Consider the following 57,671-nt stretch of genomic DNA (forward strand, 5'->3'; position numbering starts at 1 on the left):
AGCAGACGTGACAGCAGGCGCGCCCCTCGCCACATTGCGACAGGCGCTGATCCAGCTAGGACGACGAGGATGCCGTCACGTCAGCGAGCTTTACCGCTTTGGCCGTCACAGAAGATGCCGTCGCGACATTGCGCAGATCGGCGAGGAAGGTATCGCGCCACACTGACAAATTGTTCTCGCGCATCGGCGCCATCATGTCGGCGTGACGCGCCTGGCGCTCGGCGAGCGGCATCGATAGGGCACGCTCCAGCGCTTCGGCCATCTGCGACAGATCGAACGGATTGACGACCAGCGCGCCCGGAAGTTGCTCGGCGGCGCCGGCGAATTGCGACAACACCAGCACGCCCGGATCGGCCGGATCCTGCGATGCGACGTACTCCTTCGCAACGAGATTCATGCCATCGCGCAGCGGCGTCACATAGCCAACCTGCGATTGACGGAACAGCGCCATCAGCAGATTGCGTTCGTACTTGCGGTTCAGGTACTGAATCGGCGTCCAGTCGAGCTGCGCGAACCGGCCGTTGATGCGGCCCGCTTCGCCCTCCAGCGTCTGACGAATCCGTTGATAGGTTTGCACGTCCGCCCGCGTCGGCGGTGCAATCTGCACGAGCGAGACGCGCCCATGCCATCCCGGCGCATTCAGCAGCAAGCGCTCGAACGCCTGGAAGCGCTCCACCAGCCCCTTCGAATAGTCGAGCCGGTCGACGCTCATGATCAGCTTGCGCCCGCGCATGCCGTCACGTAGGCTGCGCACCGGCTTGCGGTCAGTGAACTGCTCGGCGGCTTTGGCGATCGCGTCCGGATAGATGCCGATCGGATACGCGCCGACTTTGAGGAAGCGGTTGAACGCGTGCACCATACCGTCTTCGCTCGACGTGCCATGCTGGCCGCGCTCGATGTAGTCGACGAACGACTGGCGGTCCGCCTCGGTCTGAAAGCCGATCACGTCGTAGCTGCACATCGCCTTGACGAGTTCGTCGTGCGGCGGAATCGTGCGCAGCACTTCCGGCACCGGAAACGGGATATGCAGGAAAAAGCCGATCGGATTCTTCACGCCGAGTTCGCGCAGGCAGCGCGCAAACGGCAGCAGGTGGTAGTCATGCACCCAGATGATGTCGTCGGGTTTGAGCAGTTCCTTCAGCTGCTTCGCGAGCGTCGCATTGACACGCTGATAGCCCGCGTATTCCTGGCGGTCGTAGCGCGAGAGATCGTTGCGATAGTGGAACGTCGGCCAGAGCGTCGCGTTGGAAAAGCCGCGGTAATACTGGTCATAGTCGCGCTTGGTGAGGCCCACCGTCGCGTAAGTCACATTGCCCTGCTTCTCGATGATCGGCGCGGACGGCTCGCTCACCGTTTCGCCACTCCAGCCGAACCAGACTCCGCCGGTTTCCTTCAGCGCGTCCAGAACGCCGATCGCGAGGCCACCCGCTGCGGGACGCCCTTCCTGGATCGGTGCGACACGATTCGATACCACGATCAGTCTGCTCATTGGGTCTCCACCTAGTTCAGTTGTTTCGTTGCATCCGGATATGTGCCGAAACGGTGCACGCAAGTCGCGTGCCGTTTTTTCGGACATTGGAAATAAAAATGTATGCAAATGTGACGGACGAGTAAAAACCCGCGACGAATCCGCATCGCGAAGTAATTTCTGCCGCCCGGCACGACCAACCGGAATAGATGCTACGGGCCGTCGAATCGCTCGAATGGGGTTCGAACGAACTCACGCATCCTGTTCCGAACCCAGATCGCGCTGGTATTCCAGCCCTTCCTTGCGCACGCCGCCCTGGTTGTGCTCACCGTCGGGCGGCGCATCAGGGGCGACGCGATTTTGCGCGGCCGGGTCTGGCGACGCCGCCGGCTCGGCCTTGCTGCCTGGCCGGGCATCGCGCTTCGAATGGCGCGCGGAACGTCGCAATGCGGGATGTCTCATGATCGATGCCTCCAGAGGAAGCCCGCCGCTAACGGGCGGCATCAATACAGTCTAGGGGTCACAAAGGTAAATTACCGGTAAAAGATGCGCCGGCTTTGTAACAAATACATAAATTCGCTGCACCGGACTGTGGTGCAGCGCACATGACATGTCAGAGTTGCATTCGCTGCGGCGGGCGCTCGCCCGCTTGTGGCGTTTGCGTGGGCTGGGGCGGCGGATCGCCGATCGGCGGCGCCACCGGCTCGATCGGTTCGATTGGCTGCGGAGCGGGATCGGGGATGGTGTCGGGCTCCGCAGGGTTCGGCGGAGGCGAAGGCGGCTCGATCGGCTCGGGACGGTGAGCCTGCCGCGGAAGCGGAAGATCGGGAGCGGCGGCGTATTCCGGCATGTCGGTTATCCTCGTATGCGTGCCATTGGATCGCAGCAAGGCCTGTGCCGTTGCCCTTTTACATCGCGCTCCCCGCTACTAGCGCGCGGCGGCCCGCGTCAAACGCCAGCGCCGCCCAGTGCGCGCGATTCGTCGGCGGCGTCGCTGTCGTCACGCGCGTCGTTGCCGTACTCCACCAGGCGGTTGTATAGCGTCTTCAGACTAATGCCGAGAATCTCGGCGGCGCGCGTCTTCACGCCGCCGCATTGCTCGAGCGTGGCCAGAATCAGCTGACGGTCTGCTTCGGCGAGCGACGTGCCGAACGGAATGGTGATGGCCGTGCCGGCGGCGGGCTTTGACAACGTGATCTGCAGCGGCACTGTCGCAGTGCTGTCGGAATCCGTACCGGACATGATGTGCGCGCGCTGCACGTAGTTCTTCAGCTCGCGCACATTGCCCGGCCACGGATACGACATCAGCATTTCCTTCACGGCGACCGGAAAATGCTTCTTCGTGCTGTGGCGCTCGTTGAGTTCGTCGAGGAACGCCTGCGCGAGCAGTTCCACGTCCTTGCCGCGGTCGCGCAGCGGCGGCAGGCTGATCGGGAACACGTTCAGACGATGGTACAGGTCGAGCCGCAGCTTGCCTTCCAGCACCGCCTGCTCGGGGTCGCGGTTGGTGGCCGCGATCAGGCGCACGTCCGTTTCGATTTCCTTGGTCGTGCCGACCCGCATGAACATGCCGGTTTCCAGCACGCGCAGCAGTTTCACCTGCAACTCGATCGGCATTTCGGTGATCTCGTCGAGGAACAGCGTGCCGCCGTTCGCCCGTTCGAAATAGCCCTTGTGCTGACGGTCCGCGCCGGTGAACGAGCCGCGCTCGTGGCCGAACATTTCCGATTCGATCAGATTCGGCGAGATAGCTCCGCAGTTCACGGCCAGGAACGCGTGCTTGCGGCGCAAGCTCAGTTCGTGCAGCGTCTGCGCGGCGACTTCCTTGCCAGTGCCGGACTCGCCGACCAGCATCACCGAGGCCGCCGTCGGCGCGACGCGGCCGATCTGATCGTAGACCTCCTGCATGACCGGCGAATTGCCGAGCATCAGGCCGAAGCGGCCCATACGGCGCAACTCGCCGCGCAAAGTGCCGATTTCCGCCTTGAGGTCGCCGGCGCGCGGCAAGCGCGACAGGATCGCCTTCACGCGCTGCATGTTGATCGGCTTCACGAGATAGTCGGTGGCGCCCATTTTCAGCGCGTTGACCGCCGATTCCACGGTCGCGTGACCGGTAATCACGATCACTTCCACGCCGGAGCGGGGATCGAGATCTTCGAACAGGTCGACCCCGCTGCCATCGGGCAGTTTCAGGTCGGTAAAGACGACGTCCGGCATCTGCCGGACCAGTTGAATGCGCGCTTCGCGCAAATCGCCCGCGGTGGCCGTGGTCAGGCCGTCTTCCCCGATGATGGCGGAAAGCGCCTCGCGGGTACCGGCATCGTCATCGACAATCAGTACATGTGGCATCGCGTCTCGAAAGCCTGCAAGCGTGTTGGGGAAACATGCGAATACGCATGCTGAAAAGCGAAGCCGGCTGCATCGCGTTGTGCTGCGGCGCGCCCCTTATGGGCGCCTATCTCACTACTCGCAAACGCGATCCGCCGGACACTTCATACAATAATGCAACAATGATCGGGGAATAACCGGTCATCACTGCGTCATTGTTGTGTATTTACCTATTATACGGCCATCCAGACACAAATTTACAATCGAGACCAAGCGGCGCCCGCCAAAGCGATATATCGGCGACGCCCCCCCCGGCCAAGCTGGATCAGCTCCGTGGAAACGGCCACGCGCGGCCATCGCCATTCGAATGTGCCGAGCCGTTGGCGCCATGCGCGTCCGGGCCAGCGCTCTGTGCGCTGAGCGCGCCAGCCGCCGCGGCGGGCGCCGCCACCGCGCCGCCCTCGCCTTCCCAGCGACTCAATTCTCTCGCCGTCGGAAAGTGAGTCGCGCGCTTGTTCTGCACGTAGCGGACCGCCAGAAAGCCGCCGAGTGCCATCAAGACACCGAAGATGCCAATTGGTCGTGCCATCGTGAACTCCTTATGGTCGTGAAGCGGATGGGATGCCGGATTGCGCGCCTACGTGTCAGCGCGCGGTCAGGACGCCCAGCAGAAAGCCTACACCCGCGGCGATCGCGATCGAACTCCATGGGTTGTGCCGCACGTAGCGCTCCGTGCTGACGGTGGCCGCCCGGTAACGCCGCTGCGCGTTCTGCTGTGCGTCGCCGAGCGCTGATTGCAGGCTTTCGACATGCGTGCCCAGCTTGCCGCGCAAGACGTCGACGCCCTCGCCCGGCACGTTGGCGGCGAGCCGCAGCATTTCTTCCGAGTCCCTCAGCAGTACTCGCAGGTCCTCGACGATCTTCTGGCCGCCCAGTGCAAGTTGTTGCGTGGTGTCAGTCATCATTCGCTCCTCATCCAGGTTCGGCGTTCGCGTATGTTTGGGGTGCAGCGTCGGTGCGGTTTTGGATCCAGTCTAGACCACTCGCCGACGTGAACCGCGCGAAGACACACGCGTGTCGGGCTTGTGGCGCAAACGACGTGCCCGGTAAATTTGCTGCACTCACTCAATCCAGCGCCCGTGCGCGGCAATTTCGACCGATGGTGCGCCCGCGCATTTCGCCGCCCGTCACTTCGATTGCCGGAAACAGCGCCGAAGTGGTTAAATCGACATTTGTGGGATATTGGCGCACCAGCCAATATCGCTCCCAAGGCCTGCGCGCCGCAACAACACACTCATTTGCACAGGACTCCCCGCATATGGCGTCAATCGATCTGGACTCGCCCACCGTCTCCGCCGGCGGCACCGCTTCGGCTCAGGCGAAGCAGCGCGTCGCGGACGGCATCGCGGGACTGAAATCGTATGGGCTGCTGTACGGCTCGTCGCCCGTGATGCTGGATCTGTACGAGCAGATCGAGCGCGTCGCCAGCACCGATGCGACCGCGCTGATCATCGGCGAATCGGGCACCGGCAAGGAGCTGATCGCCCGCACGATTCACGATCAAAGCAGCCGCAAGGAAGCCGCGTTCGTCGCCGTCAACTGCGGCGCGATCCCCGACGAACTGATCGAGGCCGAGCTGTTCGGCCACGAAAAAGGCAGCTTCACCGGCGCGGTCCAAGGCCGCGTCGGCTACTTCGAACATGCGAACGGCGGCACGCTGTTCCTCGACGAAATCACCGAAATGGCGCCGGTGCGCCAGGTCAAACTGCTGCGCGCGCTCGAAACCGGCACGTTCTATCGGGTCGGCGGCAACGAGCTGATCAGCGGGAACGTGCGCGTAATCGCCGCGACCAATCGCGACCCGGCAGTGGCCGTGAAGGAAAACGGCCTGCGCGAAGACCTGATGTACCGGCTGGCGGTTTTCCCGTTGCGCGCGCCGCCGCTGCGCGAGCGCGAGAACGATCGCGAACTGCTCGCACAACACTTCCTCGCGCAGCTCAACCAGCAGGAAGGCACGAGCAAGAGCTTCAGCAAGCGGTCGCTCGAAACGCTGCGCACCTGGTCGTGGCCGGGCAATGTGCGCGAGTTGAAGAACGCGGTGTATCGCGCGTTCATTCTCGCGGAGAAGACCGTCGAGCTGCCGCATCCGCATCTCGTGTCGCGAGTCAAGAAAGCGGTCACGCAAGGCGATGCGATGAGCGTCTGGATCGGCACGCCGCTCGCCGACGCGCAAAAGCAGATCATTCTCGGCACCCTCAAGTATTGTGGCGGCGACAAGCGGCGCGCTGCCAAGGCGCTCGGCGTGAGTCTGAAAACGCTGTACAACCGCTTGAGTGCATACGGCGACGAAGGCGCGGAAGAAGAAGCGGAACAGTAGGCGCAAGGCACTCGAAACCGGACGGCCAGTTTTACTTCACGCTCACGCGAGTTCTTCGCGTGAGCACATCGCCCCACTCAACTATCACGATATTGCGCGTTCTGCCGCGAGAAATCGGCTCGCCGAGTTTTGTTTCGCGAATTACCTGGCATTACCAGGCAAATTCTTCTTGCCGCCAAACAGAAACCAATTTGCCACGCATCATGTTTTGCAATTTCTTGCATTTTTTCGCTGCCAATTACAAAACGCATGCTGCAAAATGCGGCAGCGTATTGGAAAGACGTGGCGCTTATTCACAAGCTCGCTGCACGCGTGAACGAGCGGTATCGGCAAGAGCAGAGAAAGGGAAATGCAGAAAAACAGGGTGTGGGCCGACAGGACAAAACAACCGGCCAGATGTGGACGTCACGGTGCAGCGGCGTTCGTCGCATTGGCGCTGGTCGTGTCGTCGGCGTTGAGCGGCTGTAGCTCGCTTTACTCCGAAGGCGCCGTGGCCGGCGCCGGTATCGCGGGCGCGGCGGTCGCGACGAAAGTCACCAGCAATGCGGCGGTCGCCACCGGTATCGGCCTTGGCGCGGTGGCCGCGGCGCGCGCCGGCGTGCAGTACTCGGAGCGCGTGGTCCATAGAAATACGCAGGACAGCATCGCCAGAGTGGCCGGCCCGCTCGACGTCGGCGCGGTCGCGCCGTGGAGTATGACCCACTCGGTCCCGATCGAAGACGACGAGCACGGTCGCGTCACCGTCAGCCGCGCGATCAGCACGGGCGCGCTCGACTGCAAGGAAATCGTTTTCTCCGTCGACCAGACCGCCACCAGGAACGTCCCGGCAAGCAGCGCGTTTTTCGTCGCGTCGGTCTGCCGTGACGGCGCCAACTGGAAATGGGCGTCGGCCGAACCCGCCACCGAACGCTGGGGCGCGCTGCAATGAAGACGCTTTCGCTTCGCGTCTCGCGCGCGGCGGCTCGCCCACGTGTCGCGCCATTTTCCGGCAACCGTCTGCGGCTGATCGCGGCCGGCGCACTATGCGTCGGCGCGAGCCTGCTGACGAGCGGCTGCTCGTCGGTCGGCGCCGCGAGTGGTGCGGCGGCGGGCGTTGCATCGGGACTCGTGACCTCGAACCCGGCGGTCGCGATTGGCGTCGGCATTGCCGTGCAGGCCGCGACGGACGAAGCTGTCGGCCGCTACATGCGCGGCATGCACAAGGACCAGCAGGATCTGATCGCCGCGTTGGCGGGTGCGATGCCGGTCGGCGAGACGCGCCCCTGGTCGGTCAAGCACACGCTGCCCATCGAGAACGGCCACGGTCAGGTGCGCGTGACGCGCGCGTTCGGTTCGGCGCTGGCGCTGTGCAAGGAATTTGTGTTCTCGGTGCAGGACGGCGACGCCCCGAACGCACCCACGGCCTGGTTCACGGCGAGCGCGTGCCAACAGGACAAAGGCTGGAAGTGGGCTTCCGCCGAACCGGCGGTCGAACGCTGGGGCAATCTGCAATAAAAAAGCGGCAGGGTCTGCCTGCCGCTTCTTGCATGAACCGTCTGCCGTGGTCATCCAACCCAGCTACGTTCAAGACTCCACGTCTTCCAGGCTGAAGATTTCGGTCTGGTCGTTATACGAGAAAATCTCGCCATAACGACCCCAGTTGATGACCGCGTCGAGCGTCTCTTCCGCCGCGCTGTCCGACAGAAAATCTTCCAGTTCCTGCTCGAAGCGCACGCGCGGCGCGCGATGTCCCGGCCGCTCGTTCAACACCTTCTTGATCCGCGCAGCGAGCGGCACGTGCCGCAGCAGATGCTCGGCGAACATCATCTTGCGCTCCTGGGTACCGAACTCGGAGAACACGCGCGCCGGCGGCGTCAGGAAAATATCGCCTTCGCGCACGTCGGCGAACCCCAGGTGCTGCAGCACTTCGGCCACCGGGAACAGGTCGTCCACCTCCAGATGCAGAGAGCGGGCGATTTCCGGCATATCCGCGCGGCCGTGGTACGGCGCGGCGGCCAGCGTCTCGATCAGACCCGCCATCAGGTTGGTCGAAACATGCGGCAGCCAGCTGTGCAGCTCCAGCCCCTTCTTGGTCTTTTCGTCGGTCTGACGCGCGGTCATCTTCGCGTAGATCTCGTCGACGAGGCGCCTGAACGCCGGGTCCAGCCGGTTGCGCGGATGCTTGAACGGCACCTTGATCTCGGCGATCACGCGGCCCGGATTCGACGAGAGCACCAGGATCCGGTCGCACATGAAGACCGCTTCCTCGATGTTGTGCGTGACGATCAGCACCGCCTTGATCGGCATGCGGCCTTGCGTCCACAAATCGAGCAGGTCGGTACGCAAGGTTTCGGCGGTCAGCACGTCGAGCGCGGAGAACGGCTCGTCCATCAGCAATAGCGTGGGGTCGACCACCAGCGCGCGCGCAAAGCCGACGCGCTGACGCATGCCGCCCGACAGCTCGCGCGGATACGCGTTTTCGAAACCGTCCAGACCAATCAGGTCGATTGCCGCAAGCGCGCGCGTGCGCCGTTCGCTCGCGCCGACGCCTTGCGCTTCGAGTCCCGCTTCCACGTTTTGCAGCACGGTCAGCCACGGAAACAGCGCGAAGGTCTGGAACACCATCGCGACGCCCTTCGCGGGGCCGTCGAGCGGCTTGCCCATATATGTGACTTCGCCGTCCGTCGGCTCGATCAGACCAGCGATGATGCGCAACAGCGTCGACTTGCCCGAGCCCGAGCGGCCCAACAAACCGACGATCTCGCCTTCACGCAACGACAGATTCGCGTCGTCGAGGACGAGCAACTCGCCCTGCGACTTGTTGAAGCCGCGGCACACGTCCTTGACGAGCAGGATCTCTTCGCCGAGGCGCGGCGGCTTCGGCGGCGTCTGGATCGGCGCGGCGGTCATGGCAGCTTTAGGATTTTGCATCGCTTATGCCTTCATATCTCAATCGAGCCGGAGCTTGGCTTCGGCGTAGGCGTACATCGGACGCCACAGCAGGCGGTTGAACAGGGTGACGAACAGGGACATCACGGCGATGCCCACGATGATCTTCGGGTAGTCGCCCGCCGCGGTCGTCTGCGCGATGTACGCGCCCAGCCCGTGCGCCGCCACCTTGGTATCGCCCCACTGAACGAACTCAGCCACGATACTCGCATTCCACGCGCCGCCCGACGCGGTGATCGCGCCAGTCACGTAGTACGGGAAGATGCCCGGCAGCATCGCCTGACGCCACCATTGCCAGCCGCGGATGTGAAAATTCTTGGCCGCCTCGCGGTAGTCGTTCGGGTAGGAACTCGCGCCGGCGATCACGTTGAACAGGATATACCACTGCGTGCCGAGCACGATCAGCGGCGACAACCAGATATCCGGGTTCAGATGGAAGCGCACGATCACGATCACGAACACCGGGAACAGCAGGTTCGCCGGGAACGCGGCGAGGAACTGCGCGAGCGGCTGGAACTTTTCGGCCAGCGCCGGACGCAGGCCGATCAGCACGCCGACCGGCACCCAGATCACCGACGCGATCGCGATCAGCACCACCACGCGCAGCAGCGTGATGAGTCCGAGCACGAGCACGTGGCCGACCTCGTCGAGCGTCACTCCCGTGCGCACATACAGAAACACGCGGTACACCACGTAGACGGTGGCGACCAGCACCAGCGCGGCCCACAGCATGTCGCCGAGCTTCGAGCTCTTCTGGCTCCGCGGAATCTGGAAACGCGGCGCGCTGAAAGCCGGCAACTGGAAGCGCACCCGCGCCGCCCTCGCGAACATCCAGCCGATCGGCACCAGCAGCCGGTGAATCAGACGCGTGCGGCGAATCAGATCGAGCAGCCAGGATTCGGGCGCGTCGCCCGAACTGGTGGTTTCCATGCGGAACTTGTCGGCCCATGCGACGAGCGGGCGGAACAGGAACTGGTCGTACGCGAGGATCACGACCGTCATCGCGAGGATCACCCAGCCGATCGCGTGCAGGTTCTTCTCTGAGATCGCCTGCGCCAGAAACGCGCCGATGCCCGGCAGCGTGATCGTGTTGTTGCCGACCGTGATCGCTTCGGAGGCGACCACGAAGAACCAGCCGCCCGACATCGACATCATCATGTTCCAGATGAGGCCCGGCATCGAGAACGGCACTTCGAGCTTCCAGAAACGCTGCCACGAAGTCAGATGAAAACCGCGCGACACTTCGTCGAGGTCGCGCGGCACAGTGCGCAGCGACTGATAGAAGCTGAACGTCATGTTCCACGCCTGGCTCGTGAAGATCGCGAAGATCGCCGCGAGTTCAGCACCGAGCACGCGGCCCGGAAACAGCGCGAGGAAGAAGGTGACCGTAAACGAAATGTAGCCGAGCACCGGCACCGACTGCAGGATATCCAGAATCGGCACCAGCACGAGCCCGGCGCGCCGGCTCTTGGCCGCCAGCGTGCCGTAAGCGAGCGTAAAGATCAGCGAAGCGACCATCGCCGCGAGCATGCGCAACGTGGTGCGCATCGCGTATTCAGGCAGGTTCGCCGGGTCGAGCGAGATCACCTGGGTCTTGAGCGTCGACATCGGCGCGAGCGTCTCGTGAAAGCCGATCGCCGCCAGCGCGATCAGGCAGATGATCAGCGGAAAGGCCACGAAGTCCCAGCGGTTGGGCAGCACCCGCCATGCCGACGCATTGGCGGTGCGCTTCAGGTCGAAACTAAAATCCATTAGATACCCTCCCCTTCGACGCGGATGTGGGTTTGCTCGAAGGAGGCCGCTGCTTCGGCGCGGCGGTCTGAAGATCGGTCCGGAAAGCGGAAATCAGGCATGGCAAAACGCGTGTGCGCGGTAAATCGTTAGCGTTGGAGACACGTGGACCGGCAACGGAGGTGTCCGCGGACGACCCCGTCCAGGACCACCACCATCACGCCGGACTCCTGTCGCCGCAGGCGCCGCCCGAAGGCTGGCGAGCTTTCCTTGTTTTGGACGGCACGACACTACACCATCCTATGTTTCAGGCACAACCTTTCGCGCCAATTAGCGGCGCGGGCGCGACGAACGGGTCCTGGCCGACGCCGCCGCAAGACTACGCGAGCCGCGGATCGTGGCGCGTGAGCCACATCGCCGGCAATCGCCGGGATCGTGAAAAACCGCCCGAAAAACCCGTATAGCTATCAAGAATCCGGCTAGGTTGCCGATAAGAATCTAATCGGCGCGGCGCATGCAGTTCGCATTCCCGCAATAACGGTGGCGTCTGGCCCCATGCCGGTTAAAATCAGGAAACGACGCGCATGTTTGTGCATGTTTGTTAGCGGTTTATCCCGGGCCACGGCGGCGGCAAATCGTCAGCCGCTTCGAAACGGTCGGCACAGCGCCGGTGCGCTGCCACGAATGAGCTAGTTGCATGTCACAGCCAGACGGATGAGAGGGTCGATGAACAGGACAACCTTGCGCCAGGCAACCGGACCGATCAGCTTCTTGCTGATCGTACTGGTTTGCTGGTTCGTGGCGGGCATGGTCGCGGACCGGATGGTACAGCAAGAGCTGGACGCGGCGCTGCACGCGCAGCGTCAAATGTCCTCGTCGATCGTCGACAACATGGCGGAAGTGATCGCGAGCGACCTCGCCATGTCCCGCGCCATCCCCGCAACCATGGCCGAATTGGACGTGGTCCAGCGCGCCCTGGCGCAATCACAGAATTATGCCGCGAACAGCGAGGCGGCGGAACCCGCCCTGCGCGCCGCTTTGCAAAAAGACGCGCAAATGAGGGCGGTGAGCAACTTCCTGCACGACGCCCAAGGCTTCTCCGGGCTCGACCAGATCTGGCTCGTCAATACGAATGGCGTCTGCGTGGCGTCGAGCGACTCGGCCAACAATCCGTACGCGGCGGAACATTCGTTCGTCGGCGTCGACATGCGCACGCGCACCTATCTGACGAACGCGCTACTCGGCGCGTTCTCGGAGGCCTACGGCGTGGGCCGCCTGAGTGGCGAACCGGGCATCTTCATCGCCGCGCCGGTGTATGCGGACGGGCTGCTGGTCGGCGTGGTGGTCGCGAAAGTCGGGATCGCGCGACTGCGCCACTGGGTCGCGCACTCGGGCACCTTCGTCGCCGACGACAACGGCGTCATCATCATGGCGCACAACAGTGAGCTCGAAGGCCACGCGCTGCCGAACTCGCGCGTCATGCAGATGAAGCCCGCCGAGCGCATGACCGTCTATCACCGCGACGCGTTCCCCGACATGCGGATTCGCGTCAACACGAAAGTGCGCGAGCAGGCGCCGTGGGTGCCCGCGGCCGTCGCCGGCCAGCTGTTCGGCATGACCGAGCAGCCTGCGCCCTCGCTGTACCAGGACCGCGTCGGCCTGAATTCGGGGCTGTCGGCGCATCTGGTCGATCCGCTCGCGGCCTGGCCGGAACTGCTGCGCAATCACAAGCGCGATCATCTGCTGGTGTTTCTGACGCTGGCCGGCACGGTCGCGCTGGCGTGGGTGATCACCGTGTCGTATGTGCGCGAGCGGCGCCATCATCGCGCGACGCGCGATCTTGCCGAGCAATTGCAGGCGGCCAATACGCTGCTCTCGGCAGAGGCGCGCCACGACGCGCTGACCGGCGCGCTGTCGCGACGCTATTTCCTCGACCTGCTGCGCCACGAGATCGAACGCGCGCATGCAAAGCACGAGCCGCTGTGCATGGCGATCGCCGACCTCGACCACTTCAAGCAGATCAACGACCGCTTCGGCCATGCCGCCGGCGACCGCGCTCTCGAGCACTTCGTCGACACCTGCCGCGCCGAACTGCGCGGCGCCGATGCGATCGGCCGGCTCGGCGGCGAAGAGTTCGGCTTGCTGCTGCCCGCCACCGATCTGGCCGGCGGCCGCGAAGTGGTCGAACGCTTGCGCCTGCGTTTGAAAGCGGTGCCTTCGCCGAAGTTGCCGCCTTCGGTGAACCTCAGCGTAAGCATCGGGATCACCCAGCTGTCGCCCGACGATCTGCCCGAGCGGATCATGAGCCGCGCCGACACCGCGCTCTACGCGGCGAAGACCGGTGGCCGCGACCGCACCGAAGCCCTGCCCCCCGACGATACCGCGCCGCCCGCGCGTACGGTGGCCAACGCCTGGTAAAGAGTAAAGGCGCGGCATACACGGCCTTCCCGCCGCGCATCGACCGCGATGCGCACGGCGCCCGCGTTCGATGCGCGCGCAACCTCACTCAACGCAAGCGCGCCTCGGGCTTCCCGTAGCGATGCAGGTATGATCGAACCTGATATCAAGGTTGCCGCTACCGCTCTAACGGGAGATTCGCATGAAGGGAAATCTGGTCATCGTCTGTCGCGATCAGGATGCTGACGCATTCGACCATCTGCTGGCTGAATATGGCGCGTTCCAGACGCGCCTGTCGTCTACCGCGTGGTATCTGAAATTGGCGGTCGCGCCGGAACTGATTCAGGAGGAGATACTGGCGCGTCTGGGCAAATACACGACGCATTACATTTTCGAGGCCGAAACCGTGACCTGGAATACGGTGGATAGCGAAGCGGCCAACGCGCTGAATACGCTGTTCTCGGACTAGCGCGCCGCGCTGCCGCCATGCATCCGGACGTTGTGTCCGGACTTCAAGCCAGCCATCAATCACGGTGCAGACACGTCGCACGCGCCCGCACCGCGTAGCGCCTACCAGGCGCTCTCCGAGGCCGCCGCAACTTTCGGCAAGACCTCGAACGGAAAGCTCATCAACACTCGCAAGCCACGGCCGCCGTGGTTGCCGATCTCCCACTCCCCACCCGCACGCCGCACCAGCCGCTCGACGATCGCGAGCCCGAGCCCGCTATGGCCGTTGCCGCCGCGCGCCGGATCGAGCCGCACGAAAGGCCGGCTCGCGTTGATCAGATCCTGCGCGGCGATCCCGTTGCCGTTGTCGCTCACCGACAGCGTGAAGCCTTGCGCGGTGCGCGCGGTGCCGACGGTAATCGGCGGCGCGCCGTACGCGTGCGCGTTGTCGAGCAGGTTCGACAGAATGCGGTCGAGCGTGGCGGCGGGCAGCAGGAACGCCGGTCCCGCGTTGAGTTCGGTCTGCACGGTGGATGCGCCGGCGGCCACCGCGCGATACGTGCGCACGACCCGCTCGCACTGCGCGTCCACTTCGACCGCTTCGCTGCGATCGGCGCCGTCGTGCGCGAACACCAGAAACTGCTCGACGATATGCGTCATGGAGTCGACGTCGCGCACCACGCCGTCGCGCATCTTCGGCTCGTCCATCATTTCGGCGCGCAGCCGCAAACGCGCAAGCGGCGTTTTCAGATCGTGCGCGACGCCGGCCAGCATCACGGCGCGGTCGTTTTCGGTGCGCGCCACTTCCTGAACCATCTGGTTAAAGCCATGGGTCAGCTGCCGCAACTCGCGCGGACCACGCTCCGGCACCGGCGGCACCGGCAGGCCGCGGCCGAAGCGCGACACCGCCTGCGCCAGCGAACGCAACGGCTGCTGTAACGCCCACGCGGCGAACAGCGCCGCCATCACCGCGAACGAGAAGATGATCGCGAGCCACAGCACCGTGCGGTCGAGCGAGCGCGGCATGCGCAAAGGCTGCATCGGCACGACGATCCAGCTGCGATCGGTGGCGGCTCGCACCCACAGCGCGGGCGGACTGCCCGGCATGCCGACGCGCACCTGCGTGCCGGACGGCATCCGGTCGCGCACGTCCTCGACGAAGCGTTCGAGCGGCGGCGGCATCTCCGTGCTCTCGGGCGGCACGTCCTTGCTGGCCGGGTCGACCAGCTTGACGCGCGACGGCAACGGTTGATCCGGTGTGCGGGCGACGTGCTGGCGCACCGCGTCGACGAGGAAGGTGGCTTCCTCGACCGCATAGCGCGTTTGCAGCTGGCTGCGTTCGAGCCGCATCAGCGCGTACCACGCGAAATGCGACAGCATCAGCACCGCGACGACTAGCAGCGCCAGCCGCCCGAACAGCGAATCAATGGGCCGGCGCATGTTGCTCGCCGTCCGGCACGAACACGTAGCCGCGTCCGCGCACGGTCTGAATGAAGCGCGGTGTGGACGGGTCGGTTTCGAGAATGCGGCGCAAGCGCCACACCTGCACGTCGATGCCGCGGTCGGTGCCGTCGTATTCGGGACCGTGCAGCAATTCGAGCAGACGTTCGCGCGTGAGCGTGCGCATCGGGTGATTGACGAAGATCTTCAGCAACGCGAACTCGCTGCCGGACAGCGTGAGCGGCTTGTCTTCCAGATGCAGCGTGCGCGACTGGAAATCCAGCGTGAAGCGCCCGAAGCTGAACGGCTCGCGCTGTTCCGGCGCCGCCGCCGACGGCAGCGTGCGGCGCCGCCGCAGCACCGCCTGCACGCGCGCGAGCAACTCGCGCGGATTGAACGGCTTGCCGAGGTAGTCGTCCGCGCCGAGCTCCAGCCCGACGATCCGGTCGACGTCGTCCGCACGCGCCGTGAGCATGATCACGGGAATGTCGTCACCCGACGCGCGCAGCTTGCGCAGCGCCGTGAGTCCGTCGACACCCGGCATCATCAGATCGAGCACGATGAGATCCGGGCGCTCGCGTTCGAGCCTGCGTTCGAGCGAGCCCGCGTCATGCAGCACCGAAACTTCGATGCCCTGACGGGCCAGATAGTCGCGCAGAAGATCGCGCAATTCGACGTCGTCGTCGACAACAAGGATTTGAGTAGCCATGGAATGAAGTTTAACGCGCAGCAGGAAGGGTTTTCGTTAACCGATGCCCCTCAAGGGTTACCGGGTGTTACGGTGAAAGGCGCGCGTAATGCTCGGTAATAGCCGCAGCAAGACGCGTAACACAGCAAGCGGCCGGCTTCTCTACGCTGTGTCTTACCGAATGCAGACAGTCCACATGACCGGTTGCATCGTCGGCTATTCCATTACAAGGAGCCTTATATGTCCACCAAAAAAATGTCGCGGGTTCTCGCCGTTGCCGCCACCGCTCTCGCCATCGGCGCGGGCGCCGCTTATGCCGCACAACCCGCCACGCAGGGCGGCCCCGGCGGCTGGCACGGCCACTTCATGAAGCAACTGACGCAACTGCACGACCAGTTGAAGCTGAACGCGGATCAGGAAAAGCAGTGGCAAGCCGCGCTTGACACGATGAAGCAAGGCCACGAAGCGATGCGTGCCAATCACGAGCAGATGAAGAACCAGTTCAAGGCTGCGCAGCAACAGCCGATCCTGGATCTGAACGCAATGGCGGCGGCGCATCAGCAAGTCGAGCAGAAGGACGCGCAGTTGCGCCAGCAAACCACCGACGCATGGCTGAAGTTCTACAACGGCCTGAACGACCAGCAGAAGACCACCGTCAGCACGGCGCTGAAGCAGCGCTTCGCGAAGATGGAATCGCGTCACGAGAAGATGCGCGAGCGCTGGCAGCATCACAAGGGCGCGGCGTCGGCGCCGGCCGCCACTCAGTAAGCGGCGCGCTGTGATGACGAGGCGGCCGTGTGCGGCCGCCTCGCGGATGCGAAAACGCCACGGAGTTTTCCGTGGCGTTTTTGCGTTGACTGCGCGATTGACGTTGCGGCATGCGGGCCACGTTGGATCAGCGTGGCCTGCTCGTCGCGCCATCATCCTTCATTGAAATGACCGCGCGCGAACCTTCCGGCAGTCAGCCGTTGAGCTGCCCGAGATCGAACAGCAGCACTTCAGCGTTATCACCCTGGTCCAGCGTCACCGTATCGGCGTCGCTGAGCCTGGCGGCGTCGCCCGCCTTTAGCGCCTGGCCGTTCACGCTCAGCGCGCCGCGCGCCACATGCACATACGCGAGCCGCCCTTTCGGCAACGCGAACGTGACCGCTTGCGCACCGTCGATCAACCCCGCGTAGATGGATGCGTCCGCGTGGATCGTCACCGAGCCATCGCGACCATCGGGCGAGGCGACCACGCGCAGACGGCCGCGCTTGTCGACGGCTTCGAAGCGTTTTTCCTCGTAGCCCGGCTGGTCGCCCGCGCGTTGTGGGATCACCCAGATCTGCAGCAGGTGCACGGGTTCGTCCTGCGACGCGTTGAACTCGCTATGCTGCACGCCGGTGCCCGCGCTCATGCGCTGCACGTCGCCGGGGCGGATGGTCGAGCCGTTGCCCATGCTGTCGCGGTGAGCCAGCGCGCCTTGGAGCACGTACGTGACGATCTCCATGTCGCGATGGCCATGCGTGCCGAAGCCCTCGCCGCCGGCGATGCGGTCTTCGTTGATGACCCGCAGCGGGCCGAAATGCACGTGTTGCGGATCGCGGTAATCGGCAAACGAGAAGCTGTGATACGAGTCGAGCCAGCCGTGGTTGGCGTGGCCGCGCTCTTCGGAACGGCGAATCTCGATCATGAAGGCACTCCCGGTGAATATATAGCGATGCATCCAATGTATGGGCAGCGCGGGCGCGAAACAATCGGCATGGGCGCACCGGATCGTTCCATAAATACGCGCAATGGGGCACAGGTGCTGCGGGCGGGCGCTGGTGCCAGTCGAGAGCGCTTTGTGCCGCCCTCTTGCTGCCGGCGCAAAGCGAAAGAAAAAGCCCCGCAAACGCAGTTCTCCTCGGCAATCACGCGACCACCGCGCTCAAACGCAGCCGACATAATCACGCCACAACGTCGCGCACGCGCAACGCCCGCGGCCCCTGGTTCGCCGTCGCCAAGGCGGCGGACTGGCGCCTCGCCAGTGTTCGGGTAAAATACCGCGCTTTTTGCACACGCGTGGGCGCCAGGACGCGTCGGCGGGCGGGGCTGGGCAGTCGGCCGCGACGGAATCGCGGCGGACCTCAAAACCTCGGGCTCGCGCAAGGCTTCCTCGGCGCGTCCACCAGGCCGTCGGCCAACCCGATGCAGCAGAGCGCGCGGCGCAACAATTTTGACCACCTAGAATAGCGACCGTCGGCCACCAGCCGACGGTCCTCGGGTCAAACCACGACGATCAGTTTGATCCAGGAGAAACATGAAGAAGTTCGCACTGTGCGTGGCCCTCGCAGTCATGGCCACCAGCGCGCTGGCGAAAGAGTGGAAAACCGTGCGCATCGGGGTGGACGCCAGCTACCCGCCGTTCGAATCGAAGGCGCCGAGCGGCGAGATCGTCGGCTTCGACGCCGACCTGACCCGCGCGCTGTGCGCGAAGATGGATGTGAAGTGCGTCTGGGTCGAACAGGATCTCGACGGCATCATTCCGGCGTTGAAGGCGAGGAAGTTCGACGCGATCGTGTCGTCGCTGACCATCACCGACCAGCGCCGCGCGCAGATCGACTACTCCGACAAGCTGTTCGACGCTCCCGCCCGCATGATCGCCAAGGCAGGCTCGCCGCTCTTGCCCACTGTCGAATCGCTGAAGGGCAAACGCGTCGGCGTCGAGCAGGGTTCGACCCAGGAAGCCTATGCGAAGACCTGGTGGGAGCCCAAGGGCGTGACCGTGGTGCCCTACCAGAACCAGGACCAGGTGTACGCCGACCTCGCTTCGGGCCGCCTCGACGCCGCGTTGCAAGACGAAGTGCAAGCCGACGCCGGCTTCCTCAAGACGCCGCGCGGCAAAGGCTTCGGCTGGGCCGGACCGGAAGTGAAAGACCCGAAGACGATCGGCGAAGGCACCGCGATCGGCCTGCGTAAAAGCGACACCGATCTGAAGGCGATGTTCAACCATGCGCTGGCGCAGGTCCACGAGGACGGTACGTTCAGGAAGCTCGAGAAGCAGTATTTCGACTTCGACATTTATCCCGGACGGCCGGTAGCGCGCTGAGGCAGACACCGGCCAGGTCACCGGCAAGCGGCCGCCAGCACGCAACACGCAGCATCCGCGAGACTCGGGGCTCGCCCGCATGGGCTTTCCCGGGGCTTCGTAATACAGTCGGCAGTAGATTCAACGCAGTAGATTCAACACCGTTTCGAGACGAAAGTCCCAAAAAGCGCGCTGCAAGGCCGGCAACGTCCATGCAGTCATGATTTGCACAGCGGTGCGCTGTGCGCCGCAGGTCACAGCGAGCCCCGGCTCGCGGCAAACGCGGTGCAGGGCTGGCCGCGTCTTTCGCGGTGCGTCGCAAACGCATCGTCAAGGACCCCATATGTTCCTTCAAGGCTACGGCCCGCTGCTTCTCAACGGCACCTGGCAAACCGTCAAACTGGCGGTGTTGTCGCTGGTGTTCGCTTTCGTGCTGGGCCTGCTCGGCGCGGCGGCGAAACTGTCGAAGAACCGCATCTCCTACGGCGTCGGTACGGTGTACACGACGCTCGTGCGCGGCGTGCCCGACCTGGTGCTGATGCTGCTGCTCTTCTACAGCATCCAGATCTGGCTGAACAACCTCACCGACGTGCTCGGCTGGGAACAGATCGACATCGATCCGTTCGTGGCCGGCGTCGCGGTGCTTGGCTTCATTTACGGCGCGTATTTCACCGAGACTTTCCGCGGCGCGTTTCTCGCGGTGCCGCGCGGCCAGCTCGAAGCGGGCGCGGCCTACGGCATGACGGGCTGGCAGGTGTTCTCGCGCGTGATGTTCCCGCAGATGATGCGCTTCGCGCTGCCCGGCATCGGCAACAACTGGCAGGTGATGGTCAAGGCCACCGCGCTGGTGTCGATCATCGGCCTCGCGGACGTCGTCAAAGCCTCGCAGGATGCCGGCAAGGGCACGCTGCGGTTCTTCTTCTTCACCCTGTTCGCAGGGGCGATCTATCTCGTCATCACCACAGTGTCCAACTTCGTGCTGATGTACCTCGAAAAGCGTTACTCGACCGGCGTACGAAAGGCGGATCTATGATCGAGATCATTCAGGAATACTGGCGCAACTATCTGTTCTCCGACGGCTACCGCTTCACCGGTCTCGTGATCACGATGTGGCTGCTGGTCGTGTCGATCGGGCTCGGCTTCTGCCTGTCGATTCCGCTCGCGGTGGCGCGGGTGTCGAAGAAAAAGTGGCTCGCCAGATCGGTTTGGCTCTACACGTACATCTTCCGGGGCACGCCGCTCTACGTGCAGTTGCTGCTCTGCTACACCGGCCTGTACAGCCTCGACATCATCCGCAATAACGAGCTGACCAATGCGTTCTTCCGCGACGGCATGCATTGCACGCTGCTCGCGTTCACGTTGAACACTTGCGCGTACACCACCGAGATTTTCGCCGGCGCGATCAAGGCGACCGCGTACGGTGAGATCGAAGCGGCACGCGCGTACGGGATGTCGTCGTTCACGCTGTACCGGCGCGTGATTCTGCCGTCGGCGCTGCGCCGCGCGCTCCCCTATTACAGCAACGAAGTGATCCTGATGCTGCACGCCACCACGGTCGCCTTCACCGCGACCGTGCCGGACATCCTCAAGATCGCCCGCGACGTGAACTCCGCGACGTATCAGTCGTTCAATGCGTTCGGTATCGCCGCGCTGCTCTATCTGTGCATTTCTTTCGCGCTCGTGTGGCTGTTCCGCCGCGCCGAGCGCCGCTGGCTCGCTTACCTGCGGCCGCAAGGCAAGTAACTCCGGGCGCCATCGCGCCCCTGGCAAGCAAGCTCGTCAAGGATCCTGATGAAAACCAAGAAGCAGAAGCTCTTCGTCGACGAGCTTCACAAACAGTACGGCGACAACGAAGTTCTCAAAGGCGTATCGCTGAAAGCCAACGCCGGCGACGTGATCAGCGTGATCGGCTCGTCCGGCTCGGGCAAGAGCACGATGCTCCGCTGCATCAACTTCCTCGAACAGCCGAACGCCGGGCGCATCTTCGTCGACGGCGAGGAAGTGCGCACGCAGATCAGCAAGAGCGGCGCGCTGCGCGTGTCGGACCCGAAACAGTTGCAGCGCGTACGCACCAGGCTGTCGATGGTGTTCCAGCATTTCAACCTGTGGTCGCACATGACCGTGCTCGAAAACATCATCGAGGCGCCGGTCAACGTGCTGGGTCTGAAGCGCAAGGACGCCGAAGAGCGCGCGCGTGAATATCTGGAAAAAGTCGGTCTCGCGCCGCGCCTGGAAAAGCAGTACCCGTCGCATCTGTCGGGCGGCCAGCAGCAGCGTGTGGCAATTGCGCGCGCGCTGGCGATGCATCCCGACGTGATGCTGTTCGACGAACCAACCTCCGCGCTCGATCCGGAGCTGGTCGGCGAAGTGCTCAAGGTGATGCAGACGCTCGCCGAGGAAGGCCGCACGATGATCGTCGTCACGCACGAGATGGCGTTCGCGCGCAACGTTTCGAATCACGTGATGTTCCTGCATCAGGGACGCGTCGAAGAAGAAGGCCACCCTGACGAGGTATTCAGGAACACGAAAAGCGAACGTCTCAAGCAGTTTCTATCGGGAAGTCTCAAATAATAAAAACGGCCCAAAACCTAATATTTGGGCTGTACTCGAAATGGGCATTACAAGGCGCTTACGAGCGCCTTTTTTGTTTCCGTCGCTCGCGCCTCGCGGCCATTGAGTCCGCGAAAGCCGCTCCAGGCGGGGCTCCGGCATTCCACGCATGCCCTACTCCGCCGCTTTCAAAGCGTCAATAGTGGCAATCCTTAAGAGAGCATGTTTCGAACCGTGATTCCCTTGTCGGATAAGGGTTTGCGCGTTTTCACGAGGGGTTGCAACGGGTCATTGCACACATTCTTATTGCAATTTGGAGACACCCCCTTATGCAGGTACTAATTTCTTCTCCCAGTGAATGTTATTTTTGATAAATTAGTAACCAAAGTAGCAAAACAAAGTTGATTAAAAGTAGTTTCACTTCAAAGCACAGAGGAGAACCGGTCGGCGAGGGATCGGCATGACGAGCAGATAGCCCGTAGGTTACGCGTCACGGCAGGAGACCCAATCCACCCGCTAATCTCCCTGGTACCGATTTCTGTTCGGCACGGCTCGTGTCCGAACACCATTCGCAGTACTGGGTTTCACTTTTTGACAGGGTATGGAGGAGAAGATGAAGAAAGCTTTGCTTGCCGCTGCGCTGATGTCGGCTGGGGTTGTTGCACACGCTCAAAGCAGCGTCACGCTGTACGGCCGCCTCGATGCGGGCATCGAATACATGTCGGGCGTCCCGACCGGTGCCAACGTCAACGGCGCGGCCAACAATAGCTCGAACCGCTGGAAAGCTGAAAGCGGCGACTGGGGCACCAGCCTGTGGGGCTTGAAGGGTGTTGAAGACATCGGTGGCGGCAACAAGGTCCTCTTCCAGTTGGAAGGCTCGTTCAACACGATGACGGGCGCAGGTCCTGGCGGCGGCGGTCTCTTCAATCGCTGGGCAACGGTGGGCATCGCGAACGACCAGTACGGTACGTTCACGATGGGCCGTATGCTCTTCATCTCGAACGGCGTGTGGGACTTCGATCCGTTCGGTCAGTCGAACTGGTCGTCGGCATCGCTGGTGCGTGGCCGCAACTGGCCGCAGTCGAGCAACAACTTCGCGTACCAGTCGCCGAAGATCGCGGGCTTTGACTTCTACGGTCAATACGCGCTGTCGAACGCAACGAACTGGAACGGCAACGGCACGACCGCACAAGGTCGCGAAGCTGGCGCACAGATCACGTACACGAACTCGCTGTTCCAGATCCGCGGCATGTACGACGAAATCCGCAACCCGCTGAACGGCGGCCTGTACGGCCCGCAAGTCGGCACCATCAACACGGCCAACGCGGATGGCGGCGTATTCTCGGCATCGCGTGAATACTCGGCCATGTTCAACGTGTTCCTCGGCCAGTTCAAGATTCAGGGCGCTTACCAGGCTATCCGTTCGGCAGGTGCGACGAACGTTCTGCCGGGCCAGCCGACCACCCTCGATCACGAATGGGGCGGTGTGACGTGGCAAGCAACGCCGGCTGCAGCGCTGATTGCGGCGGTCTACCACGTGAACGGCAACAATGGCGCAGGCAACGCGACGATCTACACGGTCGGTGGCTCGTACAACCTGTCCAAGCGTACCTTGCTGGATATCCAGGTTGCAACGGCGCAAAACAGCCGTGCAGCGAACTTCGGTCTGAACGCGAACAACCCGGGCTTCGCCGCTACGACGGATAACCCGCTGCAAGGTCGCGCGCAGTCCGGCGTGTATGCAGGTATTCAACACTCGTTCTAAGCGAACGGTGTCCCCCGAGGGGACTTCCTTCGGGGCGTAGTCACAAGTTTCTTCTTCAAGAGAATCTTTTTCACGCTGCTGCGAGAGGCGCGTATCGGTGCAATGCCCGCAAGGGTATTGCACCATTTTTTATTTGAGCGCGCGATTTTGCCGTGGCCCCGGCGCACCGTGTCGGTGCGTACGTGGCTCAGGACCAGGTCAGATGAAGGGACGATACCGGCGCCAACCGCCCGCGCTCGATGTTGCGAAGTCGCGCGCGTTACACCGCTGCTTCGTTTTCTTCGCCCGTTCGAATACGGATCACACGCTCCACGTCTGCGACGAAAATCTTGCCGTCGCCGATCTTGCCAGTGCGCGCCGCGCCGATGATCGCGTCGATCACCTGATCACACTGATTGTCCGCGATCACCACTTCGATCTTCACCTTCGGTAGAAAGTCGACCACATACTCTGCACCACGATAGAGCTCGGTATGGCCTTTCTGCCGGCCGAAGCCCTTGACCTCGGTAACGGTCAGCCCCGTGAGGCCGACTTCAGCAAGCGCCTCGCGCACTTCGTCGAGTTTGAACGGTTTGATGACTGCGGTGATGCGCTTCATGGCGAACCTCGTCTCGTGATGGGAAGAGTGAAAGGGAAATGGATGATTTTTATTCTACGCCGCGCCGGATGCATTGCGGCATTCCGGCGCGTGCTTCACGCTTGCTTCGAATGAGGCGGCGTCGCTGCGCCTTGTCTCACTCCACCGGCTCGGTATAGCGCGACGTGATCGGATAGCGCCAGTCGCGGCCGAATGCGCGATGCGTGACGCGAATGCCGATCGGCGCCTGGCGGCGCTTGTACTCGTTGATCTTGATGAGGCGCGTAACGCGCTTGACGTCGTCGACCGCATAGCCCGCGGCGATGATTTCGGCGAGCGAACGATCCTCTTCCATGTACATGCGCATGATCGCGTCGAGTACTTCGTATTCCGGCAAGCTGTCCTGGTCGGTCTGATTCTCGCGCAATTCCGCCGACGGCGCGCGCGTCAGGATGCGCTCGGGAATCACGTCCTGCCTGCTGAACGTGGTGGCCTGATTGCGGTAGCGGCACAGTCGGTACACGAGCGTCTTCGCGATGTCCTTGATGACCGCGAAGCCGCCGGCCATGTCGCCGTACAACGTGCAATAGCCGACCGCCATCTCGCTCTTGTTGCCGGTGGTCAGCACGATCGAGCCGAACTTGTTCGACAGCGCCATCAGCAAGGTGCCGCGAATGCGCGCCTGGATGTTCTCTTCGGTCGCGTCTTCGGCGCGGCCCGCGAACTCCTGCGCAAGCGAGCCGCGAAACGCGTCGAACATCGGGGCGATTGCGATTTCGTCGTACCGCACACCGACGCGGCGCGCCATCTCGGCGGCATCGGTGGTCGAAATGTCGGCGGTATAGCGCGACGGCATCATCACCGCGCGTACCCGGTCCGCGCCAAGCGCGTCGCACGCGACCGCCAGCACGAGCGCCGAGTCCACGCCGCCCGACAGGCCGATCAGCGCGCCCGGAAAACCGTTCTTGTTGATGTAGTCGCGCACGCCCATCACGAGCGCCGCGTACACCTGCGCTTCGAGCGACAGTTCTGGCGCGATCGCGGCGGGCAGCGGCTGGCCGCTGTCGACTTCGACGATCGCGGTGGCTTCCTCGAACTGCGCCATCTTCGCGATCAGTTGGCCTTGCGCGTCGAGCACGAACGAGCCGCCGTCGAACACCAGTTCGTCCTGGGCGCCGACCATGTTCACGTAGACCATCGGCAGACCGGTTTCGCGAATCCGCGCACGCAGAATGTCGAAGCGCACAACTTCCTTGTTCAGGTGATACGGCGAGCCGTTCGGGATCAGCAGCACTTGCGCGCCCGCCGCCTTCGCCATCTGCGCAGCCGACGCATGCCACGCGTCCTCGCAGATCACCACGCCGTACTTCACGCCGTCGAGTTCGAACACGAACGGCTGCGGGTCGGACGCGAAGTAGCGCTTCTCGTCGAACACTTCGGTATTGGGCAGATCCTGCTTGCGATAGGTGCCGACCACCGCGCCGTCGACCAGCAGCGACGCCGCGTTGAACGTATCGACCGGCGGCACGCCGCGCTCGATCGGCGCGTTTGCATTACCATGGCCGTGCGTTACCCCTTGTGCCACATCACGCAGCGGATGGCCGACAATCACATGCAAGCCGGTGAACGGCTTGAGTTGCACGGCAAGGTCGGCCAGCGCCGCCGCGCTCGCCGCATAGAACGCGGGACGCAGCAGCAGGTCTTCGGGGGGATAGCCGGATAACGCGAGTTCGGGTGCGATCAGCAGCTTCGCACCATCGTTGTGCGCCGCGCGCGCGGCAGCGACGATCTTCGCGACGTTGCCGGCGAAGTCGCCGACAGTGACATTGATTTGAGCAAGAGCGATTCGGGTCTTCATGGCAGGATCGACAGGCAAGCCGAAGTGGCTTGCGAGTACCGCGGCTGGTTGGCTCGACGGAATGGACAAATCGGATAAACAAACGACGCGGCGCTCACGGCGCCGCGCCGCTCATTGGGAACAGTCACACAGATTGAACCAGGAACGCTTTGATTATCGCACGGGCATTCTGGCATCGCCCTCCGAGGTGGACGCCGCCGAATGGAATGCCCTTCTTGCGCAGCAGTCGCAACCCACGCCGTTTTTGCGGCACGAGTTTCTGAGCGCACTGCATGCGACCCGCTGCGCGGTCGCCGATACCGGCTGGGCGCCGCAATTCGTCACGCTCGCCGACCCGCGCACGGGCAAGCTCGCGGCGGCCGCGCCGGTGTATCTGAAGGGGCACTCGTACGGCGAGTACGTGTTCGACTGGGCATGGGCCGATGCGTACAAGCGCAACGGCTTGCCGTACTACCCGAAGTTGGTGTGCGCGGTGCCCTTCACGCCGGTACAAGGCAACCGGCTGCTGTCGACGGACGCGCATGCGTTGCGGCATCTGTCGGCCACGCTGATGGCGTTCGCCGAGCAGGCCGACGTGTCCTCGCTGCACGTGCTATTCCCCACCGAAACGGAAGCGAACACGCTCACTGAAATGGGCATGATGCAGCGTGAAGGCGTGCAGTTTCACTGGCTGAACGACGGCTATCGCGACTTCGACGATTTCCTCTCCACGCTCGAGCAGAAGAAGCGCAAGAACATTCGCGCCGAACGCCGCAAGGTCCGCGAGGCCGGCGTGACGATGCGCAGAATTCGCGGCGAGGATATCCAGGACGCCGACTGGCGTTTCTTCAGCAAGTGTTATCGGCAAACCTATCGCGAGCACTTTTCGAGTCCGTATCTGAACCTCGATTTCTTCCGGATGATCGGCGCGTCGATGCCGGAGAATCTGCTGCTCGTGATCGCCGAATACGAAGGCAAGCCGATCGCCAGTTCGCTGGTGGTCTATCAGCGCGACGCGAACACCGGCGGCACTTTGTACGGCCGCTACTGGGGCGCGTTGGAACACGTGCCGTGTCTGCACTTCGAAACCGCGTATTACCAGCCGCTCGAATTCTGCATCGAGGAGAAGCTCGGCGCGTTCGAAGGCGGCGCGCAAGGCGAGCACAAGATGACGCGCGGCTTCCTGCCCACGGTGACGCGCTCCACGCATTGGCTCGCGCATCCAGCCTTCGCCGATGCGGTCGGCCATTTCCTCGACAATGAAAAGAACAGCATCCACGCGTATGTGGACGAGCTGCGCGAACACAATCCATTCAAAGGCTGAAGCGCGTTTATGGCGTGGTTTCTCTATCTGCTCGAATGCTCGGACGGCAGCGTCTATACCGGCATCGCCACCGACGTGCAGGCGCGCTTCGACAAACACGCGAGCGGCGCGGGCGCGCGTTATACGCGCTCGCGCAAACCGGTGCGGGTGCTGGCTTCGTTCGAGCTGGCGGACCGGTCGAGCGCGTCGCGCGCGGAGTATTGGGTCAAGCGTTTGTCGCCCGTCGACAAGCGGGCGCTTGCGGCTGGATTGCGTGCGCTGGAGTCGGTGGTGCCGGTCGCGGAGCCGGTCGCGGAGCCGGTTGCGGTTGATCAGACGCACGAACAGACTGGGGCTTCGTGACGGACACACCGTCACGGACGCCCGCTACCCCCTCGCCTCCCGCATCCTCTCGCTCAAGAAGCGCTGCATCCGCGCCAGCTCGCCCACCGCGTCGGCCTGCAGCGACGTCAGCCCCTCGCGCGCCGGAAGTTCGTGCCGGATCGGGCACAAGGTCCGGTTCAACGCCGCGTCGATCTCGGCGCTCACCAGCTCGACCCATGCGTCAAGTTCGTCGTGCCTCTCGCGCCGGTTCGAACTCAGACGCAACTGTGTCGCGGTCCCCGCCATTCTGCGCAACAGGCTCAGCACCGTGAGCGTCACGGTGTCGGCCATCGAGTCCTCCAGTTTTTCGAGGCGCATCCGGCCGATGGCCTCCTCGGCGTTATTGCTGCAAAGACCCGCGGCGCGGCGCAAGCGCTCCATGTCCTTTTCGCTGCGGCGGTGCGACTCCAGCGCCGCGCGCAGATACGCGACGTTCGCGCGCACCGCGTCGCTCAGATAAGCGCGGTAGTCGACCTTTTCGCGCGTCGGCCATAGATAGAACGTGGCGAGCAACGCCAGCACGCAGCCAAGCACGTTGTTGCCGAGCCGCGTTAGCGCGAACACGAATTCGTTGGCGCCGGGTGTCGCGAAGTCGGCGACCAGCACGAAGGTCGGCGTCAGGAACAGCACGAAGAGGCTGTAGCTGACGGGCCGCAGCGCCATCGTCGCCAGCACCAGCGGAAAGACCGCGAGCGAAATGCCGAGCGGCGAATGAATCGCGTAGCCGATCGCCGCCGCCAGCACCCCGCCGACGATGCTGCCCGCCGCGCGCTCGATGCTCCTCGGCCACGTCGCGGCAATCGACGGCTGCAGGATCAGCAGCGTCGCCATGGTCGCCCAGTAGCCGAACGGCAGCCCCATCGCGCGAATCACCAGAAAGCCCGCCGTGGTCGTCACGCCGACGCGCGCCGCGTGGCGCAAGCCGACCGACTGGCTCGACAGGTTGGCCTTGAGCGTCGCCCATGTGCGCGCCGCCAGACGCGCCGCGCTGTCGGTCCACCGCTCGGGCTGCGTAAAGAGAGGCGCGAAATCGACCAGCTCGAAGTCGCACTTCAGCTTCACGGGCTCCATCAACGCGCTTTCGAGCCGCCGCGCGAGACGCTGCAAGCGCAACTGTAAATCCGCGAGACGCTCCCAGCGCGCGTCGCCGGCTGCGGCGCCGATGCCGCGCAGCACCTCGCCGATCGCGCTCAGCAAGCGCGCCGCGCGCTTCGCGCGCCATGCGTCGTCGGGGACTTTTTCACTCGCGCCGGACACGGCGATCAGGTACGCGAACAACGCCTCGCCTTCTGTCAGCAAGCCAAGCAGCGTGTCGTAAGTCTGCCGGCCGCCGGTTCGCGACGCGGGCACGCTGGCCAGCGCCTGGCGCGAGCGCTCCAGCGCGGCGCGCGCATCGGCGCGAAATTTCGCGGCATGTGTGGCCCAATCGCGCGAGCCCGCGCGATGTTCGAGCAGACGGGCGCTATCCAGCGCGATGTCGGCGAGCCGCAGATACACGGCGCGCAATGTCGCGCGGCTCGCGCCGAACGGATGAATGCGCCACACGCTCAAACTCAGCGCGATCGCAAACAGGCAGCCGATCAGGTAGACGCCGAGAAACGGGAAGCCGGCGCGCGCATCGTGCATCGGCCGGTCGACCATCACCACGCACGCGGTGGCCGCGAGAATCGTCACTTGCGAGGTGGCGGCGCCCCAGACGCGGCCAAACGCGCCGAGCGTCGTGAACGCGAGCAGCGCCAGCGCCGCGAAGCCGGTGCCGACGCCGGACGCGAAAGCGGTAAGACCGCCGCATAGCGTCGACAGCAACGTGAAGCCCATCATCGACGCGAAGCGAGCGCGGTTGGAACCGGCGGCGTCGGCGAGACAGGTCCAGAAAGCGCCGATCGCGGCCCACGCGAACATCGGGTCGTGAAGCAGGTTGCCCACCGCCAGCATCGCCGTGGATGCGCACGCCGCCCGCAAGCCTTCGGACAGGCTGGCCTCGCTCGCCGCGAACGACACCATCCAGACCGGCCGCCTGCGATAGATCGCAGTGACGACCGCATACAACCGGCTCGACCAGCGCGACGACGACGGGTGGGACTTGCGGTTGATCATCCGGACGGTGTGCTCCTGGAAACGCGCGCGTTGAAATGCGCATTGGGGCGCGAGGTCCGCGCTTCGATTCAGCCCGCGCGACGGCTGCTCGCATCAGGCGGCAAATAATAAGGGTTTACACCTAAATATAAAAATGCCTTCGCTTCATCCACGCGATGCACGGCGTCTATGCGCGCAGATTCACGCAGGTTCGCGGCCCGTGCCTCACCCACAACAGTACGCGAACACGTTGAAACCCCATGAAAAAACCGCGCGGCCCTTGCGGGCTCGCGCGGTTCTGTTCAGGCAGCCGGCTTTTCAAGCAGCGGCGCGACGTACGCTCACTTCTTGTAATTCGCGACGCCTTCGCTGATTTCCTTGTGCGCGGCTTCGATGCCCGCCCAGCCGTCGACCTTCACCCACTTGCCCTTCTCCAGCGCCTTGTATTGCTCGAAGAAGTGCTTGATCTGGTCTTTCAGGTAAGCCGGGACGTCGTCGATCGACTTCAGGTCGGCGGTCATCGGGCAAATCTTGTCTTGCGCGACGGCGATCAGTTTCGCGTCCACGCCCGATTCGTCGGTCATCTGCAGCATGCCGAGCGCGCGGGCGCGCACCACGGAGCCTGCCAGCAGCGGGAACGGCGTGATCACCAGCACGTCGACCGGGTCGCCGTCGCCCGACAGCGTTTGCGGGATGAAGCCGTAATTGGCGGGATAGCGCATGCCGGTGCCGATGAAACGGTCGACGACGAGCAGGCCCAGGTCCTTGTCGGCTTCGTACTTCACCGGATCGCTTTGCGCCGGGATTTCGATGATGACGTTGAAATCTTGCGGAAGGTCTTTGCCTGCGGGGACGTGATTGAAGCTCATGAGCGCTCTCTGATCAGGATGGAAGTCGGGACACGGCGTGCGGCGCGGGAGCTCGGGCGGCGTGCATCGTGGCGGTTGCCCCGAGCTTGCCTTGCTATTGCCTCGAGCGGCTTGGCGGCCGGACAGTGCGGAATGCGCCATTATAGCCAATCGGCCGATGGCACCCGCGCCTCTATCGGCGCGATAATCGTCGGACGTCTCGCGATTATGCCTCTCGTTTGTGAACACCGCGTCGTCAGACCGGCGGCGCGCAACGTCAAGGAGCATGCATGGAAGAAGCCCGACACTTCATCGGCGGCGAGTGGGCCGCCGCATCCGGCGGCGACACGATCGCCGTGCTCGATCCATCGGACGGCCAGCCGTTCACCCGTCTCGCGCGCGGCACCGAGGCCGATATCGACGCCGCCGTGCACGCCGCGCGCCGCGCGTTCGAGGGCACGTGGGGCGCGGCGAGCGCGGCCGAACGCGGCCGCGTGCTGTACCGGCTGTCGATGCTGGTGGCCGCCCGCCAGGAAGAACTGGCGCAGCTCGAAGCGCGCGACACCGGCAAGCCGCTCAAGCAGGCGCGCGCCGATTCCGCCGCCCTCGCCCGCTATTTCGAGTTCTATGCCGGCGCGGCCGACAAGTTGCACGGCGAAACGCTGCCGTATCAAAGCGGCTACACGGTGCTGACGATTCGCGAGCCGCACGGCGTGACCGGCCACATCGTGCCGTGGAACTATCCGATGCAGATCTTCGGCCGCAGCGTGGGCGCGGCGCTCGCCACCGGCAACGCGTGCGTCGTCAAGCCCGCCGAAGATGCGTGCCTGTCCGTGCTGCGCGTTGCCGAACTGGCCGCCGAGGCGGGCTTGCCGGCCGGCGCGCTGAATATCGTCACTGGCTATGGACACGAAGCGGGCGCGGCGCTCGCACGGCATCCCGGCATCGACCACATTTCGTTCACCGGGTCGCCGGAAACCGGCAAGCTGGTCACGCAGATGGCCGCCGAAAACCACGTGCCGGTCACGCTGGAGCTAGGCGGCAAGTCGCCGCAAATCGTCTTCGCCGACGCGGACCTCGACGCGGCGCTGCCGGTGCTGGTCTCGGCGATCGTGCAGAACGCCGGGCAAACCTGTTCGGCGGGCAGCCGCGTGCTGATCGACCAGGCCATTTACGAACCGCTACTCGACCGGCTGAGCGGCGCGTTTCATGCGCTGCGCGTCGGCCCTTCGCATGCCGACCTCGACTGCGGGCCGCTGATCAACGCCAAACAGCAGCAGCGCGTGTGGGACTTCCTCTCCGACGCGCAGCACGACGGCATCGCGATGGCGGCGCACGGCGAAGTGATTCCCGAAGCGCCGGAAAGCGGCTTCTATCAGGCGCCCACACTTTTGCGCGACGTGCCCGCGAGCCACCGCCTCGCGCGCGACGAAGTGTTCGGCCCGGTGCTCGCCGCCATGCCCTTCCGCGACGAGGACGAAGCGCTCGCGCTCGCCAACGGCACGCAGTACGGCCTCGTGGCCGGCATCTGGACGCGCGACGGCGCGCGGCAGATGCGGCTCGCGCGGCGGCTGCGCTCCGGCCAGGTGTTCATCAACAACTATGGCGCGGGCGGCGGCGTCGAATTGCCGTTCGGCGGCGTCAAACATTCGGGGCATGGCCGCGAAAAAGGTTTTGAGGCGCTGTACGGCTTCACCGTGCTGAAGACCATCGCGATCCGGCACGGCTAGCGGGCATCCTGGTTCAATGCAACCATGCAACACATCCCACAACAAGCAACGGAGACATCATGCGGTTGACAGGCAAAACGGCCATCGTCACGGGCGGCGGCTCGGGTTTCGGTGAAGGCATCGCAAAGACTTACGCGCGCGAAGGCGCAAACGTGGTGGTCAACGATCTGAACGGCGCGGCCGCCGAGCGCGTCGCGAGCGAAATCGCGCTGGCCGGCGGGAAGGCCATCGCGGTGCCCGGCAATGTCGCGCAGCGCGAGGACTGGCGCAGACTGCGCGAGGCCGCGCTCGAAGACTTCGGCAGCGTGCAGATCGTCGTCAATAACGCGGGCACCACGCATCGCAACAAGCCGGTGCTCGAAGTGGCGGAAGCCGAGTTCGACCGCGTCTACGCGGTCAACGTCAAAAGCATCTACTGGAGCGTGCAGGAGTTCGTGCCGTATTTCCGCGAGCAAGGCGGCGGCTCGTTCGTCAACATCGCGTCGACGGCCGGCGTGCGACCGCGTCCGGGGCTCGTCTGGTACAACAGCAGCAAGGGCGCGGTGATCATCGCGAGCAAGTCGCTTGCCGTCGAACTCGGCCCGGACCGGATTCGCGTGAACTGCGTGAATCCGGTGATGGGTGAAACGGCGCTGCTCTCCGAGTTCATGGGCGTCGAGGATACGCCGCAAAACCGCCAGCGCTTTCTTGCCGGCATTCCGCTCGGGCGCTTCTCGACGCCGCAGGACATCGCCAACGCCGCGCTTTATCTGGCTTCGGATGAAGCGGAGTTCGTCACTGGGGTGTGCCTGGAAGTGGATGGCGGGCGCTGCGTGTAACGGCGCGTTGGTCTGACGCAGTGCCACCCGCATGCGCGGGCCGCCCATGCGCGGCCCGCGCCACAGTCAGTGTTTTCCCCCGGTATTCATTCGTCGTGCAAACCACCCGGCACGGCTAGAATCGGTCGACGGCGGTACGTCAATCCCACAAGAAAAGAGGAGACACCATGGCTAGTCCCGTAGATCCGCTCCACCATCCCGGCGCGGGTGCGCCACCTTCCACCTTCGAAGAGGCCACCTACCGCAAGGTCAGCTGGCGGCTCGCGCCGCTCCTGATGCTCTGCTACGTGGTCGCGTATCTGGACCGCGTGAACGTCGGCTTCGCGAAGCTGCAGATGACCAGCGACCTCGGCCTGAGCGATGCGGTGTACGGCTTCGGCGCGGGGATTTTCTTCGTCGGCTATTTCATCTTCGAAATTCCGAGCAACGTGATCCTGCACAAGGTGGGCGCGCGCGTGTGGATTGCGCGGATCATGGTGTCGTGGGGCGTGATCTCGATGCTCACCATGTTCGTCACCACGCCGACCATGTTCTACGTGATGCGCTTTCTGCTCGGGCTCGCCGAGGCGGGGTTCTTTCCTGGGATCATCCTTTATCTCACTTACTGGTATCCGGCGCACCGGCGCGGGCGCATGACCACCTGGTTCATGACGGCGATCGCGCTGTCGGGGGTGATCGGCGGGCCGGTGTCGGGTTATATCCTGAAGAGCTTCAACGGCGTGAACGGCTGGCATGGCTGGCAGTGGCTGTTTCTGCTCGAAGGCATTCCGTCGGTGATCGTCGGGATCATGGTGTTTGCGATGCTGGATGACCGCATCTCGAAGGCCAAATGGCTGACTAAAGAAGAGCAGCAGTTGCTCGAGCGTCATGTGTCGGCGGAAGAAGCGACCAAGCATGACATGCCGATTCGTCAGGTGCTCACGAATGGGCGTGTGTTGATGTTCAGCCTCACGTACTTTTCGTTTGTGATGGGATTGTATGGGGTGAGCTTCTGGTTGCCGACGATCATCAAGGCGACCGGCGTGACCGATTCGTTCATGATCGGGCTGTTGTCGGCGATTCCGTTTGCGGCGGCGGTGGTGGCGATGGTGCTGGTGGCGCGCAGCGCGGATCGGCAGCGCGAGCGGCGCTGGCATATTGCGTTGCCGGCGTTTGCGGGGGCGGTTGGGCTGGTGCTTTCGGTGGTGTGGACGCACAACACGGTGCTCGCGATGGCGTCGCTCACGCTCGCGACGATGGGCATTCTCACTACCCTGCCTCTGTTCTGGAGTTTGCCGACGGCGATTCTGGCGGGGACGGGGGCGGCGGCTGGGATTGCGATGATTAATTCGATTGGCAACCTTGCCGGGTTTCTTAGTCCTTATGCGGTGGGGTGGTTGAAGCAGGCTACTGCGGCTAATGATTCGGGGATGTATATGCTCGCTGCATTTATGGTTCTCGGTGGGCTGCTTGCGATTAGTGTGCCGGCCAGGATGGTTAATAAGTGAGGGGTTGCCACAACGTCTTCACTGAAGGCAGATGTCGCGATGAAAAGCCCCGCCGAAGCGGGGCGTCCCACCACAGACGAGATGCAGGCAAGCTTAGAGGTCAACGAAACGCGGCAACAGGTCCTGGTCCGCAAGGCGAATTTCGATATCGTTTGCGACCTTGACATGATCGAGGTTATCCGCGTCGAACACTTCATCTGTCACGCGAACAATGATCGTGCCCTGCTGCTGGCCGTCGCGCGCAACCGGAATTAGGGCGCGCGCTTCTGGAACTTCTGCCTGTGTAAGAACGTGTGGCAGGTAGACCATCCAGCCGACTGCGAGTCGGTCGGGAAAGACGGACTCATATTTAGTCGGAGCTACTTGAATAGCCTGCGCAGGCCAGATTTGTAGAATCCCTTCCAGCAAATTTGCAATCGTGGTGTAGTTCGCTAGAGAAGCAACACCTCTAGACTGAAAATGCGTCAGGCAAGGTCCATTTAGTGCGTAGCTAGTGTTGAACCGCTTTTCGAGCATGCCGACAATGCGCAGGAACAGACACGCTTGACGCTCGAATAGAAACCCCGCCAAAGCGGGACAGGAGCTACGAACGCCGACGTTATACACGAATGTTTACCAGGTTCGCTTTTTCAGCGCGTAGCCATACAGGCCATACTGCGTATTTGTGGCGGAGTCGAAATAAACGCCTTGTGTGATACCGTCATCGGTCTCGGTCCACGATTTGCCGTAGTCCTTGCTGGCAAGCGTAATGTCGCGCGGAGCACCTTGCCCGGTGGCATCCGTCGCATACACAAGCAGTACGCCGCGCTTGCCCACGCTGAATCCGTCCAGCGTCAGACGTGCATCGAAGGTATGGGGTTGCTCGACCGTCTGGTTGCGGCGATTTCCCCATGTCGATAGCGCACCAGTTCGGCGCCCGTTGTCGCTCAAGTCATTCCAGTTGCGCGGGGGTCCAAGCCGGGATAGCGCATAGACTGAGTAGGCGTAATCGGGCGGCACCTGCTCGGACTGGAGCGAGACGACAACCTGATTCGGAAGCTTCACGTCAGGCTCGAATGCGTCGCTATCCCATTTCAGCCGGTCCACGATGCTTTCAGGCTGCATATCCTCCACTTCTTCCGGCACGTAGCAGGCGACCCGCAGCGTGCCGTCCGGGCCAAGGTCCACGGCGTCAAAGGTCTTTCGCGGTGTGTCGTCCCCGGTGGCGTGGAGCGGAACCGTAATCTCTTTCCATGTGCGCCCGCTGTCCGCCGTGCGCCAGACGCGTGGTCCCCAGCCAACGGCGTATCCCCGGTCAGGATCAAGGAAAAGTAGCTGGCCGATATTCCGGTTTTCCGGCCAGTCAAGTTGCGTCCAGTTCTTGCCGCCGTCGCGTGAGCGCCAGAGCTTCGTTATATGTGGTGCGGGTCCCTTCTCATTATCGGCTCGTTCGTAGTCCATCCAGTTCGTGCTGACGTACTGCGTCCTCCAGTCTTTCGAATACCACCAGGCTGCGTCCTGCCCCGGTTGCTGGAAGTGGCGCGTCAGACCACCGTCGATGGTGCCGCGAAAAAAGCTAACAGTGCGCCGATTAAGTCGCTCGCTGGAATTATTCATCCATGCTTCGCTAGGCTCAGCGTATTCAGGGTCCTTTCGCTGGTTGGCGGGCTTGAATGTAATCTCTGGTCCCGCGATCTTAAGACTGACAACTTCGTTCCCGTTGATCTGCAAATTGCCGCCCCCATACGGCTTGTCATTCTTCATGAACGTTGTCGAGATTGTCTGCCAGCTTGGGATCGTCATGCTTTGATATCCGTAAGTTGCAATAGCGGCCAGGAAAAGGCTGCCGAAAATGAATGTCCTGCGCCTGGGCATCCGCATGTCACTTCGCGTCCATCAGGCGGCCGAGTGCTGTGCTTGCAGGGTCGGCAACATCGACCCTGGTGGCATCCCACGCGTCGCCGATGGTTTTGCCCGCAACCACCTTGCCGCTGTCCCATACCTGTTCGTAGGTTCGCGAGTCGCCCCATTCTTCCAGCGCCGGACCGCCCATGATCTTCATCATGTCAGGAAGCTGCAAACCGGCCAGTCCACCATCAAGATAGGCGAGTGGATGTGTCTTGAACGCAAAGCTCTTGAACATCTCGCTGTCCAGTTCAAGCTTGTATTGAGGAGCCGTCATCTTGAAGCTGCCATTTCCCGGCTTCACACTGCTCATCTGGATGAGGTTTCCCTTCATGTTCTGCTTCAGTCCATCTTCCATGTTTGCCTGCAGATACCACCTCGCGCTGTCGAGCCAATCCTTGCCCGCTTGGGAAAGCGTTGGCTTCAATTTCGCGCCATAATTTGAACAGTAGAAGTAGCCATAGCTGACGTAATAGCCTGGCGGTTTATGCCCGCAGCCGATGTGCCGCATCATGAAGTTGCTATGTCGGGACCAGTCGGAGGCGGTGCAATCGGGCTGGATTAGCGTCTGCCGCTGGTGCAGCAGACGGGCGGAAACTTCCCTGTCGGTCCACGGGTCCCAGGACGTGGCGAAGGCTTTCACGGTGGCCCACGCGCTGCCCGTCGTGACCTTCTCGACTGTTTCTGTGTATTCGCACTGCAACGGCCTGTAGTAGTACTCGCAATGTCCGATTATCGAATCCGCAGCAGGTGGCACATGATCGTCACAAGCAGTACGCTCCACGCGGGCGCGCTTCGTGTATGACTTCAGCGTCATGTACGACTCCGCGTAACCCACATCCTTGTCTTCATCTGCCATTTTCAGTTGCCCTTCAACCGGATCGAAACACCTTGAGGGACATGACTCTGGGCAAGCGACGTTTCGCCATGCTCATTGGTTGTACCTTCGGCAATCAGCTTGCCCTCAGAGAACATCTGATAACGTGTATTGGCGACGGGAACGTCGGACCCGGCCCAATGCGCAACGAAAGCCTCGTCAAACGCCTCTGTAGATTCCGGCAATGGCGGAACTGCGGTTGACAGTCTCTGCGCGCCTTTCTTCTGGATCGTAATGACCTTCAGGAAGAGATCGAACGGGCCGCCTAACGTAATGCTGCCGTCCTTCATGTGGATAAACGCGCCGCCTGATTCGAGGGTAAATTCCTTCTTCGCGCTGATACGCACCGTGCCGTTGACGCTCGCCATCGTCAGGTCCTGGGCGGCCAGCAGCGACATGGCATCACTCTGTGCCTGCACTTCCACCGGACCCTTCGCGGCAAAAATCTTGATGCCGGATTTCTGTGCGAACAGCGATATCTTTTCTCCAGCCGCGACCGTGAACCGCTTCAGCACACTCCAGTCGGCGTTTTTCCCGGCAACGGTTGAAATGCTGTCCTGTGCCGAAAGCTGAACGCCACCGCCCGCGACAATGCCCGCCGATGCGGGGGTGCTCATCAGCAGGCCCGGCTTTTTCAGGCCGCCGAATTCCTCTTTCATTTGCTGCTGTGCATCGGTATCGGCGGGTTCGGCCTTCGCGCTATTGGCGGATGCCGCCAGCGCCTTCGCGGTCGCCGGCGCGCTCTCAAGCTGGGCGATGGTCTCCTGCATGTCGAGTTGCAGGCCGGTTGCGCCGGGACGGTCATACGCCGTGACCATCATTCCCTTACCAGCGCGATTCACGCCGTAACCGCACGTGCGCGCCTCAAAGCCTTCCCCCCTATATTCCAGTTTGTTGTTAACCAGGTAGCCGAGATTGAGTTGCGACTTGCCCGAATGCTCGGTGCTAAGCTTGATGCCCTCCTGACCGGCCCAGTCCTCCATGCGCAGCTTGTTGTTCTTCTGCGTACGGATCACGTTACGCGAAAGCCAGCGCCGGTCATTCGTCACCAGATCGCGCGCCTGGCTGTGGTGATGGAACGCGACAATTTCAGGCTTGTCCGGGTCGCCGTCACGGCAGGTAATCACCGCTTCTGCATCGTCCAGCGCCGGGAAGTGCATCCCGGTTTGCAGCTTGCCCGCGAACGGCTTAGCCAGTCTTAGCGGTACGCTCTCGCCGCCGTTAGGCCACGTTTCGAAGTCCGCATCGAATCGAACGGTATAGTGGCCGTTTTGCGTGATGTACGCGTATGAGTAGGAGTCCGGGCTTGTGACACGCGCCGAAAGGGTGCCGGTCACTTTGGCCCAGGTTTCAGGCTCAAGTTTGAGCCGGAAGCGCCGGTCGGCGGGTATCGCCTTGTAGCTGTTTGTATAGGACGCATCGCGCGCGCCGCTATGCGTGACCTCGACAATCAACTGGCCTTTCGGTGCATCGGGCAAGACAATATCTGTTTCCAGCACACGCCCCGGCTGCAACGCCAGAATATTGCTCTCGCCTTCATAGACGATCTGCCAGGTAATCGCAGCTTCGTGACGGAGTTGCGCTTCCCATTTCGCGCCCGCCCGGTCCAGGTGGTGCGTGCCGTAGATATAGCACTGGCCGTAGGTCGTGGAATCGCCGGGCGCAACGTTGGCTGTATCGCGAAAACGCTCCCAACTTTGCCCAGGGTTGTAATCCGCGACAACGAACGACTGCGGCACGGTGACGGTATGAGTTCTGATCGCCGTCACTGCCTCGACGCCGCTCGCTTCGAGTCCCGCTGCCGCGCGGTACGGCACGATCTGGCGCGGATCATAGATGTAATGGTCTATGTCGTCGCCAAAGACCACTTGATCGCCGTATTCCGTGTCCAGGATATAGCTATAGATGCCCGATTTCTCTTGCAGCATATGGGCGTAACTCTGGTCGCTCATACCGTGCTGCATGCGGAACAGGTGTTTTGGGTATTGCCCGCGCAATCGGAAGGAAAACTGGTGCTCCCTCAACCCGTGACCGCGCAGTATCGCCGCCAGAATATCTGGCGTGCTCGAGTGCTGGAAGATTTTCCTGCGGGTGACGGCAGCCAAACGCGCCAGATGCGACTTGAGTACGACCTTGTACTTTACATAGTCCTTCGTGATCTGGACCGTGGAGAACCGCTCGATGAAACCCGAGAATTTCCGAGGCGGGCCATCGTTGGGCACAATGACAAACGACGCATCGCGGTTCAGGTAATCGGCGCGTGCAAGCTGCTGCGGGTGGGTCAACTCGATATGCACCTCGGTTGGTTCGCCCATCTTTTCGGAAGCTGTGAACGATACGACCGAGAGCGCCGCCGCGCTATCCGTGCCAGGAACATCGAGAAAATACGCTTGGCGTCCTGTAACGCCATCGCGTAATGAATCAAACTCTGCCACTCCCCGCTCCCTGAAAAGGCCAGTGATGCAGCACTCGCTGCTAACCCGTTACATGACCATTTAAGTCTCATCAGGTCAACGGAAACAAAACGAGATAGACGTGTTGTGACAATTCTTGACAGGGTGCGGGAGGGTCTAATTCCTAATGCATAGGTAATGCAAAGAAGAAAAGGGGCGAGAACTAGTTCGCGCCTTTCTTCTTGATGCGTTGTATTACCGCAATGGACCAATCGGTAGTGGTGCCTGTGCTTGTATTTGGAACGAAGACGCGAGTCACGAGCTTGGCAAGTGGCTGAAGCTGCAGCTTATCGCGGCATCAGTAAGCCAGAGAACATTACCGGTGCCGACAGGGTATTCAAGGTCAAAGGTCATTATTGAGCGCGACGGCGAGACAAATGGCAAGATGAGCGGCGGGCACATCGACCTATGGAACGGCAAAAAAATTGACCGGCAGCCTCACGTACTTTTCGTTTGTGATGGGCTTGTATGGGGTGAGCTTCGGGTTGCCGACGATCATCAAGGCGACCGGCGTGACCGATGCGTTCATGATCGGGCTGTTGTCCGCGATTCCGTTTGCGGCGGCGGTGGTGGCGATGGTACTGGTGGCGCGCAGCGCGGATCGGCAGCGCGAGCGGCGCTGACATATTGCGTTGCCGGCGTTTGCGGGGGCGGTTGGGCTGGTGCTTTCGGTGGTGTGGACGCACAACACGTTGCTCGCGATGGCGTCGCTCACGCTCGCGACGATGGGCATTCTCACTACCCTGCCGCTGTTCTGGAGCTTGCCGACGGCGATTCTGGCGGGGACGGGGGCGGCAGCGGGGATTGCGATGATTAATTCTATCGGCAACTTGGCCGGGTTTCTTAGTCCTTATGCGGTGGGGTCGTTGAAGCAGGCTACGGCGGCTAATGATTCGGGGATGTATATGCTTGCGGCGTTTATGGTTCTTGGTGGGCTGCTTGCGATTAGTGTGCCGGCCAGGATGGTTAATAAATGAGGGGTGGGTCGCGGGCCTTCGCGGTGATCTACTGCTGGGGCTTTGCGTTGGTGTGTCAACGAGCGACCTCTACACCGCTGAGAACGGTCGTTTATCCGAAGAAACAACCGAGCGACAAATGCGGGCCGACTACTGCCAACGGATGAGGCACTAGTCGGCCATCTGCGGCCGTTCGTCTGCGTGCTCCGGCGGTCATTCGAGCGTCGGTTTCACCCTGACGACGGTCCTTCACTCGACGATGATGTTCATCTAGTTCTCGCTTTTAACACGTGTTTCCGACGCGCCGCGTGGTCGACTGGTCGCATGGAAAGTCCGCTGGGGGCAGTGTGTTCAACGGATCGATCTGGTGACAGAAGAGGCATACATCCTCCTTCGGGCAGCTAGCATCGGGCTTGAAGATTCGCATCCTTTAAGGACGCCGCGCGTCTCTTCAACGAGCATGGAATGTGCGCTGAAAAAGAAAGTGCCCATAGCGGGGACATTTGGGTCGTATTTATGCGTTCGCATACAGGATACGAACGAGCGCATTGAATGTTGAGCAGAGACGGGACGTTTGGCCGGTGCGAGTGGAGAAAGGCTTGCAAATCGCTCGAGATTGTCTAGGCTACTGCGATACACGTCAATCGAGCGCTGAGTTTGGGCCTTTATGTGGACTTTCAAAGACATCCCTCACTCAATGTGGCTTGTACGAAAGACTTGGATAACCAGGGGCGCGCGCCTGTACTACTCCCAGTATGGAGAAGATGCCGTACTGCGTGAGATCATCAGTCCGACCTTCAACAATGGTGTTTACGTGGATGTGGGCGCCTACCATCCCATCAAGTTCTCGAATACATACGCGTTGTACAGGCGAGGGTGGCGCGGCATCAACATCGATATGGACCCGGTGAAAATCGAGGCATTCAAGCTTGCGCGGTCTGGCGATACCAACGTGTGCGCAGCGATTTCTAACGAGAAGGCAACGCGGCAAGCCTACATTTTTTCCGCTTACGGACTAACTTCGACCATAGAACCGGGAGAGGTTGCGAGACGCGCCGAAACCCCCGTCTCCGTGAGGAACGTCGAAACGACGACGCTCAATGACGTGCTGGCGAATAGCTGTTACTCAGCTCGAGAGATCGATCTGCTTTCAATCGACGCGGAAGGTCACGACTATCAGGTGCTGCGGTCAATCGATATCAACAAGTACAGGCCAAAGATTGTTATCGTGGAATCGACATTGATGTTGATAAACGACATCATGAAGTCGGCAATATATCGTTATCTCGTGGATCACGACTATCGGCTGGTAGGCTGGACCCATTTATCACTGATCTTCCGGTTGGACAAATCCGAGATCTTTCGCTTCCAGTTATAGGTCGCAGCGGTAATGGATGTCTGCTCTACGGCAAGAAAAAAGGTCGCTCCGTTGTTCATGCCAGCCAGCTTCCCCCTTTTGTCCTTTAATGGCGCGCCCATCGGCGTTCGAGGCTAGCTCGCTTTGTCGAAACCGAAAGCCGTTCAATGACCGCTATGTCCAGAAAACGGGACCTCTCGACCGGATTCGAGCGACGGACCGCATCGGGTCGCCTTCAGTCCTCCACATCGTCCGATACCAGGTACTCCCCAAGCCGGTCTCGGATGGAGCGCCACGAGTCACAAAGGCTACTCAGCCGCCTATGAAATTGCGGTGTAAATAGGTCAAAGCAGCGATCAATCACTCTCCTGCCCTACTCGCCCTTATCCAATCGGCCAATCCCGGCATTTAGCCCCAAGACTAAATCCGAGATAGGCTCCCTCCTTTATAATTACCAAGTCGCCGGGAAACACCTAGCGACCAGGTTTAGCAGCCTGTGATACAAACCGCACTCCCGCTCAGGCGGGTGTGCGTCTACTGCTGCACGTCTATATATTTCAATGGGCGGGCTGTGGTGGGGGAGCCGCAAGGCTCGCCGGTTTGTTTGTATCCCGGTCTGCTAACCCCGCCACGTGCCCGCTCACCCCTCCCCCAAAAGGCGCGTGTCCGGGCGACCCCAAGAACCAACAGGGAGATCGCACCATGCCCAGGTCCGTCAAAAATCAACCGGCTTCGCGTCCGCCAGTCGACGCACTCCAGTACGAAAAGCTTGCCCTTTCCGCGTTCGATTTATGCGACCGGCAGGTGGGGCAACTGGACACGTTGATCACACTCGCGTCATCGATAGTTAGAAATCCTGCGATTACGCGCGACGAAAGAAAGCGTCGTCAGACGCTGCTCGAATTGCTGCTGGACACGGCCGAGCAGTATCAGCAGGAACTCGAATGCGACCGCGAGTTATTCCAGGTGATTGCACTCGACGCGAAGGGCATCCCGCGCAGCCGCCTCACCGCGCAGCATGCGACGAACTTGCTGGCTAAGGCATCGCAGAGAGCAAAAGCGTCCATCGAAGAAGCCCACGTTTCGCCGCGCAAAAAGCCATCTGCGAAATGCGCGATCACGTTGACCTCGACCGCCGTGCAGCAACCGGCCACTGCCCCGCACTAAGCGATCAAATCAGGCACCCCACAACAGGCAATACCCAGCACAAAAACAAATGGCCGCAGCATCAGCTGCGGCCATCGAGTAGCGATTCGAGAGACTTAAAGCAGTGCGTCGGAAATCACGAACGCACGCACCGCCACCACCAAGCCCTCACACAATATTCATCGCCAACGCACTCTCCCGATAATGCTGGCTAGCCTTATCGCTATCGCCAAGCTGCTCATGCAACCGCGCCAACGCACGATGCGAGCGAATCCTCAGCGTCTCGTTATCCGCCAGCTTCAACGCACGCTCAAGGAACGACTGCGCCTTCCCCCACAACTGCTGATGCAGGCACAACCGCCCCAACGCAAACATCAAGTCCGCATCTTCCGGACGATCCTTCTGCCACCCCTCAGCCTTCTGAATCAGCGGCAACGCATCCCCCGCAGTCGTATCCGGATAACGCCGCAACAACCGCGCGTCCCAATTCTGCGCAAGCGCTTCCTCGACGATCTTGCGCGCTTCCTGCGGCCGATTCAGCGCCACCAGCAGTTCGGCGGCGAGATCGGCGAGACGCGGCGAATGACGCTCGGTCGCCGACAGCGAACTCCACAGTTCCAGCAGCGCATCGGCGTTATGGCGCCGGTCGCGCAACAGGTTCTCCGCCGCCAGCTGACGCAGACGCACCGCCACCGCCGGATGAATCGCCTCGCGCTTTTCCAGCGTCTTGACGAGCTTGAGCACTTCGCCCCAGTTCTTCAATTGCTGCTGCGCGCGCAACATGATCTGCTGCGCGTGAATGCGCCGCGCGCCCTGCGATTGCATTTCGGTCAGCGCGGTCAATGCGCCGTCGGCGTCGCGGCCGTCCGCGCGCATGTCGGCGGTCGCCATCAGACGCGCGTCCTGCCAGTCGTTTTCGTCGATCTGCGCGAGCCATTCGTCGCGCCGTGCATATTCATGCATGCGATGCGCTGCAGTGGCGGCGATCAAGCCGGCCGCGCCCTTGTTGTCGCCGTTCGAGAGCGCATCCTTGGCGGCTTTTTCCGCGCGCGAGAAACGCCCCGCGTACAGATTGCCGATCGCGTCACGCAACGCGGCATGCGCCTTCGCGACCCGCGCGCGCGCCCGGTAAGCGGCCACGCGCTGCGGCATACGCCAGATATTGCGGATGATGCGCAGCAGCGCATAAAGCACGATGAACAGCACCACCATCGCGACCACGAACAGATTCAACGACACGTCGACGCGGTACGGCGGATAGATCAGCAGCACCTGCCCCGTGTCGAAGCGCCCGACCACCGCCAGCACCACCGCGATGGCGAACAGCAACGCAAGCCATAGAAGTCCCCGGATCGCCATGATTAACCTCGGTTCCGGTATTGATTGACGGCTTGCAGACTGGTGTCCAGATTCGGCAACGCAACCGCGGCGGAACCCGCATCCACCTGCTTGACCAGATCGATCACGGTCTGCGTCTGCTTCGACGAGTCGTCGAAATAGCGCGTGAGCGCGGACTGCGCTGCGCCCAGGTCGGACTTCAGCGTGGTCTGGTTGCGTGAGAGCAGCGCGAGGCGCGCGGATAAAAGGCGCAGCTTCAGATTCTGACGCACGAAGTAGCCTTGATCCGGCGTGACCAGCATCGCGTCGGCGTTATCGATACGGCGCACTTGCACGAGGCTCGTCAACTGCTCGCCGACGCCGGCGCTTACCTCATGCAGCCACACTTCCCAGCGCGGCTTGCCGGTGGCCGCGGCCACCTTCGCGGTGTCGGCCCACGTGGCCGCATGCGGCGTGGCATGCGGGATCGGCGCTTCGCCGGAGAGCGGCAGGCTGTCGACGTGATCGATCGCGTTGTCGAGCTTGATCGCCATGCCGGTGAGGTCGGTGGAAGGCGCGGCCTTCAGCTTGTCGATATCCTGGGCGATGGCCTTGCGCACCGCGACCGCCTGCGGGCTGTCCGACGCGGCGAGGCGCGTGTCCGCGCTTTGCAGCGCGAACAGCGCGAGCTGCGTGTTGCCGGTGAGCTGCAACTGCTGGCTCGCCGCCGACAGCATCTGTCCCACTTCGGCGAGCGTCCAGTCGTCGCGATTGCGCGCGAGATCCGCGTATTGCTGTTGCAGCGCCTGCTGCGCGGCTTGCGCATCGGCGAGCTTGCCTTCGAGTTGCGCGACCTGCGCATCCGCCTGATGCACCGTGGCCAGCGCCTGCTCGGTCTTGATGCGCAGTTCGTTGGTCTGGGTGTCGTTGGCCTGCTGGCGCTGCGCGATTTGCTGCTCGCTGCGCTCCACCTTGCGATTGAGCGCAAAGCCACCCACGCCCGCCGCACAAGCAATGATCACGACGACAAACCACAGCAGCGGTCCGCTCGCGCTGCGGCGCTTTTGCGCTTCGTACGGCGTGAAGGGAGGATTCGGCGGCAACGCGGTGGTCGCAGCCGGCTGGGGTGAGGCGTTCGTGGATGCGTTCGTTTCTGTCATGCGTGATTTAGCCGGTGAATGAGCCGGGTTGGACGGTACCGGTTGGACTACGGTCGGGACGGCGGCAAGCAGCGCGCGAACAATGCGCTCGTCGCCCGCGCCGGACACCGTAATCCTATCAAAACCCAATGCCCGCGCGGTTTGCGAGATACGGGGATGCGGCGTGACGAGCGTGGCGCGTTTGAGTTGCACGATCTCGTCGGCGGTCAGATGCTCCTGCGCGAGTTCTTGCAGATTGCGCACGCCTTCGGAACTGGTCAGCAGCCACGCATGTGGCGCGCCCGCAAGCAACTCGTGCACGCGCGCCCAGCCGCCGATCGATGGCTCCGGCACGATGCGCCGATACGCGGCGACCGTCTCGACTTCGGCGCCGGCTTCGCGCAGACGGTCGGCGAGCCATTCGCGCCCGCCGTCGCCGCGCACGATCAGCACGCGCTTGCCTTCAAGACTCGCCGCGCCGAGCGACGCGTCGATGGCCGCGAACAGGCCCTCGGAGTCGAAGCTCGCCGCTTCGTCATCGGCGCCGGACGTGGGACTGATCACGCGATGCGCGGGCGCCGCGACGCCGTGGCGCGCAAGCGCCTGCACGCTGCCCGGCCCGACCACGCCGATCGGCAATGCATGCGGCCAGATGCCGTCGCGGCGCGCGAACGCGTGATCGACGGCGTTCGGCGAAACGAACACGACCAGCGCGTAGCGTTCGAGCGCAGCGAGCGCCGCGCGCAACGGCGCGTCGTCGGCGACGGGCGCGATGTCGATCAGCGGGAAGTCGAGCGTGGCGATGCCGGCGGCGTCGAGTTGCCGGATCAACTCGCTCGACTGACCGGCCGGTCGCGTAATCACGACCGTGAACGCCGCCTTGCCGGCGGGGGAAGCTGCGTGGCCTGGGATGTCGGCCGCCATCACTCGCCGGTCGCCGTGCTGTCCGCCGGACCGTCTGAGTGCGACGCGGCGGCGGGACCGCTGGCGGTGCTGAGTGCGCGCACGATCTCGAGCGCGCCTTGCTGTTCGAGCGCGCTCGCCACTTCCTGGCCGAGCACGATCGCGCGTTCGACGGTGGGCGCGGGCGCCGACGCCTGCGCGCTCAGCACGCGCTGACCGTCGGGCGTGGCGACGATGCCGCGCAGATGCAGTGCGCCGTCATGCCAGCTTGCATAAGCGGCGAGCGGCACTTCGCAACTGCCGCCGAGCGCGCGCGACACCATGCGCTCCGCTTCGACGGCGGCTGCCGTGGGTTCGTGATGCAGCGGCGCGAGCCAGGCGGCAAGGTCCGCGCGATCCGCGCGAATCTCGATGCCGAGCGCGCCCTGGCCGGCGGCGGGCAAGCTGTCTTCCGGATCGAGCAGCGCACGGATGCGCTCGCCCAGACCCAGGCGCTTCAGACCTGCGGCGGCGAGGATGATTGCCGCGTAATCGCCGCGATCGAGTTTTGACAGACGGGTGTCCAGATTGCCGCGCAACGGACGCACTTCGAGATGCGGATAACGCATGCGCAACATCGCTTCGCGGCGCAGGCTGGACGTGCCCACCACCGCGCCGGCCGGCAACGCGGCGAGCGAGTCGTACTGGTTGGACACCAGCGCGTCGCGCGGATCTTCGCGCTCCATCACGGTGGAAAGCGTAAAGCCCGCGGGCAATTCCATCGGCACGTCTTTCAACGAGTGCACGGCGAGGTCGGCGCGGCCATCGGCCAGCGCGGCTTCCAGCTCCTTGACGAAGAGGCCCTTGCCGCCGACCTTCGACAAGGTGCGATCGAGAATTTGATCGCCGCGGGTCGTCATTCCGAGGATTTTTACGTCACAAGATGGATATAATTTGTGCAGCGCACATCGCACATGCTCCGCTTGCCACATGGCCAGGCGGCTTTCTCGCGACGCAATCACAAGCGTGTGGGGTGGCGTGGAAAACGTCTCAGTGTTCATTAGCTTGCTGATCGAATGACGGGATGTGATAACAATCAATGTTAGCACGCGCCCTTGTGTCCCAAGGCACAGCGGAGCGCCGTGCCGGCGCGGTATCGATGGAGGAGACGGGCTTCGCGCAGCGCGCGCGTGCCCCATCCCGGCCTGTTCATGCACGGTCGTTCGCGCACCGCGCGCCGGCTTGCGGGATGATGCAATGCGGCGCAGCTTGCGTCGCCTGCATCCGTGCATGGTGCGCGTCGCGCACCGCGTGCGGTTCGTACGTTGCGTGCGGCCACGCGGCCCCCTCTCCGGCGACACGCCATCGGTCCAGACCGTTTCGTGCAGTTCACGTTGCAGTTCATAGTGCAGTTCCGCAGTAGCAGTTCATCACTTAACAGACCCTGGCTTCCCTGAGGAAACCCATCGTGACGTCTTCCGGATCGGCGCGCCCTGCCCGCCGCAACACTGCATCGCCCAACGCTCGCGCGGCCCGCGCCGCTGCGCCCTCGGCTTCCGCTGCTACAGACGCCGCCACCGATGCCAATACCGGCATCGCGGCCCAGGCCGTGTCGACAGCCGGCAAACGCGCCGGCAAAACTGCGTTGGCTGCCAAAGCCCCCAAGGCCGCGAAGACCTCCACGCCCGTCAAGGCGGAAAAAGCGGTGAAGGCATCAAAGGCGGACAAGGCGGCCAAGGCAGCCGGGTCCACCAAAATCAAGGTGGTTGCAACGAGCGCCGCCGCAGCGCAGGCCGCCGCAGCGCCGCAACTGCAGGCCGTGTCGGCGGACACGCCCGTCTCCGCGCCGAAAAACGACGGCCGCACACGTGAGAACAAGGACCATCCGCTGTTCCAGGACATCCGTTACCTCGGCCGTCTGCTCGGCGACGTGCTGCGCGAGCAGGAAGGCGACGCGGTGTTCGACGTCGTCGAGACGATCCGGCAGACCGCCGTGCGCTTTCGCCGCGAGGACGACAGCGCCGCCGCGCAGACGCTCGACAAGAAGCTGCGCTCGCTGAGCCCGGAGCAGACCGTCAGCGTGGTGCGCGCGTTCAGCTACTTTTCGCATCTCGCGAATATCGCCGAAGACCGTCACCGCAATCGCCGTCACCGGATTCACGCGCTGGCCGGCTCGACTTCGCAACCGGGCACCATCGCCCATGCGCTGGAACGGCTCGTCGAAGCCGGCGCGGCTGCTACGCCGGTGCTGCAGCAGTTCTTCAACGACGCGCTGATCGTGCCGGTGCTGACCGCGCACCCGACCGAAGTGCAGCGCAAGAGCATTCTGGACGCGCAGCATGACGTCGCGCGACTGCTCGCCGAACGCGACCAGCAATTGACCAACCGCGAACGTGCGCACAACGAAGCGATGCTGCGCGCACGCGTCACCTCGCTGTGGCAAACGCGGATGCTGCGCGACTCGCGCCTCACCGTCGCCGATGAAATCGAAAACGCGCTGTCGTATTACCGCGCTACCTTCCTCGAGGAAATCCCGGCGCTCTACGCCGACATCGAAGAGGCGCTCAAGGAGCACGGCCTCGAAGCGCGTCTGCCGCCGTTCTTCCAGATGGGCAGCTGGATCGGCGGCGACCGCGACGGCAATCCCAATGTCACTGCCGAGACGCTAGAAAACGCGATCACGCGTCAGGCCGCGGTGATCTTCGAACACTACATGGAGCAGGTGCACAAGCTCGGCGCCGAGTTGTCGGTGTCGAACCTGCTGGCCGGTGCGAGCGACGCGCTGAAGGAACTCGCGGCCGCGTCGCCGGACCAGTCGCCGCATCGCACCGACGAGCCGTACCGGCGCGCGCTGATCGGCATGTACACGCGGCTCGCCGCGAGCGCGCGCGTGCGTCTGGGCGAAGGCAGCGTGCCGGTGCGCAGCGCGGGCCGCGGCGCGGCGCCGGTGCGCGCCAAGCCCTACGACGACGCATCCGAGTTCGAGCGCGACCTGCACGTGCTGATCGATTCGCTCGCCGAGCATCACGGGGCGCCGCTCGCCGCACCGCGTCTGTCGCCGCTCGCGCGGGCCGCCGAAGTGTTCGGCTTCCATCTGGCGAGCATCGACCTGCGCCAAAGCTCCGACATCCACGAAGCGGTGATCGCCGAACTGCTCAAGCGCGCGGGCGTCGAGGAAGACTACGCGGCGCTTTCCGAAGCGGACAAGCTCGCCGTGCTGCTCGCGGAACTGTCGCAGCCGCGCATGTTGCGCCTGCCGTATGCCGAGTACTCCGACCTCGTGAAGAGCGAACTCGGCGTGCTCGAAGAGGCGCGCGTGACGCGTGAGAAGTTCGGCGCGCGCGCGGTGCGCAACTACATCATTTCGCACACGGAGACCGTCAGCGATCTGGTCGAAGTGATGCTGCTGCAAAAGGAAACCGGCCTGTTGCGCGGCTGCCTCGGCGATGCGAACGATCCGGCCTACGCGGGCCTGATGGTGATCCCGCTGTTCGAGACGATCCCCGACTTGCGCAACGCGCCGCACATCATGCGCGATCTGATCGCGTTGCCGGGCGTCGATACGCTGATCGAACATCAGGGCAACGAGCAGGAAGTGATGCTCGGCTACTCGGACAGCAACAAGGACGGCGGTTTCCTCACGTCGAACTGGGAGCTGTATCGCGCCGAACTCGCGCTGGTGTCGCTGTTCAACGAACGCGGCGTGACGCTGCGTCTGTTCCACGGACGCGGCGGCACCGTCGGCCGTGGCGGTGGCCCGACCTATCAGGCGATTCTGTCGCAGCCGCCGGGCACCGTCGACGGCCAGATCCGCCTGACCGAGCAAGGCGAAGTGATCGCCAGCAAGTTCGGCAATCCGGAGATCGGCCTGCGCAATCTGGAAACGGTGGTGGCCGCGACGCTCGAAGCGTCGCTGCTGCCGCACGGCAATGCGCCCGATCAACTGCCGGTGTTCGAAGAGACGATGCAGCAGTTGTCCGACGCGGCGATGGCCTCGTATCGCGCGTTGGTCTACGAAACGCCGGGGTTCAAGGAGTATTTCTTCGAGTCGACGCCGATCTCGGAGATCGCCGAACTGAACATCGGTAGCCGGCCTGCCGCGCGCAAATTGCAGGACCCGAAGCAGCGCAGGATCGAAGATCTGCGCGCGATTCCGTGGGGCTTCTCGTGGGGCCAATGCCGTTTGCTGCTGACCGGCTGGTACGGCTTCGGCAGCGCGGTGGCCGCGCATCTCGACGGCGCGCCGAGCGACGCCGAACGCGCGCGCCGTCTCGCGCTGCTGAAGAAAATGCACAAGACCTGGCCGTTCTTCTCGAACCTGCTGTCGAACATGGACATGGTGCTGGCGAAGACCGATCTCGCGGTCGCGTCGCGCTACGCCGCGCTGGTGTCGGACAAGAAGCTGCGCAAGCACGTGTTCGAGCGCATCGTCGCGGAGTGGGAGCGCACCTCGAAGGTGTTGTCGGAGATCACCGGCAAGAGTGAACGGCTCGCGGAGAATCCGCTGCTCGCGCGTTCGATCAAGAACCGCTTCCCTTATCTGGATCCGTTGAATCACCTGCAGGTGGAACTGCTCAAGCGTCACCGCGCGGGCGACAGCAACGCGCGCGTGCTGCGCGGGATTCATCTGAGCATCAATGGGATTGCGGCGGGGCTGCGCAATACGGGTTGAGCGATCGGCTGAGTTCGCGCGCTACGGCGTGAACGGCGCGCCTGGCCGCGCGCCGCGCGAACGCAAAGTCAAAGTCAGAGTCAACGCGATTCTCTGCGGCGGGATGTCGGTTTCGGCATCCCGCCGTTCTGTTTGCAGCGCGTTCAGTGCGCGTCGATCATCAGCGCATCGAGCTTGAACGAGCCGTCTTCCTGCACGTCGAAATATTGCCGCACTTCATCCGGCGCATGGTCCCACAGCGAGCGGATCGCGACCACGCGCGGTTCCGGCGTGCGCATGCGCGCCACCCACGAACCGAACTCGATGTCGATGCGCCAACGTTCGCGAATCGATGCCTTGAAACCCGCCGCGGCGAACAACGCAACCCATTCGTCGGCGCGGTAGTCGCGGATATGCGAGCCGTCGCGCAACAACTCGACCGCCTGAATGTGCGTGTCGAGCAACGGGTGATCTATCCCCGCGATATCGACGAACAGCACCTTGCCGCCCGGCTTCAGCACGCGCCGCACTTCGGCGAGCGCGCGCGGCACGTCGTGCCAGTGGTGCGCGCTCATCCGGCTGATCACCCAGTCGAACGAATCGTCGGCGAACGGCAGTGTCTCGGCCGCGCCCTGCTGCGTGCGGATGTTGGCGAGGCCGCGCTCGCGCGCCGCGCCGTCGACCGTCGCCAGCATCTGCGGCGCGATGTCGTAGGCGACCACTTCCTTCGCGTGCGGCGCGACCGCGAAGCTCGCGTGGCCCGCACCGCAGCCCATGTCGAGCACCGTCGCGCCCGGCGTCGCCGCGATCGACTCGGCCAGCATCCCCAGATCAGCGCCGGTTGCATGGGTCTGACTCGTCAAATATGCGGCGGCGGTCGAGCCGAAGGCGTCGGCGACCTGATCGTGATGCTTCATGGGGAGGCTCCGGTTATTGATTAGAGGGTAGAGCTGGAAGGCATTGTGCCGTTCCAGCCTCTACTGCCGCTACAATAGGGCCCGTCGTGTACCAGTACAAGTTAAGCAATTATTCTGGTATCTCTATTACTACCCCAATCACCACCCAGCCGCAACCCGATCAGAATGACCACGCCGTCATCCGCCAATAACCCGCCGCCGCTCGACGCCACCCCCGCCCGCGCGCTCGGCGACTTCATCCGCGCTCACCGCGAACGGCTCTCGCCGCAAGCGGTCGGCCTGCCGCCCGGGCCGCGCCGCCGCACGCCCGGCTTGCGGCGCGAGGAAGTCGCGCAGCTGTGCGGCGTAAGCCCCACCTGGTACACGTGGATCGAGCAGGGCCGGCCGGTCTCCGCGTCCGCCGACGCGCTCGCGCGGATCGCGGTCGCGCTGCAACTGTCGCGCGCCGAGCGGGCCTATCTGTTCGAGCTGGCCGCGCAGCGCGACCCGGCCGAGCCCGATCCGGCCGCCGCCGACGCGCCCGCCACGCTGCTGGAAACGGTGCAGCTCGTGAGCGCGCCGGCCTACGTGCTCGATCGGCAGTGGAATGCGCTCGCGTGGAACGAGCGCGCAGCCGACCTGTTCGTCGGCTGGCTGGACGGCGCGCATGATCGCAATCTGCTGCGCTACACGTTCACCGAACCGGCTGCGCGCGCGCTGATCGTCGACTGGGAAACGCGTGCGCGGCGCCTCGCCGCAGAATTCCGCGCCGACTCGATCCGCCACCTGAGCGACGCGCCCACCCGCGCGCTGATCGATTCGCTGGCGGCCGCGAGCGACGCCTTCGCGCGCTTCTGGGCATCGCAGGACGTCGGCGGCCGCGAGGGCGGCCGGCGCGAGTTCAATCATCCGCGCGACGGCCACATCGTCTACGACCAGATCACCTTCAAGCCCGCGCATCGCGAGGACCTGAAGCTTGTGGTGCTGGTGCGCGAGTAGCGGACTGCGCTGCGACGCGCGCGCCAACGCTGTCTGGCCGAACCGCCGCGCGCCTTTCGCCTGAGCCGCACATGAATATCGCCCGGACAACGCCTCGCCCGCAGCGTCTTGAAGGCGCGCGGCCAGTGTTAAAATCCTTGTCTTTCCTCGCTTCGGCGGCGCCTTCGCACGGTTCGCGCGGGCGCGCCGTCAGCCTCTTCACCGCACGCTCAACTGCCGCTTAACTGCCCAACACCATGACGTCCCAACTGCACAAAAAAGGCGAAGCCTGGTCGGCTCGCTTCTCGGAGCCGATGTCGGAGCTCGTCAAACGCTACACGTCGTCGGTTTTCTTCGACAAGCGTCTGGCGCTCGTCGATATCGAAGGGTCGCTCGCGCACGCCTCGATGCTGGCCGCGCAGAAGATCATTGCCGCCGACGACCTCGCCTCGATCCAGCGCGGCATGGCGCAGATCAAGGGTGAAATCGAGCGAGGCGAGTTCGAGTGGCAACTCGATCTGGAAGACGTCCACCTGAACATCGAAGCGCGTTTGACCGCGCTGATCGGCGACGCCGGCAAGCGTCTGCACACCGGCCGCTCGCGCAACGACCAGGTCGCGACCGACATCCGTTTGTGGCTGCGCGGCGAGATCGACCGGATCGGTGGCCTGCTGACGGATCTGCGCACCGCGCTGCTCGACATGGCGGAAAAGAACGCGTCGACCATCATGCCCGGCTTCACGCATCTGCAAGTCGCGCAGCCGGTCACGTTCGGCCATCATCTGCTCGCCTACGTCGAAATGTTTTCGCGCGACGCCGAGCGCATGGTCGATTGCCGCAAGCGCGTGAATCGTCTGCCGCTGGGCGCGGCGGCGCTCGCCGGCACCAGCTATCCGATCGACCGTCACGCGGTGGCGAAGACGCTCGGCTTCGACGGCATCTGCGCGAACTCGCTCGACGCGGTGTCCGACCGTGACTTCGCAATCGAATTCACAGCAGCGGCGGCGCTCGTGATGACGCACGTGTCACGCTTCTCCGAAGAGCTCGTGCTGTGGATGAGCCCGCGCGTCGGCTTCATCGATCTGGCCGACCGCTTCTGCACCGGTTCGTCGATCATGCCGCAGAAGAAGAACCCGGACGTACCCGAACTCGCACGCGGCAAGACCGGTCGTGTGAACGGCCATCTGATCGCGCTGCTGACGCTGATGAAGGGCCAGCCGCTCGCGTACAACAAGGACAATCAGGAAGACAAGGAGCCGCTGTTCGACACCGTCGACACGGTCGCCGATACGCTGCGCATCTTCGCTGAAATGGTCGCCGGCATTTCGGTGAAGCCGCAGGCGATGCGCGACGCCGCGCTGCAAGGCTTCTCGACAGCCACCGATCTGGCCGACTACCTGGTCAAGCGCGGCCTGCCGTTCCGCGACGCGCACGAAGCGGTCGCGCTGGCCGTGCGCATCTGCGCGGATCGCGGCTGCGATCTGGCGGATCTGACGCTGGAAGAAATGCGCGCCGAGCTGCCGAACGTCGCGCATCTGATCGGCGAGGACGTGTTCTCGTATCTGACGCTCGAAGGCTCGGTGGCGAGCCGCAATCATCCGGGCGGCACGGCGCCGGAGCAGGTGCTCGCGGCGGTGAAGGCGGCGCGTGCGGCGTTGAAGTAACCGAAGCAGCGAGCGCAGCAAAAGCAGTAAAAGCAGCACGTGGCGCGGCAAGTGGTGAGCGCCGCTCACTGCATGCACTGCACAAGCCACAGAAAGGCGGACTCGTCAGCGGGTTCGCCTTTTTCATTGGCGGACCCGCACGGCGTGCGCACGCGGCGCGCAAAAAAAGAAAGCCCGCACGAAGCGGGCTAAACAAAGACTTCCACCGATGCCTCTCGAAAGAGGCAATCAAAGTGTAGGCGTGTTTGTGCGGCCCACCAATCCGCTAATATTTCCGGCTATTACGGCCGCGCGCGGCCGTGCATAGCGGGCGAACGCCAATTGCATCCCGGCGTTTTTTGACTACCATCAAAGTAAGCCCTCTCCGTGCTTTTCGCCGACGATGTTCACCCGTACGCGCCACCTTCGCCCTCCGACCGGACGTTTCACTGCGCGCATGAGCGCAGCGTCGTTGTCCACGCCTCGCGCGCTGCTGACCGCGGCATTGACCGTCGCGGTTACCGGCTGCACGATCACGCTGCCGACGCATGAGCCCGTCGTCAGCACGCCGTTGGCCGCCATCAACAGCGCGACGCTCGACCAGTATCGCGACGCGGTTGCGAAGCGCATCGTCGAACGCAATCCTTCTTACGTGTTGCGCGGCACACCGCAGGCAATGTTGCGCTCGCTGGTGGTGGTGTCGTTCACGGTAGATCGCAATGGGCACGTGGTGCAGTCGTCGGTCTATCGCACCAATGGCGACGACGAAGCCGAAAGCACCGCGCTCGCCACGCTGCGCCGCGCCGCGCCGCTGCCGTTGCCGCCCGGCAAGCTGCTGAATGGCCGTGGCCAGCTCGAACTGTTCGAAGACTGGCTGTTCAACGACGACGGCAAATTCCAGTTGCGTGAGCTAGCGTCGCCGCAAGCGCAAACGATCGACTGAAGACGCCTCGCCTCTTACCGGTGACTGCACAGCGTGCATCACTGAGGCGTCGTACGACCGCGCAGCGCCCTCGCAACGACCTCACTGCCCGCCATCATCCTTGCGCCGCCATTGCTGCCCAATAGCCGCGCTCGCTATAATTTTGCCATTCCCGTCGCCGGAGCCTTCCGGCATGGCTCACGCTGCCCGCATACCCGTCGGCGCGGCGCGACGCCGATTGCAGCGGCGCCGCGTCATCCGCGAGCGTCGCCCGCTTGATGCGCGATGCCTCACGCCTGACGGCTCATGCCCAACGGCCAGCGTGTCGCGCCAGAGCGGCCACCTTGTTATCCGCACGCTTCACGCAACCCGCCTGGCGATTCGCCCGGCAACCCGCGTTCGACAATCCGCCGGCATGGCCGTGTTCGCGCGCGAACCGCGCCGGCTGCCGTTGTAAGCTGTTGAACGCCGCGCGCCTCGCGTGGCTTCGCATCAGCCGCGCAAGCGGCGCGGAGCGTGGGAATGTAAACAAAGATGCCGCCGCGGCGTGCGCGACCGACCTTTAACGCACGGCGCCCGGCGGCCTTACGACACATGGAGACCCTGCATGTCCACATCGCCGATTTCCTCGGCTCAGCCCAATACGAGCGGGCAGAACAGCAGCGCGCGGATCATCTTCGCGAGCTTCATCGGCACCGCGATCGAGTTCTACGATTTCTACGTCTACGCAACCGCCGCGGCGCTCGTCATCGGACCGGTGTTTTTCCCGCATAGCTCGGCCACGGCTCAGGCCTTGTCGGCGTTCGTCACGTTCGGCATCGCGTTTGTCGCGCGGCCGATCGGCTCATTCCTGTTTGGCCACTTCGGTGACCGCATCGGCCGTAAATCGACGCTGGTCGCTTCGCTGCTGGTGATGGGCCTGTCGACCACGCTGATCGGCTTCGTGCCCGGCTACGACTCGATCGGCAGCCTCGCGCCGATCCTGTTGTGCGTGTTGCGCTTCGGCCAGGGCATCGGCCTCGGCGGCGAATGGGGCGGCGCGGCGCTGCTCGCCACCGAAAACGCGCCGGCCGGCAAGCGCGGCTGGTTCGGCATGTTCCCGCAACTCGGGCCGTCGATCGGCTTTCTCGCGTCCAACGGGCTGTTCTTCGCGCTGGCCCTGTCGTTGAGCGACGAACAGTTCCGCAGTTGGGGCTGGCGCGTGCCGTTCATCGTCAGCGCGGTGCTGGTCGTGCTCGGCTTGTACGTGCGTCTGAAAATCGCCGAGACGCCGGCATTCCAGGCCGCCATCGAGCGCAAGGAACGCGTCAAGGTGCCGATCGCCACGCTGCTGTCGCAACACTGGCTGCCCACCGTGCTCGGCGCGCTCGCGATGGTGGTCTGCTACACGCTGTTCTACAACGCGACCACGTTCTCGCTCTCATATGGCGTGTCCGTGCTGCACATTCCGCGGCAGACGTTCCTCGGCCTGCTGTGCATCGCGGTGGTGTTCATGGCGCTCGCCACACCGCTGTCGGCACGCGCGAGCGACCGCTTCGGACGCAAGCCGGTGCTGATCGTCGGCATCATCGCGGCGATCCTGTCGGGCTTCACGATGGCGCCGCTGCTCGGCAGCGGAGAAACGCCGCTGGTGCTGCTGTTCCTCGTGATCCAGCTGTTCCTGATGGGCGTGACCTTCGCGCCGATGGGCGCGCTGCTGCCGGAGCTGTTTCCGACCAACGTGCGCTATACCGGCGCGGGCGTGTCGTATAACCTCGGCGGGATTCTCGGCGCGTCGGTCGCGCCGTATATCGCGCAGGTGCTCGCCGCGCACGGCGGGCTGCCGTGGGTGGGCGCGTATGTGTCGGTGGCCGCGGCGGTGAGCCTGATCGGCGTGCTGTGCATGCGCGAAACCCGTGACGCGCGCTTGATGTGACGATGCGAGCCGCGGCGACGCGATGATGCGGCGAAGCGGCGACGCATTGAGTGTGCGGTGACCCGCGGCGGTGATCGTTGACGTTGACGTTGACGTTGACGTTGACGTTGACGTTGACGTTGACGTTGACGTTGACGTTGACGTTGATCGTTGACGTTGACCGTCAGCGCTGAACGACGCCCCTGCTCCCGACCCGATGCCCCCGGCGCATCAATTGCGCGCCCCGGCGGCACCTGCGGGACGCCGCCTTACGTGCTGCGTATGCGGCCTTCCTATGTTGATCCTGGTATTGCGTGCTTTTTTGACTTGCCTATACTCGATTCCAATAACCCTAAGGCATGCAGGGAGGCTCGGATGAACATTCATCTTCATAACGCGGACATCGTGATGATCATCGCGCTGGCGCTGCTGGGCGCGTTGCTGCTGG

The 57,671-nt window shown here is 63.4% G+C and carries 47 protein-coding genes and 1 pseudogene (1 of these 48 running past the window's edge); 25 read left to right on the plus strand and 23 right to left on the minus strand.

Going from position 1 to position 57,671, the window contains the following annotated elements; all coding sequences use genetic code 11:
* Positions 1-55 precede the first annotated feature (55 nt).
* From otsA to P0D89_RS18200, 6 genes are all read right to left on the minus strand, one after another.
* Positions 56-1,489 carry an alpha,alpha-trehalose-phosphate synthase (UDP-forming) gene (gene otsA, locus P0D89_RS18175; protein WP_408365874.1) on the minus strand — a complete coding sequence of 478 codons (1,434 nt, stop codon included), beginning with the start codon at positions 1,487-1,489 and terminating at the stop codon, positions 56-58.
* A 231-nt stretch (positions 1,490-1,720) separates the two neighbouring features.
* Positions 1,721-1,930 carry a hypothetical protein gene (locus P0D89_RS18180; RefSeq protein ID WP_408365876.1) on the minus strand — a complete coding sequence of 70 codons (210 nt, stop codon included), beginning with the start codon at positions 1,928-1,930 and terminating at the stop codon, positions 1,721-1,723.
* A gap of 151 nt (positions 1,931-2,081) precedes the next feature.
* The gene (locus tag P0D89_RS18185) at positions 2,082-2,318 is read right to left on the minus strand and encodes a hypothetical protein (RefSeq protein ID WP_408365878.1); all 237 of its coding nucleotides are present in this window, start codon (positions 2,316-2,318) and stop codon (positions 2,082-2,084) included.
* A gap of 98 nt (positions 2,319-2,416) precedes the next feature.
* Positions 2,417-3,817: a sigma-54-dependent transcriptional regulator gene (locus P0D89_RS18190; protein ID WP_408365880.1), complete on the minus strand. Its 1,401-nt coding sequence runs from the start codon at positions 3,815-3,817 to the stop codon at positions 2,417-2,419.
* A 304-nt stretch (positions 3,818-4,121) separates the two neighbouring features.
* Positions 4,122-4,385, minus strand: a complete 264-nt coding sequence (locus tag P0D89_RS18195; protein ID WP_408365882.1) for a hypothetical protein — start codon at positions 4,383-4,385, stop codon at positions 4,122-4,124.
* Between the two features lie 55 nt (positions 4,386-4,440).
* On the minus strand, positions 4,441-4,758 hold the full coding sequence (locus P0D89_RS18200) for an ElaB/YgaM/YqjD family protein (protein WP_408365884.1): 318 nt from the start codon (positions 4,756-4,758) through the stop codon (positions 4,441-4,443).
* Positions 4,759-5,114: 356 nt separating this feature from the next.
* On the opposite strand from P0D89_RS18200, the gene P0D89_RS18205 reads away from it, so the two are divergent.
* The 3 genes from P0D89_RS18205 (at position 5,115) to P0D89_RS18215 (ending at position 7,667) form a co-directional block, all read left to right on the plus strand.
* Positions 5,115-6,173 (plus strand): sigma-54 interaction domain-containing protein, encoded by a 1,059-nt coding sequence (locus P0D89_RS18205; RefSeq protein ID WP_408365886.1) that lies wholly within the window; start codon positions 5,115-5,117, stop codon positions 6,171-6,173.
* A gap of 349 nt (positions 6,174-6,522) precedes the next feature.
* A complete protein-coding gene (locus P0D89_RS18210) occupies positions 6,523-7,101 on the plus strand; it encodes a hypothetical protein (protein ID WP_408365888.1) in 579 nt (192 codons plus the stop codon).
* Positions 7,098-7,667 (plus strand): hypothetical protein, encoded by a 570-nt coding sequence (locus tag P0D89_RS18215; RefSeq protein WP_408365890.1) that lies wholly within the window; start codon positions 7,098-7,100, stop codon positions 7,665-7,667. Before P0D89_RS18210 ends, P0D89_RS18215 begins: the two co-directional genes overlap by 4 nt.
* Positions 7,668-7,736: 69 nt before the next feature.
* Here P0D89_RS18215 and P0D89_RS18220 read toward each other — a convergent pair whose 3' ends face one another.
* Both P0D89_RS18220 and P0D89_RS18225 read right to left on the minus strand, forming a co-directional pair.
* Positions 7,737-9,083 (minus strand): ABC transporter ATP-binding protein, encoded by a 1,347-nt coding sequence (locus P0D89_RS18220; protein WP_149671477.1) that lies wholly within the window; start codon positions 9,081-9,083, stop codon positions 7,737-7,739.
* Positions 9,084-9,101: 18 nt separating this feature from the next.
* Positions 9,102-10,853 carry an ABC transporter permease gene (locus P0D89_RS18225; protein ID WP_408365892.1) on the minus strand — a complete coding sequence of 584 codons (1,752 nt, stop codon included), beginning with the start codon at positions 10,851-10,853 and terminating at the stop codon, positions 9,102-9,104.
* A 705-nt stretch (positions 10,854-11,558) separates the two neighbouring features.
* On the opposite strand from P0D89_RS18225, the gene P0D89_RS18230 reads away from it, so the two are divergent.
* Positions 11,559-13,250: a sensor domain-containing diguanylate cyclase gene (locus tag P0D89_RS18230; RefSeq protein WP_408365894.1), complete on the plus strand. Its 1,692-nt coding sequence runs from the start codon at positions 11,559-11,561 to the stop codon at positions 13,248-13,250.
* A 181-nt stretch (positions 13,251-13,431) separates the two neighbouring features.
* Positions 13,432-13,698, plus strand: a complete 267-nt coding sequence (locus P0D89_RS18235) for a double-stranded DNA-specific endonuclease (protein WP_149671481.1) — start codon at positions 13,432-13,434, stop codon at positions 13,696-13,698.
* 101 nt (positions 13,699-13,799) lie between these two features.
* Here the strand turns inward: P0D89_RS18235 and P0D89_RS18240 are convergent, their stop codons facing one another.
* Positions 13,800-15,116: an ATP-binding protein gene (locus P0D89_RS18240; protein ID WP_408376963.1), complete on the minus strand. Its 1,317-nt coding sequence runs from the start codon at positions 15,114-15,116 to the stop codon at positions 13,800-13,802.
* Positions 15,100-15,825: a response regulator gene (locus P0D89_RS18245; RefSeq protein WP_013338547.1), complete on the minus strand. Its 726-nt coding sequence runs from the start codon at positions 15,823-15,825 to the stop codon at positions 15,100-15,102. Before P0D89_RS18245 ends, P0D89_RS18240 begins: the two co-directional genes overlap by 17 nt.
* Before the next feature lie 219 nt (positions 15,826-16,044).
* Here P0D89_RS18245 and P0D89_RS18250 point away from each other — a divergent pair, with 219 nt between their 5' ends.
* Positions 16,045-16,572 carry a Spy/CpxP family protein refolding chaperone gene (locus tag P0D89_RS18250; RefSeq protein WP_408365898.1) on the plus strand — a complete coding sequence of 176 codons (528 nt, stop codon included), beginning with the start codon at positions 16,045-16,047 and terminating at the stop codon, positions 16,570-16,572.
* A gap of 193 nt (positions 16,573-16,765) precedes the next feature.
* Here P0D89_RS18250 and P0D89_RS18255 read toward each other — a convergent pair whose 3' ends face one another.
* Positions 16,766-17,476 carry a pirin family protein gene (locus P0D89_RS18255; RefSeq protein WP_408365900.1) on the minus strand — a complete coding sequence of 237 codons (711 nt, stop codon included), beginning with the start codon at positions 17,474-17,476 and terminating at the stop codon, positions 16,766-16,768.
* A gap of 609 nt (positions 17,477-18,085) precedes the next feature.
* On the opposite strand from P0D89_RS18255, the gene P0D89_RS18260 reads away from it, so the two are divergent.
* The 5 genes from P0D89_RS18260 (at position 18,086) to P0D89_RS18280 (ending at position 23,168) form a co-directional block, all read left to right on the plus strand.
* Positions 18,086-18,874, plus strand: coding sequence for an ABC transporter substrate-binding protein (locus P0D89_RS18260; protein ID WP_408365902.1), 789 nt, complete (start codon positions 18,086-18,088; stop codon positions 18,872-18,874).
* 322 nt (positions 18,875-19,196) lie between these two features.
* Positions 19,197-19,886 (plus strand): ABC transporter permease, encoded by a 690-nt coding sequence (locus P0D89_RS18265; protein ID WP_408365904.1) that lies wholly within the window; start codon positions 19,197-19,199, stop codon positions 19,884-19,886.
* Complete coding sequence (locus tag P0D89_RS18270; protein ID WP_408365906.1) at positions 19,883-20,596, plus strand: ABC transporter permease; 714 nt, start codon at positions 19,883-19,885, stop codon at positions 20,594-20,596. The genes P0D89_RS18265 and P0D89_RS18270 overlap by 4 nt, the downstream gene beginning before the upstream one ends.
* 48 nt (positions 20,597-20,644) lie before the next feature.
* Entirely contained in the window at positions 20,645-21,424 is a 780-nt protein-coding gene (locus tag P0D89_RS18275; RefSeq protein ID WP_408365908.1) for an ABC transporter ATP-binding protein, read from the plus strand.
* Positions 21,425-22,016: 592 nt separating this feature from the next.
* Positions 22,017-23,168 carry a porin gene (locus tag P0D89_RS18280; protein WP_408365910.1) on the plus strand — a complete coding sequence of 384 codons (1,152 nt, stop codon included), beginning with the start codon at positions 22,017-22,019 and terminating at the stop codon, positions 23,166-23,168.
* A 259-nt stretch (positions 23,169-23,427) separates the two neighbouring features.
* On the opposite strand, the gene glnK is transcribed toward P0D89_RS18280, so the two are convergent.
* Together glnK and P0D89_RS18290 are read right to left on the minus strand one after the other, a co-directional pair.
* Positions 23,428-23,766 (minus strand): P-II family nitrogen regulator, encoded by a 339-nt coding sequence (gene glnK / locus P0D89_RS18285; RefSeq protein ID WP_149671490.1) that lies wholly within the window; start codon positions 23,764-23,766, stop codon positions 23,428-23,430.
* 136 nt (positions 23,767-23,902) lie between these two features.
* On the minus strand, positions 23,903-25,603 hold the full coding sequence (locus tag P0D89_RS18290; protein WP_408365912.1) for an NAD+ synthase: 1,701 nt from the start codon (positions 25,601-25,603) through the stop codon (positions 23,903-23,905).
* 133 nt (positions 25,604-25,736) lie between these two features.
* On the opposite strand from P0D89_RS18290, the gene P0D89_RS18295 reads away from it, so the two are divergent.
* Together P0D89_RS18295 and P0D89_RS18300 are read left to right on the plus strand one after the other, a co-directional pair.
* A complete protein-coding gene (locus P0D89_RS18295) occupies positions 25,737-26,906 on the plus strand; it encodes a GNAT family N-acetyltransferase (protein WP_408365914.1) in 1,170 nt (389 codons plus the stop codon).
* Between the two features lie 9 nt (positions 26,907-26,915).
* Positions 26,916-27,248 (plus strand): GIY-YIG nuclease family protein, encoded by a 333-nt coding sequence (locus P0D89_RS18300; RefSeq protein WP_408365916.1) that lies wholly within the window; start codon positions 26,916-26,918, stop codon positions 27,246-27,248.
* A 24-nt stretch (positions 27,249-27,272) separates the two neighbouring features.
* Here P0D89_RS18300 and P0D89_RS18305 read toward each other — a convergent pair whose 3' ends face one another.
* A complete protein-coding gene (locus tag P0D89_RS18305) occupies positions 27,273-29,366 on the minus strand; it encodes an FUSC family protein (protein WP_408365918.1) in 2,094 nt (697 codons plus the stop codon).
* A gap of 320 nt (positions 29,367-29,686) precedes the next feature.
* Positions 29,687-30,214: an inorganic diphosphatase gene (ppa, locus tag P0D89_RS18310; protein WP_408365920.1), complete on the minus strand. Its 528-nt coding sequence runs from the start codon at positions 30,212-30,214 to the stop codon at positions 29,687-29,689.
* Positions 30,215-30,483: 269 nt separating this feature from the next.
* Here ppa and P0D89_RS18315 point away from each other — a divergent pair, with 269 nt between their 5' ends.
* The 3 genes from P0D89_RS18315 (at position 30,484) to P0D89_RS18325 (ending at position 34,228) form a co-directional block, all read left to right on the plus strand.
* A complete protein-coding gene (locus P0D89_RS18315; protein WP_408365922.1) occupies positions 30,484-31,923 on the plus strand; it encodes an aldehyde dehydrogenase family protein in 1,440 nt (479 codons plus the stop codon).
* Between the two features lie 59 nt (positions 31,924-31,982).
* A complete protein-coding gene (locus P0D89_RS18320) occupies positions 31,983-32,741 on the plus strand; it encodes an SDR family oxidoreductase (protein WP_408365924.1) in 759 nt (252 codons plus the stop codon).
* A gap of 167 nt (positions 32,742-32,908) precedes the next feature.
* Positions 32,909-34,228, plus strand: coding sequence for an MFS transporter (locus P0D89_RS18325; protein ID WP_408365926.1), 1,320 nt, complete (start codon positions 32,909-32,911; stop codon positions 34,226-34,228).
* A 93-nt stretch (positions 34,229-34,321) separates the two neighbouring features.
* Here P0D89_RS18325 and P0D89_RS18330 read toward each other — a convergent pair whose 3' ends face one another.
* From P0D89_RS18330 to P0D89_RS18345, 4 genes are all read right to left on the minus strand, one after another.
* Entirely contained in the window at positions 34,322-34,834 is a 513-nt protein-coding gene (locus P0D89_RS18330) for a hypothetical protein (protein WP_408376964.1), read from the minus strand.
* 6 nt (positions 34,835-34,840) lie between these two features.
* Entirely contained in the window at positions 34,841-36,010 is a 1,170-nt protein-coding gene (locus P0D89_RS18335; protein WP_408365755.1) for a WD40/YVTN/BNR-like repeat-containing protein, read from the minus strand.
* 79 nt (positions 36,011-36,089) lie between these two features.
* Complete coding sequence (locus P0D89_RS18340; RefSeq protein ID WP_408365757.1) at positions 36,090-36,971, minus strand: hypothetical protein; 882 nt, start codon at positions 36,969-36,971, stop codon at positions 36,090-36,092.
* Positions 36,972-36,973: 2 nt separating this feature from the next.
* Entirely contained in the window at positions 36,974-39,304 is a 2,331-nt protein-coding gene (locus P0D89_RS18345) for a DUF2345 domain-containing protein (protein ID WP_408365805.1), read from the minus strand.
* Positions 39,305-39,876: 572 nt separating this feature from the next.
* Here P0D89_RS18345 and P0D89_RS18350 point away from each other — a divergent pair.
* The 3 genes and pseudogenes from P0D89_RS18350 to P0D89_RS18360 all read left to right on the plus strand — a co-directional run.
* Positions 39,877-40,419 (plus strand): annotated as a pseudogene (locus tag P0D89_RS18350) (MFS transporter); the annotation flags it as partial.
* Positions 40,420-41,065: 646 nt separating this feature from the next.
* Positions 41,066-41,776: an FkbM family methyltransferase gene (locus tag P0D89_RS18355; protein WP_408365759.1), complete on the plus strand. Its 711-nt coding sequence runs from the start codon at positions 41,066-41,068 to the stop codon at positions 41,774-41,776.
* 681 nt (positions 41,777-42,457) lie between these two features.
* Positions 42,458-42,922, plus strand: a complete 465-nt coding sequence (locus P0D89_RS18360) for a hypothetical protein (protein ID WP_408365761.1) — start codon at positions 42,458-42,460, stop codon at positions 42,920-42,922.
* A gap of 147 nt (positions 42,923-43,069) precedes the next feature.
* On the opposite strand, the gene P0D89_RS18365 is transcribed toward P0D89_RS18360, so the two are convergent.
* Genes P0D89_RS18365 through hemC form a run of 3 tightly spaced genes read right to left on the minus strand, consistent with a single transcriptional unit; the run spans position 43,070 to position 47,300 of the window.
* A complete protein-coding gene (locus P0D89_RS18365) occupies positions 43,070-44,260 on the minus strand; it encodes a heme biosynthesis protein HemY (RefSeq protein ID WP_408365763.1) in 1,191 nt (396 codons plus the stop codon).
* Between the two features lie 2 nt (positions 44,261-44,262).
* Positions 44,263-46,281, minus strand: a complete 2,019-nt coding sequence (gene hemDX, locus P0D89_RS18370; protein ID WP_408365765.1) for a fused uroporphyrinogen-III synthase HemD/membrane protein HemX — start codon at positions 46,279-46,281, stop codon at positions 44,263-44,265.
* A complete protein-coding gene (gene hemC / locus P0D89_RS18375) occupies positions 46,281-47,300 on the minus strand; it encodes a hydroxymethylbilane synthase (RefSeq protein WP_408365767.1) in 1,020 nt (339 codons plus the stop codon). The genes hemDX and hemC overlap by 1 nt, the downstream gene beginning before the upstream one ends.
* A gap of 407 nt (positions 47,301-47,707) precedes the next feature.
* Between hemC and ppc the strand changes: the two genes are divergently transcribed.
* Positions 47,708-50,911, plus strand: coding sequence for a phosphoenolpyruvate carboxylase (gene ppc / locus P0D89_RS18380; protein ID WP_408365769.1), 3,204 nt, complete (start codon positions 47,708-47,710; stop codon positions 50,909-50,911).
* A gap of 143 nt (positions 50,912-51,054) precedes the next feature.
* Here the strand turns inward: ppc and P0D89_RS18385 are convergent, their stop codons facing one another.
* The gene (locus P0D89_RS18385) at positions 51,055-51,807 is read right to left on the minus strand and encodes a class I SAM-dependent methyltransferase (RefSeq protein ID WP_408365771.1); all 753 of its coding nucleotides are present in this window, start codon (positions 51,805-51,807) and stop codon (positions 51,055-51,057) included.
* A gap of 165 nt (positions 51,808-51,972) precedes the next feature.
* Between P0D89_RS18385 and P0D89_RS18390 the strand changes: the two genes are divergently transcribed.
* The 5 genes from P0D89_RS18390 to P0D89_RS18410 form a co-directional block, all read left to right on the plus strand.
* Positions 51,973-52,785 carry a helix-turn-helix transcriptional regulator gene (locus P0D89_RS18390; protein WP_408365773.1) on the plus strand — a complete coding sequence of 271 codons (813 nt, stop codon included), beginning with the start codon at positions 51,973-51,975 and terminating at the stop codon, positions 52,783-52,785.
* A 236-nt stretch (positions 52,786-53,021) separates the two neighbouring features.
* Positions 53,022-54,428 (plus strand): argininosuccinate lyase, encoded by a 1,407-nt coding sequence (gene argH, locus P0D89_RS18395; RefSeq protein ID WP_408365775.1) that lies wholly within the window; start codon positions 53,022-53,024, stop codon positions 54,426-54,428.
* 436 nt (positions 54,429-54,864) lie between these two features.
* Positions 54,865-55,350, plus strand: a complete 486-nt coding sequence (locus P0D89_RS18400) for an energy transducer TonB family protein (RefSeq protein ID WP_408365777.1) — start codon at positions 54,865-54,867, stop codon at positions 55,348-55,350.
* 586 nt (positions 55,351-55,936) lie between these two features.
* The gene (locus P0D89_RS18405) at positions 55,937-57,244 is read left to right on the plus strand and encodes an MFS transporter (protein WP_408365779.1); all 1,308 of its coding nucleotides are present in this window, start codon (positions 55,937-55,939) and stop codon (positions 57,242-57,244) included.
* 354 nt (positions 57,245-57,598) lie between these two features.
* Positions 57,599-57,671, plus strand: partial view of a hypothetical protein gene (locus P0D89_RS18410; RefSeq protein ID WP_408376965.1) — the 5' portion only. It continues 107 nt past the right edge of the window; 73 of the gene's 180 nt are visible here — the first part of the coding sequence; the start codon lies at positions 57,599-57,601; its stop codon lies off the right edge, out of view.

It is taken from the genome of Paraburkholderia sp. RL18-085-BIA-A, from assembly GCF_046027075.1.
In the GTDB taxonomy this organism is placed as follows: Bacteria; Pseudomonadota; Gammaproteobacteria; order Burkholderiales; family Burkholderiaceae; genus Paraburkholderia.

Excerpts from the sequence above, each read along its gene's own strand:
- otsA (WP_408365874.1), bottom strand. The coding sequence starts at position 1,489 with ATGAGCAGACTGATCGTGGTATCGAATCGTGTCGCACCGATCCAGGAA.
- P0D89_RS18180 (WP_408365876.1), bottom strand. The coding sequence starts at position 1,930 with ATGAGACATCCCGCATTGCGACGTTCCGCGCGCCATTCGAAGCGCGAT.
- P0D89_RS18185 (WP_408365878.1), bottom strand. The coding sequence starts at position 2,318 with ATGCCGGAATACGCCGCCGCTCCCGATCTTCCGCTTCCGCGGCAGGCT.
- P0D89_RS18190 (WP_408365880.1), bottom strand. The coding sequence starts at position 3,817 with ATGCCACATGTACTGATTGTCGATGACGATGCCGGTACCCGCGAGGCG.
- P0D89_RS18195 (WP_408365882.1), bottom strand. The coding sequence starts at position 4,385 with ATGGCACGACCAATTGGCATCTTCGGTGTCTTGATGGCACTCGGCGGC.
- P0D89_RS18200 (WP_408365884.1), bottom strand. The coding sequence starts at position 4,758 with ATGACTGACACCACGCAACAACTTGCACTGGGCGGCCAGAAGATCGTC.
- P0D89_RS18205 (WP_408365886.1), top strand. The coding sequence starts at position 5,115 with ATGGCGTCAATCGATCTGGACTCGCCCACCGTCTCCGCCGGCGGCACC.
- P0D89_RS18210 (WP_408365888.1), top strand. The coding sequence starts at position 6,523 with ATGCAGAAAAACAGGGTGTGGGCCGACAGGACAAAACAACCGGCCAGA.
- P0D89_RS18215 (WP_408365890.1), top strand. The coding sequence starts at position 7,098 with ATGAAGACGCTTTCGCTTCGCGTCTCGCGCGCGGCGGCTCGCCCACGT.
- P0D89_RS18220 (WP_149671477.1), bottom strand. The coding sequence starts at position 9,083 with ATGCAAAATCCTAAAGCTGCCATGACCGCCGCGCCGATCCAGACGCCG.
- P0D89_RS18225 (WP_408365892.1), bottom strand. The coding sequence starts at position 10,853 with ATGGATTTTAGTTTCGACCTGAAGCGCACCGCCAATGCGTCGGCATGG.
- P0D89_RS18230 (WP_408365894.1), top strand. The coding sequence starts at position 11,559 with ATGAACAGGACAACCTTGCGCCAGGCAACCGGACCGATCAGCTTCTTG.
- P0D89_RS18235 (WP_149671481.1), top strand. The coding sequence starts at position 13,432 with ATGAAGGGAAATCTGGTCATCGTCTGTCGCGATCAGGATGCTGACGCA.
- P0D89_RS18240 (WP_408376963.1), bottom strand. The coding sequence starts at position 15,116 with ATGCGCCGGCCCATTGATTCGCTGTTCGGGCGGCTGGCGCTGCTAGTC.
- P0D89_RS18245 (WP_013338547.1), bottom strand. The coding sequence starts at position 15,825 with ATGGCTACTCAAATCCTTGTTGTCGACGACGACGTCGAATTGCGCGAT.
- P0D89_RS18250 (WP_408365898.1), top strand. The coding sequence starts at position 16,045 with ATGTCCACCAAAAAAATGTCGCGGGTTCTCGCCGTTGCCGCCACCGCT.
- P0D89_RS18255 (WP_408365900.1), bottom strand. The coding sequence starts at position 17,476 with ATGATCGAGATTCGCCGTTCCGAAGAGCGCGGCCACGCCAACCACGGC.
- P0D89_RS18260 (WP_408365902.1), top strand. The coding sequence starts at position 18,086 with ATGAAGAAGTTCGCACTGTGCGTGGCCCTCGCAGTCATGGCCACCAGC.
- P0D89_RS18265 (WP_408365904.1), top strand. The coding sequence starts at position 19,197 with ATGTTCCTTCAAGGCTACGGCCCGCTGCTTCTCAACGGCACCTGGCAA.
- P0D89_RS18270 (WP_408365906.1), top strand. The coding sequence starts at position 19,883 with ATGATCGAGATCATTCAGGAATACTGGCGCAACTATCTGTTCTCCGAC.
- P0D89_RS18275 (WP_408365908.1), top strand. The coding sequence starts at position 20,645 with ATGAAAACCAAGAAGCAGAAGCTCTTCGTCGACGAGCTTCACAAACAG.
- P0D89_RS18280 (WP_408365910.1), top strand. The coding sequence starts at position 22,017 with ATGAAGAAAGCTTTGCTTGCCGCTGCGCTGATGTCGGCTGGGGTTGTT.
- glnK (WP_149671490.1), bottom strand. The coding sequence starts at position 23,766 with ATGAAGCGCATCACCGCAGTCATCAAACCGTTCAAACTCGACGAAGTG.
- P0D89_RS18290 (WP_408365912.1), bottom strand. The coding sequence starts at position 25,603 with ATGAAGACCCGAATCGCTCTTGCTCAAATCAATGTCACTGTCGGCGAC.
- P0D89_RS18300 (WP_408365916.1), top strand. The coding sequence starts at position 26,916 with ATGGCGTGGTTTCTCTATCTGCTCGAATGCTCGGACGGCAGCGTCTAT.
- P0D89_RS18305 (WP_408365918.1), bottom strand. The coding sequence starts at position 29,366 with ATGATCAACCGCAAGTCCCACCCGTCGTCGTCGCGCTGGTCGAGCCGG.
- ppa (WP_408365920.1), bottom strand. The coding sequence starts at position 30,214 with ATGAGCTTCAATCACGTCCCCGCAGGCAAAGACCTTCCGCAAGATTTC.
- P0D89_RS18315 (WP_408365922.1), top strand. The coding sequence starts at position 30,484 with ATGGAAGAAGCCCGACACTTCATCGGCGGCGAGTGGGCCGCCGCATCC.
- P0D89_RS18320 (WP_408365924.1), top strand. The coding sequence starts at position 31,983 with ATGCGGTTGACAGGCAAAACGGCCATCGTCACGGGCGGCGGCTCGGGT.
- P0D89_RS18325 (WP_408365926.1), top strand. The coding sequence starts at position 32,909 with ATGGCTAGTCCCGTAGATCCGCTCCACCATCCCGGCGCGGGTGCGCCA.
- P0D89_RS18335 (WP_408365755.1), bottom strand. The coding sequence starts at position 36,010 with ATGACGATCCCAAGCTGGCAGACAATCTCGACAACGTTCATGAAGAAT.
- P0D89_RS18340 (WP_408365757.1), bottom strand. The coding sequence starts at position 36,971 with ATGGCAGATGAAGACAAGGATGTGGGTTACGCGGAGTCGTACATGACG.
- P0D89_RS18345 (WP_408365805.1), bottom strand. The coding sequence starts at position 39,304 with ATGGGCGAACCAACCGAGGTGCATATCGAGTTGACCCACCCGCAGCAG.
- P0D89_RS18355 (WP_408365759.1), top strand. The coding sequence starts at position 41,066 with ATGTGGACTTTCAAAGACATCCCTCACTCAATGTGGCTTGTACGAAAG.
- P0D89_RS18360 (WP_408365761.1), top strand. The coding sequence starts at position 42,458 with ATGCCCAGGTCCGTCAAAAATCAACCGGCTTCGCGTCCGCCAGTCGAC.
- P0D89_RS18365 (WP_408365763.1), bottom strand. The coding sequence starts at position 44,260 with ATGGCGATCCGGGGACTTCTATGGCTTGCGTTGCTGTTCGCCATCGCG.
- hemDX (WP_408365765.1), bottom strand. The coding sequence starts at position 46,281 with ATGGCGGCCGACATCCCAGGCCACGCAGCTTCCCCCGCCGGCAAGGCG.
- hemC (WP_408365767.1), bottom strand. The coding sequence starts at position 47,300 with ATGAACACTGAGACGTTTTCCACGCCACCCCACACGCTTGTGATTGCG.
- P0D89_RS18385 (WP_408365771.1), bottom strand. The coding sequence starts at position 51,807 with ATGAAGCATCACGATCAGGTCGCCGACGCCTTCGGCTCGACCGCCGCC.
- P0D89_RS18390 (WP_408365773.1), top strand. The coding sequence starts at position 51,973 with ATGACCACGCCGTCATCCGCCAATAACCCGCCGCCGCTCGACGCCACC.
- argH (WP_408365775.1), top strand. The coding sequence starts at position 53,022 with ATGACGTCCCAACTGCACAAAAAAGGCGAAGCCTGGTCGGCTCGCTTC.
- P0D89_RS18400 (WP_408365777.1), top strand. The coding sequence starts at position 54,865 with ATGAGCGCAGCGTCGTTGTCCACGCCTCGCGCGCTGCTGACCGCGGCA.
- P0D89_RS18405 (WP_408365779.1), top strand. The coding sequence starts at position 55,937 with ATGTCCACATCGCCGATTTCCTCGGCTCAGCCCAATACGAGCGGGCAG.